Below are 57,671 nucleotides of genomic sequence, written 5' to 3'. Positions count from 1 at the left end.
GCGTTATAATAATGGCATCCAACCGCTTTAATGAAAAACAATAAGAGCCCGTAACTCAAAAACCTGAATCACAAACTTTGAACTTTAGTTTCTGAAGCTGTATCTTTGCACTATGAAAGATTTAATGGGCAGAGCGATCTGGGATTACTACCACAATGAAAATCCGGAGGATCTGCAGACTGAAACATCAATTTCCGAGCTGGATGAACTTCCGGTAGAATATTTATTCCGGGATTTTGAAGAAATGAACGATATAGAGCAGAAAGCGCTGCAGTTATCCGAAGGAAAAGTTCTGGATATCGGTGCAGGGGCAGGTTCTCATTCGTTATACCTTCAGAACGAAAGAAATCTTGATGTAACGGCATTGGATATTTCACCCAAATCTGTTGAGATTTGTAAGCTGAGAGGAATTAAAAAAGCGGTTTGTGAAAATATGCTTGACTTTTCCGGTGAAACATTCGATACAATCTTACTGCTGATGAACGGTACCGGGGTTTTTGAAAGCCTGGCAAAAATTGATACCTATCTTCAGAAGCTGCATACCTTATTAAATGATAAAGGCCAGATCCTGATCGACAGTACGGATATCCTTTATATGTTCGACCGTGATAAAGATGGCGGAGTCTACATTCCTGCAGGCGGATATTATGGTGAACTGGATTATGTGGTTCATTATAAAGGTGAATCTGAAGAACCGATTACCTGGCTGTATCTTGATTTTAATACCTTGAAAAATGCCGCCACAAATAATGGTTTTAAAATAGAAAGAGTTTTGAAGGATGAAGATTCTTACCTGGCAAAGCTTACCAAAAAATAATTATTACAACAAGTCATTGCGAGCTGAAAGCGAAGCAATCTCATAAATTCATATATGGTCATTCTGTAAACCGGAATGACTTTTTTGTACCCATCCTAGCCCCGATAGAAACGGTTACCCCACAGCATGCGGTTGGCTCTTTGGCAAGGCGCGAGGAGTAAGAGTGGATAGCGGGAATCAGCTCCTTATTATTGTCTGAATATATTGATAGCTCTTGCCAACGGATAAAAAGAAAACCATTCCGGGGAATAGAAATACATCAGAACAGCAGTTCCGGCGCATAAAACAACAGGAAGAATATAAGATTGTTCACGGTAAGGAAGTTTTTTTGGAGTCGCAACAGCGCTGATGGCAAGTAAACCCAAAGCTCCTGCTGCAATGACACCAATTTCGGGACTGTATCTGGAAGTTGTACCAAAGTCAAAATGGGAAAGCAGAACGTATTTTTGAAACATAAAGAAAAGAAAACCAAATGCCAGTGCTAAGAGGCTTGCAAGATATTTTTTTAGTTTGACTAAATTAAGGAAGAGTAAAACAGACCCCGGAATCGGAGAGAAAAAAACAGAGCTGACCAAAATAGTCCTTCGGGAATAAAGCTTAACAGCCTTCGGATCTTCTGTGATATGGTCTTTCCAAACTTCTGCCTCTTTGGTACGTTTTGCTTCCTCTTCTTCCTTTTTGTGCTGAATCAATTGCTGAACAGCTGTCTTTTCCTGCTCACTGAAAATACGGCCTCTTTCTTCCAGAATTTCAAAAGCGATCTGAACGGCTTCAGGAACAAAGCGGTTGCTTTCTTTTAAATATCCCTCTAATTCCTGATTGGAAAGTTTTCTTAACACACTTTCATTGACCATAACTATTATTTAAAAGAAAGGCTGCTTCTAGTGAAACAGCCTGTTATCTTTATAAAGATTTTTAATTATCCGATCTCAATACCGTTCTCAACATTGCTGTCGTCCGGTGTTACGAAAGATAATTTTCCGTCTGGTTTTGTTGTTAATAATAACATTCCCTGAGACTCAATTCCTCTGATTTTTCTTGGAGCAAGGTTCAGAAGGATCATTACCTGCTTCCCGATAACCTCTTCAGGTGTGAAGCTTTCCGCAATACCGGAAACAACAGTTCTTACATCTACTCCTGTATCTACAGTAAGCTTAAGTAATTTATCTGCTTTTTCTACTTTTTCAGCTTCAATAATCGTAGCTGTTCTAAGATCTATTTTAGTAAAGTCTTCAAACGTGATCTCCTCTTTCATTGGGTTTGCGTTAGGGTTTGTTTTTTTATTGTTTTGTTTTGTGTCTTCCAGCTTTTGGATCTGAGCTTCGATTACGTCGTCTTCAATTTTTGAGAAAAGAAGAGACGATTCGTTGATTTTGTGACCTGTTTCAATTAATACTGATTGGTTTTCAATAGTATTCCAGTCTTTCTTTTCAACATTGAACATATTCAATAGCTTTTCTGAACTGAAAGGCATAAAAGGTTCACATAACTGAGCTAATGCAACAGCTATTTGAGCTCCAACGAATAAAGATTGAGCTGCTTTTTCAGGATTATCTTTAATCGTTTTCCAAGGCTCTTCAGTCTGAAGATACTGGTTCCCAAAACGGGCAAGGTTCATTAATGCAGTTAATGAATTTCTAAACTCATAATTTTCAAGGAATCCTGAAATTTCTTTTGCCGATTTACTTATTTCCTGCAGTTCCGGACTGTTTACATCACCCTGTGGAACAATACCATCATAATATTTATGAATAAGAACAGCAACTCTGTTGATAAAGTTTCCGAAGATACCTACCAATTCAGAATTATTCTTAGTCTGGAAATCTTTCCATGTAAAGTTATTATCTTTTGTTTCCGGAGCAGATGAAAGAAGTGCATATCTCAACACATCCTGCTGTCCGGGGAAGTCTTCCACATATTCATGAGCCCATACTGCCCAGTTTCTTGACGTTGAAATCTTATCGTTCTCAAGATTCAGGAATTCAAAAGCAGGAACATTAGCCGGCATAATATAATCACCGTGCGCCTTCATCATTGAAGGGAAAATAATACAGTGGAATACAATATTATCCTTTCCGATAAAGTGTACCAGATCGCTGTCTTCACTCTGCCAGTAGTCTTTCCAATCTTTCCCGTTTTTCTCTGCCCATTCTTTGGTGAAAGAAATATACCCGATAGGAGCATCAAACCATACATATAATACTTTTCCTTCGGCATTCGGAAGTGGAACCGGAACTCCCCAGTTCAGGTCTCTGGTCATGGCGCGAGGCTTAAGACCGTCATTCAGCCAAGATTTAACCTGTCCGTATACGTTAGGTTTCCAGTCATCTTTATGGCCTTCAATGATCCATTCGTTTAAGAAATCTTCATATTCATTTAATGGGAGGTACCAGTTTTTTGTTTCTTTAAGGATAGGAACATTTCCGCTAAGCATTGATTTCGGATTGATCAGCTCAGAAGGAGAAAGGGTAGTACCACATTTCTCACACTGGTCTCCGTAAGCGTTTTCATTACCGCAATTAGGACAAGTTCCTACAATATAACGGTCAGCAAGGAACTCGCCAGCCTGCTCATCAAAATACTGTTCAGAAACTTCTTCAGTGAATTTTCCTTTTTCATATAAAACCTTGAAGAAATCCTGACTGGTTTCATAATGCTTTTTAGACGTTGTTCTTGAATATTCATCAAATGAAATTCCCAGGTCAGAAAAAGATTTTTTAATGATCCCGTGATATTTGTCAACGATATCCTGAGGGGTTACCCCTTCTTTTTTGGCTCTTATGGTAATAGGAATCCCGTGCTCATCTGAACCACAGATAAACGCTACATCTTTTCCTAATCTTCTCTGAAATCTTGCGTAAACATCCGCAGGAATATAAACACCTGCCAAATGTCCTATATGAACCGGCCCGTTTGCATAAGGCAAAGCTGCCGTAATCATCTTTCTGTTTGACATTTATAGTAAAGTTTTGACTGCAAAGATAAGGAATATCTGTTGAATACCGCTATTGGGGGTGTTATTATGATGCAGAATAGGATTTTTAAAGCGTAAACCTAAAATAAAGTTAAACAATTGTTTAACATTTTCCTAAATTGAAATAAATATTATGCAAAGCATAAGACGTTGTAAAATATTGTATCTTAAAAAACTAACTAAAACGGGTTTCGTAATATACATAATTTTAACTAAAATTATATTAAATTTATAATAATTCTAATTTTTTTTTAAATTGCGAGTCTGGCTTGATGCTAAAATATGACTGAAAACGAAACTATAAAAAAATAAGATTGTGAAGAATTTTACAACAGTATTAAAAATCGCGCCCGCTTTTTTACTGGCCAGTACAGTAATGCATGCGCAGAAAAAGGACTCTGTTCCTCAGGAGAAGAAAATTGATGAAGTTGTATTGATCGGGTATGGAAAGCAGAAAAAATCTGATCTTACCGGTTCCATAACTTCTGTTACAGCGAAAGACTTCAACGGAGGAGCTACATCTGCGGGGCAACTTATACAGGGTAAAACACCAGGGGTGCAGATTACCAATAACAGTGGAGCGCCTGGATCGGGTACAAAAATCAGAATCAGGGGGACTTCTTCTTTAAGTGGAGAGAACTCACCTTTGATTGTAATTGACGGAGTTCCTCAGGACTTTGTAGGAATGAATGGGGTGTCAGATCCTTTATCATTAATTAACCCGAATGATATTGAAACATTTGATATCCTTAAGGATGCTTCTGCCACCGCAATCTATGGTAACAGAGCTTCTAATGGGGTTATCCTGATTACAACTAAGAAAGGAACAGCAGGGAAATTTAAGTTGAATTTTTCAACAGTGACTTCAGTTTCTACTAAAATGGGAAAAGTGGATGTATTAAATGCTCAGGAATTTAGGGATTTTGTTAATACATATGCGCCTGCTGGCTATAAAACGAAACTTGGGAATGCTAATACCGACTGGCAGAATCAAATTTACCAGGCAGCATGGGGTACCGATAATAATGTAGCTCTTTCCGGAGGTATTAAAGGTCTGCCATACCGTTTATCATTAGGTTATAACGAGCAGAATGGTATCGTAAAATCAAATTCTTTCCGCAGAACTTCCGTAGGATTGAACTTAAACCCTAAATTCTTTGACAATCATTTATCAGTGAATGTAAATGCAAAAGGAACATTTACAGATAATAGATTTGTAGACGGTGGAGTGATCAAGGCTGCTACTTATTTTGATCCTACACAACCTGTATATTCAGGAAACTCTAATTATGGTGGTTATTATGAATGGCTGGATTCAGGATCTGTAACAGGATATAATGTAAATGCCAATTCTAACCCACTTGGGATGATCAATGGTGTAAGAGATGTGTCTTCTGTGCTTAGAGGATTGGGAAATATTCAGCTAGATTATAAACTTCATTTTCTTCCAGATCTCCACTTCAATGTAAATGCCGGATACGATTATACAAAAAGTGAAGGACACAAATTTAAAGACGCTCGCCTGAGACCTGGCTTTGAAGATAAAGGAAGCTCAAATTTCTATTCTATGGAAAAGAAAAACAAGCTTTTGGAAACTTACTTTAATTATGTGAAAAATATCAGTGCGATTAATACTGGTGTTGATATTACAGCAGGTTATTCCTATCAGGATTTTAACATTTCAATCCCCGGAGCAATAACCTATAGAGGAAATGGTACGACACTACCTCCTGATTTGGATTTTAAAACACAAAATACCCTGATTTCCTTCTATGGAAGAGCTATTTTTACTATAGCTAATAAATATATTATTTCAGGATCAGTTCGTAAGGATGGTTCTTCAAGATTCTTTAACGGAACGAGAGATAATGTATGGGGAGTATTCCCGGGAGTTTCATTAGCATGGAAACTTAATGAAGAGAGTTTCATTAAAAATATATCTGCTATCAGTACTTTGAAATTAAGAGCAGGATGGGGTAAAACAGGACAGCAGGAATTGCCGGCGCTGGGAATCAATGGTAATAAGCCAAATAATTACCCGGCATTTGCGGCTTATAATCCTAGTTATCCCGGAGCAGGTTATCAGTTCGGAAATGAATTCTATTTTATGTTCAGACCTGCTAACTATAATCCAAACCTTACCTGGGAAACAACAACTACTAAAAACTTAGGATTAGACTTTGGCTTTAATAAAAACAGAATTACAGGATCAATAGATGTTTTCAGAAAAGATACCAAAGACCTTCTTGTATATGCTGATGAACCTGCAGGAGGTTTAAGTAATGCAAGCTGGCAGAATGTTGGGGATATGAAAAATGAAGGGATTGAAGGGAGTATTACTGTAATTCCGGTTAAAAATCAAAATACAACCTGGGAAGTAAGTTTTAATGCTACTCATTACAAGCCTGTAATTACAAAGCTTAAAGACAGGGCTGATGAATCATTCAATATGGAAGTGGGAGGAATTGAAGGAGGTTCCGGAAACAGGATTCAGGCTCATGCAGTAGGGTATGCACCCAATTCATTCTGGGTGTATCAGCAGGTTTATGATACCAATGGAAAACCGGTTGACGGGGCTTATGTAGACAGAAACGGAGATGGAATAATCAATACAAAAGATATGTATTATTACAAATCTACCACACCTGACGCCATTTTAGGTTTCTCTACAAAAGTATCTCATAAAAACTGGGATTTTGCATTAAGTGCAAGAGCTGTCTTAGGAAACTATGTATATAATAATGCCGCATCCAACAGTTCGTTGCAGTCAGCATCCACAAATGAATACCTTCAAAATGTATTTGCAACAGCACCGCAATATCAATTTTCTGTTCCTCAATATAAATCAGATATTTACGTTGAGAATGCATCATTCCTGAGATTAGATAATATCAATATCGGGTATAATTTTGGTGAAGTCTTTTCTAAAGGAAGCAATCTGAAAGTCTATGGAATGGCACAAAATGTTTTTGTTATCACTAAATATTCGGGAGTAGATCCTGAAGTTTTTGGTGGAATAGACAATGGTTACTATCAAATGCCTAGGATTTACTCTTTAGGTTTTAACTTCCAATTTTAAATAAAAATTCAATGAAACTAAATAGAATTAAACTTAAGAATATAGTATTGCCACTTTCAGCAGTATTTTTATTGACAGCAACATCTTGTGTAAAAGATCTTGAAAGAGAACCTATTACAGATGTTACTTCAGCAAGTATTTATAAGGATTTTGGCAACTATAAAAATGTTTTGGCTAAACTCTACGGAGGTCTTGCTATGGGTGGTCAGATTAGTGGAGACGGAGATCAGCCTGATAGTGATATTAATGGAATCAATGGTGGTTTTTCTCAATATACAAGATTAATGTATACTTTGAATGTAGTGACAACCGATGAAGCAGTCATAGGGTGGAATGACGGAAATCTTCATACCATGCATAAAATGACATGGGATGCTTCCAATGAGTTTATTGCTGCTATGTATTATAGAATATATACAGAAATTGCTTTTTGTAATGAGTTCTTAAGAAATGTTACCGATGAAAAATTAGCTTCCAATAATATTACAGGAGACAATCTTACTCAGGCAAAATTAATGAGAGCAGAAGCCCGTTTCCTGAGAGCACAATCATATTATCATGCAATTGATATGTTTGGAAATGTTCCTTTTGTAGATGAATCTTATTTGCCGGGATCTATCAATCCGCCACAAAGGATAGAAAGAAAAGCATTATTTAATTATATAGAATCTGAATTGCTTGCTATAGCAGGGGAGTTAAAAGATCCTAAAACAAATGAGTATGGCAGAGCAGATAAAGCTGCTGTTTGGGCATTGTTGGCAAAATTATATTTAAATGCTGAAGTTTATACAGGAACCCAAAGAAATACAGACTGTATTACATACTGTAACAAAGTGATTGCAGCAGGATATTCTTTAAAACCGAAATATGATGACCTGTTCCTTGCTGATAATAATATCAATAACCCGGAGCAGATTTTAAGCGTAAATTTTGACGGAATCAATACACAGACCAATGGAGGAACGACTTATCTTGTCCATGCTGCAATAGGTGGTGATATGAAAGCTGCTGACTTTGGCGTGAATGGCGGATGGAGTGGTTTAAGAACTACAAAAGCATTTGTTGGGCTGTTTCCAGCTAATGGAAGTGATAAAAGAGGAAGATTCTTTACTGCAGGACAGAATTTAGAAATTAATGATCTGGGATCATTCACAGATGGTTATGCTTTTATCAAATTTAAAAATGTTAAAAGTAACGGATCTGCAGGGGCTCATACCAACTGGGTTGAAGCTGATATCCCGTTATACCGTTTAGCTGACATCTATCTGATGTATGCTGAAGCTGTGTTGAGAGGGGGTGCTGGTGGTAATCAGGCGACGGCAATCGGTTACATCAATCAGCTGAGACAACGTGCTTATGGAGATACAAGCGGAAACGTTTCTTCTATCAATCTGAATTTTATTTTAGATGAAAGAGCCAGAGAATTATCCTGGGAAATGACCAGAAGAAGTGATCTTATCCGTTTCAACAAGTTTACAACAGGAGATTATTTATGGCCATGGAAAGGAAATGTGAAAGATGGTAAAGCTGTAGAAAGCTATAGAAATCTTTTCCCGATCCCGGCGAAAGATATTGTAGCCAATCCTAATCTGATTCAGAATCCTGGATATTAATTTAAAATCCTGCTAAAATGAAAAATTTGTTCAAAATATTAGCCTTAGTTTTTACCGGACTATTAGTTTTTTCCTGTGAAAAAGATGAAGATCAGGCGGTTATTAATGAAACATCAGCCGGTAAAATATCAGCTGATAAAAGCGCGGTTATCCTTAATGAGCTTAATGCCAATGATGCCGTAATCACTTTTACATGGACAAAACCCACTTTTAATATTGCTGTAGTTCCTACTCAAAAAGTAGAATTCGGAATCAAAGGTGATGGTTTCAAAAAAAGTGCTGCCATAGACTTTTCGAATGATTTGACATCAGGTGCTGTAACTAACGCAGCAATGAATGCTGCAATGTTTTCTATCGGAGCTGTTCCTGACGTAGTGAATGATATCGAGGTAAGATTGAAAACCTCAGTGGGATCAGCAGCTTTTTACTCTAATGTAATCGCGCTTAAAGTTACACCTTATACTCCAAATCCGGATTTGGTATATCCTAAGATCAATGTTCCTGGTAGCTATGCTGGAGCAGCTGGTTATGCAAACTGGACTCCGGCCAACTCACCGAATTTGTTTTCTCCTGGAAAGAATGACGAATACAGAGGATTTATTTGGATCAATACTGTTGCTGGTGTTGAGGATGGAAAATATAAATTTGCAATCAATCAGGACTGGCCGGGAAATAAAGGTGATGATGGAACCAAGACAGGAAAATTAAAAGCTGATGGGGATAATATAAAAGCGCCAGCTGCAGGAACGTATTATATTAAGGTAAATTGGGCTGCAAATACCTATTCTTCAGTTATTGCAAACTTCGGAGTTATCGGGGATGCAACACCTACGGGATGGGGATCGGATACGGATTTTGTATATAATCCTGCAACCAAAACGTTTGTGATCAATTCAATTGCATTATCCAATAACGGAGTATTTAAATTCAGAGCCAATGATGATTGGGCAATGAAGTTCCAGCCAAAAGATGCAGATCAGACTTTGGTTTCCGGAACAGCTGTTCAGTCTTATTTAAGTTCAGAGAATACAGTAACAGGAGATCCTGCATATAAAGTTTCCCAGGCAGGAAATTATAAAATTGAACTGGATTTACACAATTCAGCATACTACAAATTAACCGTTACTAAATTGTAAATCAAACTAAACTAAAATAAAGCAAAGTGCTGCTTTACCGCAGCACTTTATTTTTTAAGTTAATAAATAGTCATTATGAAGAAAATTACAGTTGGAGCACTTTTGCTCTCAATGATGTTTACAGGTGTGAAAGCCCAATCTTTAAAATCTCCGGACGGGAAGTTCGAAATGAACTTTCAGCTGAAAGGAGGAGTACCTTACTACAACCTGAAATACAATGGTGCGGTAGTGGTGGAAGATTCTAAATTGGGACTGAGATTATTTAAAGACACAGCTATAAAGTTCGCTTCTGAGATTGCCAAACCAGAAGATGCAAAATACGATCTGAACAACGGTTTTGCAAAAACAGATGAAAAAAGAGATTCCAAAAATGAAACCTGGCAGCCGGTTTTAGGGGAAAAGAAAAATTATATCAACCATTATAATGAGCTGGCGGTTACCCTGAACCAGGCCTCTACAGACAGAAGTATTGTGGTAAAGTTCAGATTGTTTAATGATGGGCTTGGATTCCGGTATGAATTCCCGCAGCAAAAAAATCTTAACTATTTTGTGATCAGAGAAGAAGATTCTGAAATCGATTTCCCTACCGATATGAAGGCATGGTGGATCGTGGCAGATTATGACTCTCAGGAATATCAGTATCAGGAAACAAAAGTATCCGAGATTCCTGCAAAATGGGACAAGGCATACGATGCAAACGCTTCCCAGTCATTGGTGAAAAACGCAGTCCAATCTCCTTTAATGCTTAAAAAAGAAGGAAAAGAACCTCTATATATCAACGTTGCTGAAGCAGCCGTATTGGATTATCCTGCTTCACATCTTGAAGTAGATGCACAGAATTATAAATTCAAAACGCACTTAACAGCTGACAGACAAGGAGCGAAAGGATATATTCAGACCCCATCGGTAACTCCGTGGAGAACCATTATTGTAGCACCGAAAGCAGAGCAGGTAATGGATTCCAAAATGATCTTCAACCTGAACGAGCCTACAAAATATACCGATACCTCTTACATACATCCTACAAAATACATGGGTGTCTGGTGGGAAATGATCATCGGAAAGTCACAGTGGGCATATTCTACTGCTGAAAATGTACATTTAGGTAAAACAGATTTTACAAAGCTGACTCCAAACGGAAAACATGCAGCCAATAATACAAAAGTTAAAGAATATATTGACTTTGCTGCAGAAAACGGATTCCAGGGATTACTGATCGAAGGTTGGAATATTGGTTGGGAAGACTGGTTCGGACACTCAAAAGAATTTGTTTTCGATTTCATTACGCCTTACCCGGATTTTGACATTAAAATGTTGAATGAATATGCGCATTCAAAAGGGATTAAGCTGATCATGCACCACGAAACTTCAGGTTCTGCAACGAACTATGAGAGGTGGGCAGACAAAGCATTCCAAACCATGAAAAAATATGGATATGATGCCGTAAAAACCGGATATGTAGGAGATATCATTCCTAGAGGAGAACATCATTATTCTCAATGGACCATTAATCATTATTACAGAATTGCAGAAAAAGCAAATGACTATAAAATAATGGTTAATTCTCACGAATCTGTACGTCCTACAGGAGAAAGCCGTACCTATCCGAACTATATCTCTGCAGAAGCAGCCCGTGGAACAGAGTATGAAGCGTTCGGAGGAAATAAGCCTGATCACCAGACAGTTCTTCCTTTCACAAGATGGATGGGAGGTTCTATGGATTATACACCGGGAATTTTCCAGACGAAGCTGGACTATTACTTCCCTGGAGATAACCGTTTTGTAAAAACTACGCTGGTAAAACAGCTGGCACTTTATGTGACAATGTATATGCCGCTTCAGATGGCTGCGGATCTGCCTGAGAACTACAAAAAACATATGGATGCATTCCAGTTTATCAAGGATGTGGCAGCAGATTGGGATGATACAAAAATCCTGGCCGCTGAACCTGGTGATTATGTGGTGACAGCAAGAAAAGCAAAAGGTACTGAAAACTGGTTTGTGGGAGGTATTACCGATGAAAACAAACGTGAATACACTGTAGACTTCTCATTCCTTGATAAAGGAAAGAAATATGAAGCAACGATCTATGAAGATGGAAAAGATGCTGATTATATCGATAATCCTCAAAGTTATAATATCTATAAAAAAGAGATTACAGGTAAATCAAAAATTAATTTTAAAATGGCAAGAAGCGGCGGTTTCGCAATTTCTATCAAGCCTGTAAAATAATTTTTAAGATACACTAAGGTGCCCCGGTTCATTGATTTTTTAATGTTCCGGGGTATTTTTTGTTATTTATCCTCTGTCTGTTGAATGAGTTGGGGATATTGCTTCTCAGGTTCTGATACCTGTTCTTTTACCTGAACCGGAGTCTGAACTTTTTTCTTTTCTTTGTATTCCTTCTGATACTGTTTCACTGTTTTTCCTGTTCCGTCATGCCGCCATCCCGGTGAATAAAAAAGGTACTTGATACGATCTTTGAAAGAAATCCCCGGCTGTCTGAGATCTTTTCCTATTCTCCGCCATTCATAGAATAGGGTAGTTGCCGGATCTTTTGACTCCATTTTAGGATAGATACCGTATTTTATAGGAACTTCAGGATCTTCTTTTTCAAATGTTCCGAAGATTTTTTCCCAGATAATCAAGCCCATTCCCATATTACGGTCCAGGTATTTGATATTACACGCGTGATGTACTCTGTGATGAGACGGAGTAACAAGGATATATTCCAAAAATCCCATACTTTTAATGGATTGGGTATGAACAAAAGTACCATAAATCTGTATGGAAGAATAAGCTACCAGAATATGCCATGGATGGAAGCCCATAAATGCTAACGGAGAGAAAAACAGATATCTGTACAACGGTTGAAAAACAGGACTTCTGAATCCCGTACTGATATTGAAATAGTCAGAATTGTGGTGTGTAATATGTACCGCCCAGAAAACCCTGGAATGATGATCTACATAATGATGAACATAATACGCAAAGTCTTGAGCCAGGAAAACTGCAATCCAGTACCATATTCCTTCCTGCCAGTCGAAAAGACGATGCTGGTAAAAAAACATCATAACGAATAAGGAAAAACCTTTCATGATGATGTCCAATCCATAATTAAGCAAGGCGAACAGTACGTTTGTTGCGACATCTTTAGTTTCATAGATTTTCTCCTTATTAAAGTGGCTGTAAGCCATTTCTATGAAAATAATAGCAGCAAACACAGGAATGGTCCACGTGTAAACAACATCCGGTCCTTCCGTTTTGAACATATTACTGAAATCCAACATTTTTTCTATAAAACTAAAAATAAAAAGTAGTTAAAACCGATTTTAAATATGAATTTTTTGTAAAAAAGTTAATTATTCTTTGTAAAATTCAAAATGAAGATGTTTAATCTTGATATTTTATAAGATTGTAGACTAAAAAAGAAGGTTTCCTTCATATTTTTGAATGTGTATATAAAAATTTAATGCTAAATTGAACACTAATATGAAGACAATATATGCAGCATTCGCCCTTTCGATAGCTTCTTTAGCTTTTTCCCAGAAAAACCTGGAAAGAGTAGAGCCGGCTTTCTGGTGGAAAGGGATGAAAAATCCTGAACTTCAGATTCTTGTTTACGGGAAAGAAGTAGCCAATCACGAGATTATGCTTTCAGATGGAGTACAGATTAAAGATATCCGGAAAGTGGATAATCCCAATTATGTTTTTGTTACGGTTGATACCAATGAAATAAACGTCCCGAAGTTTATTATCAATATTAAAAAAGGTAAAAAGAATCTTGGATCATATACCTATGAATTAAAGCAAAGAAATCCCGGATCTGCCAACCGGGAGTCTTTTACTTCAAAAGACTTCATGTATCTGATCATGCCGGACCGCTTTGCCAATGGTGATGAAAAGAATGATTCAAAACCGGAACTTACTGAAAAGGCAAACCGAAGCCTACCCAATGGCAGACATGGAGGGGATCTTCGCGGAATTATCAACAACCTTGATTATATTCAGAATCTGGGTGCGACAGCGGTGTGGCTTACGCCTGTGAATGAGGATAACGAAAAAGTATATTCCTACCACGGCTATGCCCAAACCGATCTTTATAAAATTGATGGCCGGTACGGAACCAATGAAGACTATAAAACATTATCCCAGGAGCTTAACAAACGAAATATGAAACTTGTGATGGACTATGTGACCAATCACTGGGGCGGATCACACTGGATGATCAAAGATCTGCCTTCAAAAGACTGGATACACTGGTTTGATGAAGGAGAAAAAGGATTTAAACGGTCCAACTATAAAACAACCACACAGTTTGATACCAATGCCTCTGATATTGATAAAAAATATGCATTGGACGGATGGTTTGATACGACCATGCCTGATATTAATCAAAAAAATCCGCTGGTCCTGAAATACCTGATTCAAAATGCAATCTGGTGGATCGAATATGCTGAGCTTGGAGGATTCCGTGTAGATACTTATCCATATAACGACAAAGAAGCCATGGCAAAATGGGCTAAAGCAATTACGGATGAATATCCGAAATTCAATATCGTAGGGGAAACATGGCTGTATACAGCAGCGCAAATTGCAGCATGGCAGAAAAATTCGAAGATCGGGGCGATAGAAAATTACAATTCAAATTTACCATCAGTGATGGATTTTATGCTCTTTGAAAACATGCCTAAGGCTCTGAGTGAAAAAGAAAGCTGGGATAAAGGGATGATCAGGATTTATGATTCTTTTACCAGTGATTTCCTGTATCCTGATATCAATAATCTTCTGGTATTCTTTGAAAACCATGATACCGAAAGATGGAATGAAATCTTTAATGCCAATCCTGATGCCTATAAAATAGCGCTTACTCTGATCTCAACAGTAAGAGGAATTCCTCAGATTTATTACGGATCAGAAATAGGAATGAGAGGAGATAAAAAGACCGGCGGCGATGCTGATATCCGCAGGGATTTTCCAGGAGGATGGAAGTCTGATACACAAAACGCTTTCAATCTATCCTCTCAAACCCCGGAGCAGAAAGAATTTTTCCGGTTTACCCAAAAAATATTAAACTGGAGAAAAAGCAAAGATGTGATTCATAATGGGAAAACTAAAAATTTTGTTCCTCAGGATGGTGTTTTTGTGTATTTCAGATATAATGAAAAAGAAAGTGTAATGGTAATCATCAACAATAATGAAAAAGATCAGACGTTAGATCTGAAAAGATTCGCAGAGTCACTTAACGGATTTACAAAAGGAAAAGAAGTCATTTCAGGAAAAGAAATTTCATTACGAAACAGTATGAACATTCCGGCAAAAACTCCATTCATCATTGAACTAGAAAAATAATTAATACATATGAAAAAACTAACGACTGCTTATACACTAATCCTTTTTTTGTTAGGATTTTCTTTACTTACAGCACAGTCGAAGACCGGATTTGAGAAAGAAAAATCGGAAATAAGTACCATGCTTGATACCTTCAATGCAGCTGCGGCAAAGGCAGATTATAATGCCTATTTTAATCTATTTGCGGATGAATCTACCTTCATCGGGACAGATGCTACCGAAATCTGGGATAAAAAAGCATTTATGGTGTGGGCAAAACCTTATTTTGACAAAAAGAAAACCTGGAACTTTAAAGCCCTTAAAAGAAATATTTATTTCAGTAAAGATGGAAAACTAGCATGGTTTGACGAATTGCTGGATACCCAGATGAAGATCTTCAGAGGTTCCGGAGTGGTAGAGAATATCAACGGGAGCTGGAAGGTAAAACAATATGTTCTTTCTATGACGGTTCCTAATGAGGTTGTTGATAAAGTAGTTACTGAAAAAGCACCTATTGAAGATGCATTAATTCAAAAGCTGAAATCATAATGGCGGAAATGTTAGGAAAATATGGTGCAGGTCCATTTGGAAGAAGAAAAAAGCCGGATTTATCCATTCTTCAGATTATCAATATGAGCATGGGATTTCTGGGAATTCAGATGGCATTCGGATTACAGAATGGAAATGCAAGCCGCATTCTGGGTAATTTAGGAGCAGATGTTCATGAATTATCCTGGTTCTGGCTGGTGGCTCCCATTACAGGTCTGATCATTCAGCCTATCATCGGCCATATGGGTGATAATACATGGAGTCCGTTAGGAAGAAGAAAGCCTTATTTCCTGATTGGAGCCGTCTTGTGTGCGATAGGATTGGTTTTACTTCCGAATGCAGCTTCTGTTACTCAGATGTTTGCTGCCAATGCGCTTTTGTTAGCCGTAATATTCCTCGCCATGATGGATGCTTCAGTGAATATTGCCATGGAACCTTTTAGGGCTTTGGTGGGGGATATGCTCCCGAAACATCAGGGAACAATAGGATTCTCGGTGCAAACCATTCTGATAGGAATCGGAGCGGTATTAGGATCATATCTCCCGGATTGGTTAACAAAAATGGGGATTTCCAATGAAGCACCGGCAGGATTTGTTGCGGATAATGTGATTTATTCCTTTTATATCGGTGCAGCATTGCTTATTATATCTATTCTGTATACCATCATCACAACCAGAGAATATTCTCCACAGGAATTTGCTGATTTTGAAGATGGGAAAGAAGTAGAAAAACAGGAATCTAAGTTTTCAGATATTTTCAAAGACTTTGCAGCAATCCCGTCGCAGATGAAAAAGCTGGGAATTGTTCAGTTCTTTTCATGGTTTGCCTTATTTACAATGTGGGTATTCACAACCAGCGCGCTGGCCACCCATCACTTTGGGCTTTCGCCGGAGGATACCCATTCCAAAGCATTTAATGATGCAGGAGATCTCACCGGAAAACTTTTTGGAATGTACAATCTCTGGGCAATTCCGTTTGCCTTTTTATTGACACCCATTGCTAAACTGATCGGTAAAAAACAGACACACGCTTTAGCTTTATTGTGTGGAGGATTGGGACTGGTTTCAATGTATTTCATTAAAGATGTCAATAATTTATGGATCTCTATGATCGGATTAGGCTTTGCCTGGGCAAGTATTTTGGCTATGCCTTATGCCATGCTTATTGAGGTCATTCCACAAAGAAAAATGGGCGTTTATATGGGAATATTCAACTTATTTATTGTAATTCCGCAGATTATCAATGGTTTGTTCGGAGGTCCTGTCGTAAGCGGAATTTTTGGAAAGCAGGCCATGGATTATGTGGTAGTAGGAGGTGTTTGTATGCTCATTGGGGCCATAGTGACTATGATCTTTATTAAATCTGAAGATGAAACGCCTAAGGAAATTGAAGAAGAAATCAAGCAGGTGCATTTTTAAGAATTAAATAATTTTAAATATCAATAGGAGCTGGCTTTAGCCCGCTTTCTCTTTTAAGTATTCATCAATTGGCTTTAGCCAAAATTTATTATTTTTGTTAATGAGGGAAAATTAAAATTATTTATTATGACTGAAGAAGAGTTACTTGAATACGATAAACATGTAGATTTCTATTATACAAATATCATCAACTCATTGATTCTTTATACCTATAATGTAGATCAGTTGGATGAAATGGCACCCATTTTAATAGATCCATTAGCGGAATTGTACGAAGAACTTGATTATGCATTCATTCCTGTTTTATTTGAAACTGTTTTTAGAAATAAACGGATTAATGAGCCATTCAAAGAGGATTTACTACAATTTAAAAATAATGTAGAGGATATTCCTGTAGAAATATGGGATTGGGATTTCTTAGACCAGCATGAAACATGGAAAAATATAAGACTTGAAGCCGAATTACTTTTAAATAAACTCAATATAGAAACAAGAATTTATAATACAGACTATACTACAATTCTTTTAAAAAATAAGAAGTAATAAATAATTCAATAGGAGCTGGCTTTAGCCCGCTTTTCCTTTAAGCACTCATCAATTGGCTTTAGCCAAAACTTAATATTTATCCTTCATATATTTATTTGTTTTTGACCTTCAGAATATAATGATCTCCCGCAGATTTTCACAGATAACACAGATGTTTTGCGCTTATTCATACAATTGGTATAATCCATCATTTTTAGAAGAAAAAAATACGGCATAAAATTTTATCGCAGATAAATCCTTGCGCTTTAAAACATTGTAAAAGATAAAAAATCGCGTCTTTGCGTATTTTTCCTGGCTTCCGCAACACTTTTCCTGTTTTGCATTTTTGCTGTTTTACCTTGCCAGATTTCCTTTCTTAACCTACATCAACTATTTAAACATCTGCATGCCGTACATTTGTATCATAAATAATCACAGAAATGAAAACAGTATATCATAAAGCAGATTCAAGAGGCCATGCCAACCATGGATGGTTAAATTCTTATCATACATTCAGTTTTGCCAACTATCAAAACAGAGACAGAACGCATTTTGGAGTTTTAAGAGTATTAAATGATGACACCGTTTCTCAGGGTATGGGCTTCGGGACACGCCCGCACAAGGACATGGAAATTATTTCAATTCCTTTGGAAGGAGATCTGGAACATAAAGATTCCATGGGAACTACTGCGGTGATCAGAAAAGGAGAAATCCAGGTAATGAGCGCCGGAACCGGTGTTATGCACAGCGAGTACAATAAAAATAAAGATGAGGAAGTAAAATTCCTTCAGATATGGGTTTTCCCGAAAGAGCTTAATGTTGAACCAAGATACGACCAGAAAAGCATTAAAGAAGGAGAAAAAATCAACGGATTCCAACAGATTTTATCTCCCAATAAAAATGATGACGGAGTCTGGATACATCAGGATGCATGGTTTAATCTGGCCAACTTTAAAAAAGGAAACGGTAAAAATTATATGCTCAACAAAAAAGGAAACGGAGTGTATGCATTTGTTCTGAAAGGAAGTGCGAAAATAGGAGACCGTGTTCTGAACGAAAGAGACGGATTGGGAATCTGGGACACTCAGAGCTTTAATATAGAAGCTGTGGAAGACACTGAAGTATTATTAATGGAAGTACCGATGGAACTGCCCTCTTATCTTAAATAAAAAACTAAATTTGTAATCTTAAAAATAAACCTCACATATGAAAATTTTAGCAATAGCAGGAAGTAACTCAGAAGTTTCAATGAACAAACAGTTGGTAGCTTATGCATCAACATTATTCGAAAATGCAGAAGTAGAAGTGATCGATTTAAATCCTTTCGAAATGCCTATCTACAAACATGAAAGAGAACTTGCTAATGGGGTTCCTCAGGAAGCTCATGATTTCGCAGCAAAAATTGACGGAGCTGACGTATTACTGGTTTCTTTGGGAGAGCACAACGGAACGTATTCTACAGCATTCAAAAATGTGTTCGACTGGGTATCCAGAATCAAAGACAGAACAGTTTGGAATGAAGTGCCAATGCTATTGATGTCTACATCTCCGGGAGGCAGAGGTGGAGCAGGAGTTTTGGAAGCTGCATCAAAGCGTTTTCCTTTCCACGGAGGAAATGTGGTGGATACTTTTTCACTTCCTTTCTTCAATGATAACTTTGATAAAGAAACTCAGAAAATTTCTAATGAAGAGAAAATCAATGAATTAAAAGAGAAAATTAAAAAGATTTCGGCTATTGAAACGATCCTTGAAAAATAGAATTTGAATATTCATTTAAAATTACTATTTTTGCAAAAAGAAAAGAGATGAAAATTCAGACCTCCTATAAACAATGTTTTTCTCATAAAGGGAAAGTTGTGGACTCTGAAATTCTGAGATAAAATAACGGCCGATAATCTGAAAAGATTGTCGGCTTTTTTGTTTTCTAAAATTGAGTATAAAAGTAAATATGTAATATACCAATTTATCAATGTACCAGTCTAACAATTCAGCGTATTGCTACATTAATTAGATTATTACATTGTTAGATTATTATAAATTATTAGACATGAGCAACACTTACAAATCAGCAGGAGTAGACAAAGAAGAAGGATACAAAACGGTTGACAAGATCAAAAAAGCGGTCGGTGAAACCCACAATTCCAATGTACTGAACCACTTGGGAAGTTTTGGTGCTTTCTATGAAATCGGCGGATACAAAAATCCGGTTCTTGTATCAGGAACAGATGGAGTAGGAACCAAGCTGAAAGTAGCTTTAGATACCAAAAAATATGATTCTATCGGCGTAGATTGTTTCGCAATGTGTGCCAACGATATTCTTTGTCATGGTGCTAAACCATTATTCTTCTTAGATTATCTGGCTTGCGGAAAGCTTGATTCAGAAATTGCTGCAGAAATTGTTCTGGGAATGGTGGAAGCTTGTAAGGATAATAACTGTGCACTGATTGGTGGAGAAACGGCTGAAATGCCGGGAATGTACCAGCCTGGAGATTATGATGTTGCAGGATTCTGTGTAGGGATCGTAGAAAAAGATCAGATTATTGATGGTTCTACCATTAAGGCAGGTAATAAAATCATTGCATTACCAAGCTCAGGATTCCACTCAAACGGATTCTCTTTAGTAAGAAAAGTATTCCCGAACTTTGAAGAAGAGTTTGAAGGAAAACCATTATATGAAACCCTTTTAGTTCCTACAAGACTGTATTATAAAGATATTCATAAAGTATTGGAAGAAGTGAAAGTAAGCGGAATTGCTCACATTACAGGAGGTGGTCTTTACGAAAACGTTCCAAGAATTATTCCTGAAGGTCTTTGTGCATCTATTGACGGATCCAAAATCAGAATTCCTAGTGTAATGCTTGAACTTGAAAAAAGAGGTGGAGTAACACGTGAGGAAATGTACGGAACATTCAATATGGGAGTAGGAATGATCGTTGTAGTAGATGCTGAACATGCAGAAAAAGTGTTACATCTTTTAGATGATGCTTACGAAATCGGAGAAATCACTGAAGGAGCAGAGAAAATCAATTTATCACTATAATAATATAACAATGTACGGTGTACCAATTAAAATCATTGTTATATTGCTGGACTGCTACATTGTTACATTCAAAATATGAAGAACATCGTTGTACTCGTATCCGGTTCAGGAACCAATCTGCAGAGGATCATTGATACTATTGACTCAGGAGAAATCCGGAATGCAAAAGTAACTCTGGTGGTAGCTGACAGAGAATGTTTCGGATTGGAAAGAGCAAAGAATCACAATATAGAAAACATACTCATTCCGAGAGGAAAGAACTTCAGCAGCGAATTGGCCAAAGTAATCCCTGAAAATACAGACCTTATTGTATTGGCAGGGTTCTTATCCATTTTAAAATCTGAATTCTGTGAAAACTGGAATGGTAAAATAATCAATATTCACCCTGCTTTGCTTCCGAAATTCGGAGGAAAAGGAATGTGGGGAATGAACGTTCACAATGCAGTCATTGAAGCCAAAGAAGTAGAGAGTGGGGCGACTGTACATTTTGTAACGCCGGGCATTGATGAAGGAGAAGCTATTCTTCAGAAATCTTTTGAAGTGACAGCAGATGATACTCCTGAAACACTGGCTCAGAAAGTTCACCAGATTGAATATGAAATTTTCCCGATAGCAATTAATAAGGTTCTGGGAAACTAATAAATATAACAATGTACCAGTGTAGCAATTTACCAATGTTGAAGGTATCGTTACATTGCCAGACTGATACATTGCTGCATTATCAGAAAATCTAAGTAAAAAATAAAAGTAAGTCCGGAGGTGAAAGACCCGGGCACAGTTTGAAATAGCTGTAAAAAGTAAAAAATTGAAAGTAAAATGAGTAAAAAGAGAGTTTTAATCAGTGTTTCTGACAAAAGTGGATTAATAGAATTCGCGCAGTTTTTGGAAGCTCAGAATTATGAGTTGATCTCCACAGGAGGAACGTTCAAACATTTGAAAGACGCTGGTTTAAATCCTATTCAGATTGATGAGGTAACCAATTTCCCTGAAATGTTGGATGGTAGAGTGAAAACTTTACACCCGAAAGTTCACGGTGGACTGTTAGCCGTTCGTAACAACGAAGAGCACATGAAAACCGTTCAGGAGCACGGAATTGGTCTGATTGACATGGTAATCGTAAACCTTTACCCCTTCTTCGAGAATGTAAACAAAGACATTTCTTTACATGAGAAAGTAGAGTTTATCGACATCGGTGGTCCGTCAATGCTTCGTTCCGCCGCTAAAAACTTTGATTCCGTAACAGTAATTACTGATGTTGAGGATTATGCAGCAGTGAAAATTGAAATGGAGCAAAACGGAGATACTTACATTGAAACCCGTAAAAAACTTGCAGGAAAGGTATTTAATCTTACTTCTGCTTATGATGCAGCCATTTCAAGAATGCTTTTAGACGAAGAATATCCTGCTTATCTGAATGCTTCTTACAAAAAAGTTGCTGACTTAAGATATGGGGAAAACCCTCACCAGACAGCAGCTTACTATGTTTCTACTTTCGAGAACGGGGCTATGAAAGACTTCGAGCAGCTTGGAGGTAAAGAACTTTCTTTCAATAACCTTCGTGATATGGACCTTTGCTGGAAAGTAGTAAACGAGTTCAAAGAAGAAATGGCTTGCTGTGCTGTAAAACACTCTACACCTTGTGGTGTGGCGATCGGGACTTCAGCATTGGAGACCTATCAGAAAACATTCGAATGTGATCCGGTTTCCATCTTTGGCGGAATTGTTGCAATGAACTATAAAATTGATGCAGCAACAGCTGAAGAGCTGAACAAAACATTCCTTGAGATTGTGATGGCTCCTGAATTCGATGAAGAAGCTCTTGAAATTTTAAGAAAAAAGAAAAACCTGAGAATCATCAGAATCGTAAACCCTGTTTCTGACAAGCAGACATGGGTGAAGGTAGACGGTGGTATTCTGGTACAGGATAATGACACCCACTTCTCTGACGATATTAAAGTAGTTACTGAAGTACAGCCTACAGAAGAACAGAAAAAAGCATTACTTTTCTCACAGAGAGTAGTAAAATATGTGAAGTCAAATGCAATCGTAGTTTCCAACGGAATTCAGGCATTCGGTATAGGTGGCGGACAGGTAAACAGAATCTGGGCAACGCAGCAGGCTATCGAAAGAGCTAAAGAAAAATTCTCCGGAGATCTTGTACTGGCTTCAGATGCATTTTTCCCTTTCCGTGATGTGGTAGATTTCTGCGCTCAGGAAGGTATCAAGGCGATTCTTCAGCCAGGTGGAAGCGTAAAAGATCAGGATAGTATAGAGGCTGCCAATGAGCACAAAATCCCGATGATGTTTACAGGTGTCAGACACTTTTTCCACTAATTAAAATAGAATTAAAAAATAATCAGGGATTGTATTTTTAGCATTCAAAATTATATATTTGTAAATTAAGACTAGATAATAAATAAAGTATGAGAATATTAATCATAGGTGAAGGCGGTAGAGAATCTGCTTTAGCGGCAAAGCTTCAGAATGACCCGAGAATTTCTAAAATGTTTTTTGCCAACGGGAATGCTACTACCGATGTAATAGGGAAAAATGTTCATTTATCAGAAATCAAAGAACTTAGAGATTTCGCTATTAAAGAAAAGATTGATCTTACGATTGTAGGTCCTGAGGCACCGCTTGTAGCGGGTATCAAGGACGAGTTTAAAAAGCACGATCTTAAAGTTTTCGGTCCTACCCAGAAAGTGGCAAGCCTTGAAGGAAGTAAAGCTTTCTCTAAGAAATTTATGCAGACCTATGATATCAAAACAGCTAAAGCTGTAGTATTTGATTCATATAACGAAGCGATAGAATATGTAAAGACACAGCAGTATCCTTTAGTAGTTAAAGCAAGTGGTTTAGCTGGCGGGAAAGGTGTTGTTATTTGTGATACCCTTGAAGAAGCTGAAGCTACGATTCATGATTTTATGATCAGAAGAATCTATGGAGATGCAGGTATCCGTTTAGTTATTGAAGAATATTTACAAGGTTTTGAAGCGTCTATTATTGCTTTCTCTAATGGTGAAAAACTATTCCCGTGTGTTGCAGCAAAAGACTATAAAAAAGCAGGAAACGGAGATACAGGACCTAATACAGGAGGTATGGGGTCAGTAGCACCAAGCCCGGAATTTACTCAGGAACACTATGCAGATTTTGAAAAAAATATTTTAGAGCCTACTGTGAAAGGGCTGAAAGCTGAAGGTTTCGGATTTAAAGGGATCATCTTCTTCGGATTGATGGTAACTAAAAACGGAGCTTACCTTCTTGAGTACAACATGAGATTCGGAGATCCTGAAACACAGGTATTGATGGCTCTTTTGGAAAACAATCTTTTGGATGTGATTCAGGACTGTATGGATGGTAAAGATATCGAGCTTAAATTCAAAGACGAAAAAGCTGTTTGTCTGGTAATGTGCTCAGGAGGATATCCTAGAAACATCGAAACAGGCTTCGAAATTACAGGAGAAGATAAGTTGAAACATAGTAAACTATTATATGCAGGTGCCATCAGCAAAGGTGATAAAGTGGTTTCCAATGGTGGTAGAGTACTGAACATTGTGGCTACAGGAACTACCTATGAAGATGCCCGCAAAAAAGTATACGAAGACGCAGCTCACGTACATTTCGATTACGGCTTCTACAGAGAAGACATCGGAAAGTTTTAATAAAAATCACGAAAAAAGATTTGGAGTCATTCCAAGTCTTTTTTTGTAAAGCAGTTAATAATTAGAAGTTAGAAGCTAGAGGTTAAACGTGAGTTGGGTAAAGGTTAATTTGGAGTGCTCTCCAAGCCATCAGCCATCAGCGAGCCGCCATAAGCTCTATCATTTATCAATCATCATTTATCAATTATCAAAAATGAACAACGGTATTATTATTTTAGATTTCGGATCCCAGTACAACCAGCTTATCGGAAGAAGAATCCGTGAGATGGGGGTATACTCTGAGATCTTGCCTTACAATACACCATTACAAGATATTTTAGCAAAACAGCCAAAAGGAATCATCCTTTCCGGTGGACCAAGCTCTGTGAATGCAGAAAATGCCCAGCTGGTTGAAAAAGAATTATACGAGCAGGGAGTTCCCGTACTGGGAATCTGCTACGGAATGCAGATGACTGCCCACCTTTTGGGAGGTAAAGTAAACAAAGGAGAAAAAGGAGAATACGGGAAAGCAAACCTTGATATCGTTAAAGAAAGTTCTCTATTAAAAGGAGTAACTCAGAATTCTGTAGTTTGGATGAGTCACTTTGACGAAGTAGGAGAATTGCCTGCAGGTTTTGAATTAAATGCAAAATCAGGTGTTATTGCTTCTATCTCCAATGAAGACAAAAAAATCTTCTGCGTTCAGTTCCACCCGGAGGTTTCTCACACAGAAGAAGGAGCAAAGATGCTTGAAAATTTCGTTTTCGGAATCTGTAACGCAGAGAAAAACTGGAAACTTACCAACTATATTGAAAAAACAGTTGAGGAAATCCGTGAGAAAGTAGGAGACAACAAAGTAATCCTTGGTCTTTCGGGAGGAGTAGACTCTTCTGTAGCGGCTGTTTTGATCCACAAAGCGATCGGTGATCAGTTGACTTGTATTTTCGTAGATACGGGATTATTGAGAAAAGATGAGGGCAAGAAAGTAATGGATCAGTATGGAGAGCATTTCCACATGAACATTAAAATGGTGGATGCCAAAGAAAGATTCCTTTCAAAACTAGCTGGAGTAGATGATCCTGAAGCCAAAAGAAAGATTATCGGAAACGAATTTATTCACGTATTTGATGAAGAATCTCACAAAATTGAAGGTGCTAAATTCTTAGCTCAAGGAACCATTTATCCTGACGTTATTGAAAGCCAGTCTGTAAACGGACCGTCTGCAGTGATCAAGTCTCACCATAATGTAGGGGGACTTCCAGAAGATATGGAATTCGAATTACTGGAGCCGTTAAGAGAGCTTTTCAAAGATGAAGTAAGAAAAGTAGGTGAAGAACTGGGAATTCCTCATCACCTTGTATACAGACACCCTTTCCCTGGTCCCGGATTAGGAATCAGAGTGTTGGGAGCTGTAGATGCTGAGAAAGTAAGAATCCTTCAGGAGGCAGATGATATCTTCATCGAGGAATTATACAAAAATGACCTTTACGAAAAAGTATCTCAGGCATTTGTAGTACTTCTACCTGTAAAATCTGTAGGAGTAATGGGTGACGAAAGAACTTATGAATACACAGCTGTAGTTCGTTCTGCTAATACAATCGACTTTATGACGGCAACATGGAGCAGACTTCCTTACGAGTTCCTGGATACCGTTTCCAGCAGAATTATCAACGAAGTAAGAGGAATCAACAGAGTTGCCTACGATATTTCAAGCAAACCACCTGCAACTATTGAGTGGGAATAATATTTGCCTTGAATTTACAATATAAATCCTGCCCTTTTTGGGTGGGATTTTTTTGTTTATGTTGGAAAGTTTGCTTCTTTTCCCTAAATTTAAGTAAAATTACATCAAATGCAAATAGAAACAAGAAACCTGACTCTTCAGGACTATGATGAACTGGCGGAAACGATGAAAAGGGCCTACCCGCAAATGTCGGAATCTATCTGGTCCAAAAAAAGTATTGATAAACTGACGAAAATATTCCCTAACGGACAAATCTGTATCACGGTAGACGGTAAACTGGCTGCTGTAGCACTTTCCATTATTGTTAATTATGAAGAATTCGGGGATGATCATACCTATAGCGATATTACGGGGAATTATACCTTCAATACCCATTCTTCAACAGGAAATGTGCTATATGGAATTGAAGTTTTCGTAGACCCTGAATTCCGTGAGCTGCGGTTGGGAAGAAGGCTTTATGACGCACGAAAAGAACTTTGCGAACAGTTAAACTTAAAATCCATTATCCTTGGCGGAAGAATTCCGAGCTATCACAAATACAGCCATGAACTTTCTCCCAGGGAATATATACGGAAAGTGAGAGACAAGGAAATCTATGATCCGGTACTGTCTTTCCAGCTTTCCAATAATTTTTTGCCGATCAGGGTGCTGAAAAAATACCTTCCGGAAGATGAAGCCTCCAAAGAAAATGCAGTGCTTTTACAATGGAACAATATCTATTACAGCAAAAGACCGAATACCATGCAGGACAGCATTATCCGCCTTGGATTGGTACAGTGGCAGATGAGGCATTTCAAGGATATAGATGCCTTTTATGAGCAGGTAGAATTCTTCGTGAATGTGATGGGGGATTACAAATCAGATTTTGTGTTGTTCCCGGAACTGTTCAACACTCCTTTGCTGGCCCCTTTCAACAATCTTTCGGAAAGAGACAGTATGATAGAGCTGGCGAAACTTACAGAGCAGATCAAGAATAAAATTTCTGAGCTGGCAATCAGCTACAATGTGAATATTATTTCCGGAAGTATGCCTGTCTTTGAAAACAATGAACTGTATAATGTAAGCTACCTTCTTCACCGCGACGGACGTATGGATGAATACAGAAAAATCCATATTACCCCGAATGAAAAGAGATATTATGGGATGAAAGGCGGAAATGAAATCAAAGTTTTCGATACGGACTGCGGTAAAATAGGGCTTGTGATCTGCTATGACGTAGAATTCCCGGAATTACCAAGAATTTTAGCCGATCAGGGGATGAAGATCCTGTTTGTTCCTTATCTGACAGATACTCAGAATGCCTATATGAGAGTACGCCACTGTGCCGCTGCACGAGCCATAGAAAATGAATGTTATGTTGCCATTGCCGGATGTGTAGGAAACCTTCCTAAGGTAAACAATATGGATATCCAGTTTGGCCAGGCTGCTGTATTTACTCCTTCCGATTTTGCCTTCCCATCCAATGCCGTAAAAGGAGAAGCCACACCCAATACAGAAATGACTTTAATTGTAGATGTAGATTTAAATTTATTGAAAGATCTTCACCACAACGGTTCTGTGCAGGTAATGAAAGACCGCCGTAAAGATCTGTATGAGACTTATCTTAAATAACAAAACAGAATGCAATTGCATTCTGTTTTTATTTTTTACCTAAAATTTTTAAAATATATTAAACGTACTGAGGACAAACTACCGCAGGACAAATCAGTCTTGGGCATCTTGGTCTTCCATCAGTAGGACAGCATTCGTTAGAGCAATTTGGAATAATGATACCGCTAAGACCGCTTCCTGCGATTCCTTTTAATTGCTCTCTTGAAAGTTTGTTGTTACGTAAATTTTTCATGTTTTAATACTTTTAGTTTGTTAATTTGTACATTGTAAATATATTAATTTTTATAATATATGATATTTTTTTATTGATATTGGTGTATTTTATTCTTTAAAATACTGATTATGTGTTATTATTTTTTTAATTTTTATTCTGCAATGTGTTATAATAATTCTTTTTCATAAAGGAACAGTTTTTGGAGTACATTGCACCTACTATTAATACACTATGTTTGACAAGCCGCAAAGAAAACTGAAAAGATCCGCGAGACTGATTTCCGTATTAAGTAAATATGGATTTAAAGACCTTCTGGCGAGAATGAACGGAGGAAATAAGCAGGAGGAAGCTTCGGGCAGTTCGGATGAAATCATTTCAAAAGGAACCGTTTATGAAAGAATAAGACTGGCTCTTGAAGAGCTGGGGCCTACCTTTGTGAAGCTCGGTCAGACATTCAGTAACAGGGAAGATCTGTTACCGCCGGAACTGATTCAGGAGCTGCAGAAACTCCAGGATAAAGTGGAAACAGTAGATATGAATGTGGAAGAAGCGCTGGAAAGTGAGTTCAATATTTCTGTCAAGGATTATTTCCGAGAAATTCAGAAGGAACCTTTGGCTACAGCTTCCATTGCACAGGTTTATAAAGGGATTTTGCTAGATGGCAGTCCGGTGATATTGAAATTGAGAAAGCCCAATGTGCAGTCTGTTATTGAAGATGATCTGCTCTTGATCAAAGACATTGAAAAGCTGATATCAGCCTATTCGGAAATCGGAGAAAAGCTGAATCTGAAGCAGGCCATTTCCACGTTTGAAAAATCTTTATTGGAGGAAGTTTCCCTCATCAATGAAAAAAACAATATCCAGCAGTTCAGGCTTAATTTTAAAAATAATAAAGAAACCTATGTTCCTAAAGTTTACGAAGAATTTTCCAATAACAATATTCTTTGTATGGAATTCATTGATGGGATAAAAGTTACCGATAAATCAATTCTTCTGGCAAATGATATTGATCCTGTAAAAGTTTCTGAAGCAGGCTTAAGGTTGTTTGTATCACAGATTTTGGACTACGGATTCTTTCACGCCGATCCCCATGCCGGAAATATTTTGGTAAAAAAGGATGGTAAAATTGTTTTTATTGATTTCGGAGCAGTAGGAAAAATTCAACCTAACGATAAAGAAATTCTTGAAAATCTTATTGTCAGTTTTGTGGCCAAAAATTCCCATAAAATAGTCCGTTCACTCAAGAAAATGGCTATAAGCTATGAAATACCTGACGAAAGGCGGTTTGAAAATGATGTGGAAGATATTCTGAATTTTGTTCACAGTTCGTCATTACAGGATATCAATGTTCAGGTAATCATCAACAAGATGAAAGATATTCTGAAAGACAACAGGCTCTATATGCCGGATTATTTTTATCTTTTATTTAAAGGAATCAGCCTGATAGAGGGGGTTGGTAGAAGTATTAATCCTGATCTCGATATTGTTAAAAGTCTTCATCCCTACACCAAAAAGATTTTCACGAAGAAAATCAGTCCGAAGAACCTTTTAAAAACAGGAATGGACCGGATGATGAATTTCACTGATAACGTAGATGAAATCCCGAAAGAACTCCGTTCTGTTCTTCAAAAACTGGATGAAAATAAATTTACCGTTTCCAGCGAGATTAAAAATATTGAGAAAACCAACCAACTGATCAAATCCAGTGTGGTGAATCTGATTCTGGCGATGGTCCTGGGTGCCAATATCATTGCAACGGCAATTTTTTTTTCTTCGGAATCCGGCCCGAGAATAGGAGAGCTGTCTCTGGTAGCGGTTTTGGGCTTTATCTTTTCAATCTTCTTAGTTATAATTTTACTGCTGAGAGTAACCAGAAAATAAGCGTATTTTAAAAACTAATTATCCACCCAAAATTCGCATCTATTAAGATAATGGTATTAATATTATCAATGAAAGTGTTAAGGTGAATTGAATAAAATAGCTGGATGTTGGAAGAGGAAGAAATGACTTTGAATAATTAAATCATAAATTCAAAAATTTAAACAGGTCAGCTGATAATCTTCCGGCTTCAAGCCTCCTGCTTCCATACTAAAAAATTAAATACCTATCTTTGCAAAATGGAAAAACTCACTTTTGCAGATTTTGACCTGCCGGTTAAAATTCTTGATGTTTTAGCGGATCTGGAATTATTTGAACCTACCCCAATTCAGGAGAAGAGCTTGAAACCCATTCTTTCAGGAAGAGATGTAATGGGAATTGCACAGACCGGAACCGGAAAAACATTAGCCTATCTTTTACCCGTTCTGAAAACATGGAAATACAGCAAAACAGGAAATCCAACTGTTTTGGTGCTGGTTCCTACAAGAGAACTGGTAGTGCAGGTAACTGAAATTCTTGAGAAACTGACAGAAAATATTACGGCAAGAGTAATCGGAGTTTATGGTGGAAAGAATATCAATACCCAAAAATTACTGTTCAATGACGGTTGTGATATTCTGGTAGGGACACCTGGTAGAGTGATGGATCTTTCCATAGACAATGCTATTTCCCTGAAAGAAGTCCAGAAGCTGATCATTGATGAGTTTGATGAAATGCTTAACTTAGGCTTCAGACCACAGCTGACCCACATTTTTGAAATGATGAAAGAGAAGAGACAGAATATCCTTTTCTCTGCAACCATGACAGAAGCGGTAGATGAAATGCTGGATGTCTATTTTGCCAATCCGGTAGAGATTTCATTGGCCAAATCAGGAACGCCGCTTGAAAAAATTGAACAGATCGGGTACAAGGTTGAAAACTTTAATACCAAAATCAATTTGCTTGAACATTTGTTGAAGAATGATGCAGATATGTCCAAGATATTGATTTTTAACAACAATAAGAAGCATGCCGATTTGCTTTTTACTAAAATTGATGAGCTTTTCCCTGAGCAGTTTGACGTGATCCACTCGAACAAATCGCAGAACTACAGATTAAAAGCGATGAAAAGGTTCGAAAACGAAGAGATCAGAGGTCTGATTACCACCGATGTAATGGCAAGAGGTCTTGATATTTCAAATATTACACACGTAATCAATTTCGAAACACCTGATATTCCTGAGCAGTATATCCACAGGATCGGTAGAACCGGTAGAGCAGATAAAGAAGGAAAAGCTTTGGTTTTTGTTACTAAAAAAGAAGAACCTTTGATTCTTGATATTGAGCTGTTAATGGATAAAGAGTTAAAATTTAATGAATTCCCGGAAGGCGTTAAGATCAATCCTAACAAAATAGCTTCTGAAAAAGATGAAGTCGTGATGAAAAATCCTGCACAGGTAAAACTGAATGAAGGAGGAGGAGCATTCCACGAGAAGAAAGCTAAAAACACTAAAGAAAACTGGGGGGGACCTTCAAAAAGAAAGGCGCCTAAGAAGTTTGGAGCGAACAGAGCTCAGCAGAAAGCAAAATCTAAATCAAAAAGAAAGAAATAAAATAAAAAACGATTCCCATATCAGGAATCGTTTTTTTATGATTTTAATTATCTTCATCATCTTCATCCAAAAAGTCCAGTTCGTCGTCTCTTTGAACATAATCAGGTGATATACCGGGAGGATTGAATAGTCCCCACTCATCAACAATATAATGCTTTGGATTAAATCCGGCAACCCAGTCAATAAATAAAAGACGAAAGTCTTCTATCTGGTTGCGGATAATCTTATAATATTTGGCATCAGAAAATCCTAAAAATTCAAGCTGATGACCACTCACCATAATCTCACGTGCTGCTTTTCGGATTATTGCTGCATTTTCCATTTTAATATCATACAGCTTCACGGCTTCAGCACCTGAAATTTTAGCCTGAATTACCATGATATCTTCTAATAAATTAGATTTCAGATGTTGGAGATAATCATTATCGTCAGGAAGAGATCTGTAATAATCCGCAATGTTTTGTAGATCTCTTCAGCCTTTTTATAAATAGGTAAATTCCGGTGTTCTTTCATTTATTTCAGATATGGTGTAATCACCTTCGTCCAGATTTTATATCCTTCAGGCTTAAAGTGAAGCATATCCTCCACAAAAATATCTTTTCTTACATTTCCGTTAGCATCTTCCATGGCTTTTGTAATGTCAATGAATTCAGCATTAGGTTGCTTTTTCATGAAGGCAGCGATCTTTTTATTGGCAACTTTCATCTGCGGCCAGATCACTTCTCTGCTTGGCGAATACTTGATTGAGATATAATCTACTTCAATATCAGGAAATCTTTCACGTATTTTTTTGTAAAAAGTTTTATATCGGTCTACAACCACTTTTGCTTTCAGCTGATGATTGTCTGCAAAATCGTTTTCCCCGCAGTAAACAACAATCTGCTTAGGCTGATAAGGTGCTAAAAGATCATCAGCAAAATAATTGAGGTCAGTAAGTCTTGAACCACCAAATCCCCTGTTGATAATTGTTTTGCCGGGAAAATAATCTGCTACGTCAGTCCATTTGGTAAAAGAGGAGCTTCCGATGAAAAGAATGGCATCTTTGGGTGGAGGGTTTTGCTGGTCCTGTTTTTTAAACTCCTGGATGTCCTGCCAGTACATCGGTTTTTTCTCCTGAGAAAAAGCAATAGCAAAATACAGCAATAGAAATGCTGATAGAATCTTCTTCATTATATTCAGTTTTAAATTAAGATATAAAAATAATAAAAAACTCCCGATTAGCGGGAGTTTATAATTTATCTTTTGTAGGTAACGTAAGGGACATCCGGTATTTTATCTCCATCCATATCAAAGATACCTGACTGCTGGGCAAGTTTAAGATCTTTGGCTGTCAGAATATCAACTCTGTAGTTTACTGATTCTTCATCACCAAGTTTAATTCCAATAATTTTTGAATCAGCATCGTAGGTGAATCTTCCTTCAGTTTTTGGCGATGGGGTACAGTTTGCACCTTCTCCCGTATACGCTGTATAGCTTACATAATAATCTGTTCTGAAGAAAAGAGTATTTTTAGCTGCACATCCTGTTAAAGTTTCAGTATAAAGCACTGTTTTATTATCTTTTCCGGAAATTACTTCCCTTTTAACTTCCTTCCAGTCTCCCTTCATGATTTCCATATCATAAGCTTCGAGATTGTCATCTTTACAAGAAGTAAGCGCCAGGGCAGAAAAGGCAAATAAAAGTAGCTGTTTTTTCATTTTCACAAATTTAAGAATATGCTAAAATATAAATAAATTTGAAATATTTGTAATGAAATAACGATTTTTTAAACAAATGTTTGTAAATTAAATAATTTTATAGAGGTTGCAATGCAGGATGCGGGTTTCGGGTTGTCTATTTTCAGTTTATAAATTAAACACTTTCATGCGAACCTCGAACTCAAATCCGCACATCGCACCCCGAAACCCGTACCCCGGATCCTTTTAATAGCTCATCTCTACAATCTTATAAGCGTCCTGTGGAGTCAGTTTTTTATACTCACCAAGCCCCAGCCAGTTTCTGTCTGTAAAAGCTTTTTCAACCTTTTCGGCTGTTCCTTTAAAGTCTTCTGTGTATTCAGAAAGTCTGGTTTTGATATGAAGGCTGTGGAAGAATTCTTCCAGTTTTTTGATACCCAGTTCTGCTTTTTCTTCTACAGTTCCGTCTTTGATTCCCCAAACTCTTTCTGCATACTGAGCCAGCTTTCCTTTTTTATCCTCAAAATTGTAACGGTAGTGAGACGGAGCAATAATGGCCAGTGTTCTGGCATGATCAATACCAAAATAAGCCGTCAGTTCGTGACCCATTGCATGTACTGCCCAGTCGGTAATCACTCCTTTCTGGATCAGTCCGTTCAAAGCCATTGTACAGCACCACATAAAGTTTCCGGCAGCATCGTAGTTGAAGTCATCAGCCAATACTTTAGGAGCCGTTTCCTGAAGACTGATCAGGATGCTTTCTGCAATTCTTTCCTGAAGGTCAGCCGAAGATGGAGCCGTCATATATTGTTCCAGAACGTGGGTATAGGCATCTGTAATTCCGTTGACAATCTGATTTTTTGGAATCGATCTGATCACTTCCGGGTCCAGTACAGAAAACTGCGGGAAAAGTCCGGGCCCTCCTGAAGACAGTTTCTCATTGGTTTCTCTTCTTGAAATCACATATCCGGAATTCATCTCAGAACCGGTTGCCGGAAGAGTCAGGATACTTCCGAAAGGCATTCCTTCGCCTTCAAAAGTCCGTACAGATTTTCTCAGGATATCCCATGGTTCACCATCATAATTGGCTGCTGCAGAAAGGAATTTCGTTCCGTCAATCACAGAGCCTCCGCCTACTGCAAGAAGGTAAGTGATGTTTTTTTCTTTAATAAAGCTTAAGGCATTCATCAGTACTTCATACTCAGGATTGGCAGGCACCCCGCCGAATTCATACACTTCATGGCCTTTCAAAGCTTCTTTTACCTGGTCGTATACACCATTGTTTTTGATGCTTCCACCACCGTAAATCATTAATATTCTTGCATCATTAGGAATTTCTTTGGAAATTTTCGCGATTTCGCCTTTTCCGAAAAGTATTTTTGTTGGGTTTTTAAACTCGAAATTAAGCATTGTTCTAAATTTATTTTAAGTCAAATGTACGGAATGAAAAAGGAAAAGTGAGTTAATGAAATTTTAAAATTGCTATCACTCAATTTTATGAAAGCTATTATTTTTTGCTTTTGAAGATTATTTTAAACTTCTGATGAAAGATAAGCTTTTGCTCTTTTTATAAAACCCTCCTTATCCTTTTTAATATCTTCCAGAAGCTTTTTACGGTCATCAGGAACAGTTAAATATTGGTCTCCCCAGAGATTAATTTCTACAATTACGGGAATAAGATCTATTCCTTTCTGAGTCAGAAAATAAAGAATTTTCAACTTACTTTCCGGATGATTTTTTTTATCAATAATGTCATTATCCAATAAGTTCTGAAGTTTCGAGGCCAGAATATTGGTTGCTATTTTTTCTTCTGCCTTAAGAAAATCTCCGTAGGTGCATTCTTTTTTCAGCATAAGGTCCCTTATGATAAGCAGTGACCATTTGTCTCCCCACATTTCCAGAGAACAGCTGATGGGACAGTCGGATCTTTTTTTACTCATTTTGTTAATTTTAAAATAATACTTGCAAAATGAAAGTGTTTGTTTTAATTTTGCTTTTATTTTGCAAGTAAATTTAATCATAAAAATGTAATAAATCAAATGGATCACTATGACATTGCCGTAATCGGCTCAGGACCCGGAGGATATGTAGCTGCTATAAGAAGTGCCCAGCTGGGGTATAAAACAGTAATTGTAGAAAAGTATGATACATTGGGAGGAACATGTACCAATGTAGGATGTATTCCTACCAAAGCATTACTGGACAGCACCCATCATTATGCAGAAGCACACCATACATTCAATGAACATGGCATCAGGCTGGGTACAATAGAACTTGATTTCTCCCAGATGTACAGGAGGAAGGCAGATGTAGTTTCAAAAAATACTGGAGGCCTCGACTTTTTAATGAATAAAAATAAAATTACGCGGTTAAAAGGCACGGCAAGTTTTATCAATAATTCCACGATAAAAGTTGCAAACGATTCTGAAATTAAAGAAATTACGGCACAATATTATATCGTTGCGACGGGTTCAAAACCAGCAAGCATTCCCGGAGTTGAAATTGACAAACAAAGAATCATTACCTCTACGGAAGCTTTATCCCTACAGGAAAAACCGGAATCTATGGTGATTATCGGAGGAGGGGTAATAGGAGTGGAAATGGCTTCTATTTTCAACCGTATCGGGACAAAAATTACCATTCTGGAATATGCAGATCACCTGATTGCAGCAATGGATCATGAGCTTGGAAAGAGCCTGCAGAAAATCCTGAAAAAAGAAGGAGTTGATATCCGTCTCAATCAGGCGGTTTATAAAACTGAAAATGCAGGTTCTGCCGCTAAAGTGTTTTTTAAAGATCAGAACGGAACAGAAGGAGCGCTGGAAGCAGATTATGTATTGGTAGCTGTGGGAAGAAGTCCGTATGTAAAAGGTCTGGGTCTTGAAAATACAGATGTACAGCTTGATGAGAAAGGTTTTATCAGAGTAAATGAAAATAATCAGACTTCCGCATCCAATATCTATGCAATCGGAGACGTTATTGGTGGGGCAATGCTGGCTCATAAAGCTGAAGAAGAAGGTGTTTTTGTCGCTGAAACCATAAACGGACAAAACCGCCACATTCATTACAACCGCATTCCTTCAGTGGTCTATACGTGGCCTGAAGTAGCTTCGGTAGGATATACTGAAGAATACCTGAAAAAAAACAATATAGCTTACAATGTCGGAAAATTCCCGTTTTCTGCCAGCGCAAGGGCCCGCGCTTCAATGGATATGGAAGGCTTTGCTAAAGTTTTGGTAGATCCGAAATACGGAGAAGTGCTGGGAGTTCACATCATTGGTGCCCGGGCTGCTGACCTCATTGCACAAGGTGTTATTGCCCAGGAATATGAAGTAACCGCAGAAGACATGTTCCGTATTTCCTATGCCCATCCAACCTATTCTGAAACGTTGAAGGAAGCTTATCTGATAGCCTCCGGACAGGGAGCTGTTAATATATAAAAATTAAACCATTAAGGTTAAGGAAGATAAGAAGATAGTTAAGATCCATCTCTGATGGAAAAATAAAGCACATCGTTAAAAAATAGCTTTCGCTATTACCCTTAATTACTCTTAACAGCTTAAAATCTTAATGGTTTAAAATAAGATTTCAATTTTAGTATTTTTCAGAAGGATTATTTACAAAGTAGAACAGTTTTCATCTTTTGCATAAACTCCATTGCTCTTTGCCTCCAGTTTTCCGGTTTTTCTGTTGATTTTAACTAAAAAAGATTCTTTTACAGCCGGACAGCCTTTAGACTGCATCAGGTACATGGAAATATGACGGTCTTCAATTTTATAGGCTCCGGTAAAACGATTGCTCGTATCAACCGAATAACCATAGGTTTTTGCCAGTAAAATAGCTTCAGGAAGATTATCCACAGTTCCGATAAAGTCTCTTAACTGCTGTTCACTGGAAAAATAAACCGATTTTTCATTCTTACATGCAAGAATGTATGAGAAACAGTTATTACCAATACATTTCTGGAAAAAACCTCTTTCAGGAACAGGCTCATTAATCGTCATGAAGTCGGGAGCCTGGCTTTCATAGATCACAGCTTTTTCATAATCCATATCATTGCTGAGGACACGCCAGTAAGCATACTCTTTATCCGGTACAATAAACGGGTAGAGATAGTCTGTCGTATCAAGAATGTCGGGAATTTTTTTATAATCATCTGTAACCTTGATCTGGCTGTAAAGCAGATTGGAGAAGATCAGGGAAAATGTGATGATGGCTTTCATAAAGAATGTGTTTCCGGCGCAAATTTAGAAAGAGAATTATTCCAATACAATTTTATAATATCCTTTTTCGTCAGTTACATCAAAATTTATTCCTGTAAAAGTCAGCTTATTGATTTGATAGCCATCACAGCCTCCTTTAAATTCAGATGACTGGATTGAAAAATCAAGGTTTTTGATATTAGAATAAAATTTATAATTTTTTGTTCCGTTATAAGCTCCTACATTTTCCAGAATAACCTTATTGTCCGATGTTTTGCTTAGCTGTACATTCATATTATTTTCATCCTGAACCGAATAGGTGGTCAATGTCCCATTGGCAATGAGGTTTTCATTGTCAGAATTCACGAATTCAAAAATGATGGGTAATGGCGCATTGTAACAATCCTTTTCACAGGATATCAACAGAAGCGTTATCAATAAGAAAATAAAAGTTTTTTTCATAGAGTATGGATGGTCTTGAAAGTAAAATTAATCAAAATTATATTAAACCTGAGTTTTTAAAAAGGATCTCTGTATTTTCAAAAGCTGTACAAAATATTTCATGGTTAAATCATGCTTTTGCCCTGAAAAAGTATTTGTAAAATTTAAATGATTTTTTGATTTTCACCCTTAATTTTTGTCATTTGTCAATCCAACTAATTTGAAAATCGCTTACATTTGTTACTATGATACACGACCAACGCGCAGAAAAATTCAGGCAGATTGTGGAAAATAAGTTCCAGATCTATAATTCATTATTTATGAGCCTGCCTTATGATAAAATGACGAATATCGGAATGCTGCTTCCGTTTCTTTATGAGGAAAGCAGAACCGGCTATGAAGCAGGAAAAACACCTGAAAATATCGTCGAAGAATTTTTTAAGAATCATACCGATCTTCAGACTGAAGAGCAAAAACTGGAACTGCTTTTCAAGATCATTCAGTATATAGAAAGACAGGTGGTTTTGTTCGACAGTATTGAAGACGCAGCATTTCCAAACCTTCATTCTGAAAGCGACAATGGTACGGTGACTAATCTTTTTGAACGCTCTTTACAGGATCATAAGATTGAAAAAGTAAGAGAGAAATTAAAAGATTTCAGTGTAAAAGTTGTATTTACAGCGCACCCCACCCAGTTTTATCCAAGCTCAGTACAAAGGATTATTCAGGATCTGAGAGGAGCTATTACCAGTGATTCCGTTACTCAGATTGATATGCTTTTACAACAACTCGGAAAAACTCCTTTTGTTAACAAGGAAAAACCGACTCCGATAGATGAAGCGCTGAGTATTATTTCTTACCTGAGATATGTATATTATGATACCATTGGGGAACTGTTTACCAAAATCAAAAAGACTTTCGGAAACGGACATTTCCATCTTCATGAAGATATTATCCAGCTTGGTTTCTGGCCTGGCGGAGACAGAGACGGGAATCCTTTTGTAACGGCAGATGTGACAAAAAGAGTAGCAGAAGAACTTCGTTCAGCCATTCTGAAATCTTATTACAGCCATTTGAAATTTATCAGAAGAAGATTAAGTTTCAGAGGAGTTTCTGAAGTTCTGACCCAATTAAGTGAGGAGCTTTATGCTGCTATTTTTGATGGAAAAGACATTAAGGCAGAAGATATTTTAAAGAGAGCCGCAGAATCGGAAAAAATACTGATCAATGAGCATAATTCTTTGTTTTTAGATCTTTTGGTGAATTTCAGGGACCGGGTGATGATTTTCGGAACCCACTTTGCAACATTGGATATCCGCCAGGACAGCAGGATTCATCAGAAAGTTATCGATGAGGTTTATGCAAAAGTATACGGGAATGAAGCGGCCGGTTACGAACAAAAGTTCAATAAGCTTATTCAGATTTCTGAAAAGATAAATCCTGAAGATTTTGAAGACATTGTGAAAGATACTTTATTAACCGTTTCACAGGCTACAGATATTCAGCATCTGAATGGGCTGAGAGGAATGAACCGTTATATTATTTCCAATTCTGATGCAGTAAAAGACGTAATGAATGTCTATGCGTTCTTCAAAGTATGCGGGTATAAAGATGAAGAGATCAATATGGATATCGTTCCGCTTTTCGAAACAATGGAAGGGCTTGCCAATGCTGAACATGTGATGAATGAGCTGTATCAGAATCCTGTCTATAAAAAGCATCTGGAAAAAAGAGGAAACCAGCAGACGATTATGCTGGGATTCTCGGATGGAACCAAAGATGGTGGTTACTTAAAAGCTAACTGGGAAATTTATAAAGCCAAAGAAATACTGACAAAACTTTCGGAACAGAATAATATCAAAGTGGTCTTTTTTGATGGCAGAGGAGGGCCGCCGGCAAGAGGAGGAGGGAAGACCCATGATTTCTACGCTTCCCAGGGAAAAACTATTGCAAATAACAAAATTGAACTGACTATCCAGGGACAAACCATAACGAGTATTTTTGGAAATAAGGAGCAGGCAAAATACAACTTTAAACAGCTTCTGACCGCCGGAGTTGAAAATGATGTATTTAAAAATGCAAAAAAAGAACTCACGGAAAAGGAAAGGGCTTTAATCATCGAATTGGCGGATATCAGCTATAAAAAATATTCAGACCTGAAAGCGCATCCAATGTTTGTTCCTTATCTACAGGAAATGAGTACGCTTGAATATTATGGAAAAACGAATATCGGAAGCCGTCCTTCAAAAAGAGGAAATGGCAGCGAGCTGAAATTCGAGGATCTGAGAGCTATCCCGTTTGTAGGCTCCTGGTCACAGCTGAAGCAGAATGTACCTGGTTTCTTCGGCTTTGGATATGCCATGCAGAAAATGAAAGAAGAGGGAAGGTTTGAAGAAGTAAGGGAACTGTACAAAGGTTCGGATTTCTTTAAAACTTTAGTATTGAACTCAATGATGAGTATGAACAAGTCCTATTTTCCTTTGACGTACTACATTAAAAATAATCCTAAATTTGGTGCATTCTGGAATATTCTTTTCGATGAATATGAGCTTTCAAGGGATATTATGCTGGAATTGACAGGATTCAAAATGCTTCAGGAAGAAGACCCGCTCTCAAGAAAATCTGTGAAGATCCGTGAAAAGATTGTACTTCCGTTGTTAAGCATTCAGCAATATGCTTTAATGAAGATTCAGAAAGGAGAAGGTAACAAAGAAGCTTATGAGAAGCTGGTAACACGTTCACTGTTCGGAAATATTAATGCCAGTAGAAACTCTGCATAAATGATTACGAAGTTTTTGCACAATTCATACAATATGATATCAATAGGAATGGACTTCAGTCCATTCTTTTTTTATCGGCCAATCCTTCGGCTTCAGCCAAAACGTAGGATATGCATTTTGAGAATAATATCTTCCGCACATTAACAAACCCTGTTGAATGGGTGGAAGACAAAATAATTATTCCTTCAAGAATTTTTCATAGAAGATCTTATCCTTCATCTGAATCTTCAGATAATACGTTCCTTTTGCAAAATCCTCAACTTTTATAGATTTCTGATGGTTGTTTTTTCTGATCAGTCTTCCCAGGTTATCATAAATTTCTAAAGAAAGAATTTCCTGTTCTGAAGCAATATTCAGGATGCTTTTTGCCGGATTCGGGAATATGGAAAATTTTTCCTTTTTTACGATTTCAGAAGTGTTCAGTACGAGATTGTATAAGCTTCCGAAATTAAGGATGCCATATCCGATCTGATCTGAGTGAGCGGGATACAGGGAAGCGGTCTGTCTCAATTTTGTTCTCATCTGTTCCCGGTTCATCGTTGGAAATGCCTGGATAAGACATGCCACACCTCCTGCTGCAATAGGAGTGGCAATGGAGGTTCCGTTCACCACTAATGTAGCATTATCATAAACCGTTGTTGTGCCGGTTCCCTGAGTACTTCCATCCGGTTTTACCATGCCGAGAGCGTTTGGCCCGAAAGAAGAAAATCCGGACGCATTTCCGGCAGAATCCACAGAACCGATAGAGAAGACTTTAGCATTATCAGATGGCGTCAGAAGATAATGCCATGGCTGCTGTCCCGAATTACCGGCAGCGGCAAGAACAAAAATCCCTTTTTCTGCAGCAATACCCGCTCCACGTGCAATGAAAGAGGTGTTTCCGTCCATATTTGCGTAAGAATAATTGTAACGGCTGTCATCGAAAATATTATACCCCAGTGATGAAGTAATAATGTCCACACCTTTTCTGTCAGCTTCCTCAGCCGCTTCAATCCAATATAGCTCTTCTTCAGGAATTTCTACTGCTGCATTTTCACTGCGGTAAAGGTAAAAATCCGCATCAGGAGCTGCCCCTACGAAAGTGTTTTGAAGATATCCGCCGATAGTTCCTAAAACAACAGAACCATGAGTACTGAGAGCAGTATTATAGATATCTGCGGTTTTGGTAACAAAATCATAAGAAGCTTTGATGTGGTTGTTGGTCCATAACCTTGAGAATGCTGCGCCTGTATTCACTGTAGGAAATCCGGCATCAATGACAGCTATAGAAATTCCTGTTCCGGTAAAGCCGGCCAGATGAAGAGGGCGTATATTGACCTGGTCAATCTGTGCGGCGCCTGAACCGTAATTAAAGTTGGTCAGTGTTTTATTGATGCTTGCATCGTCTTTCCATTTTGAAGGTGCTGTTTTCAATGTACCGGAATTATTTCTGGCAAAGCTTTCAACAGAGGAAACAAAAGATTGTGCCTGTAGTAAGGTTTTTTGTGCAGGAGTGGCATTTACAGCCGCACCATTAAGCCATTTTGAATAATCAGTAACGGTAAATCCTAAATTCTGAAGATTCTGAATGTAAGATTGTTCAATAGGAGCATCCTGATCATTCAGCGGTATTCCCAGCGTGGTACGTCTGTTGAGTGATTTCTGACTGAGTTCCGAGAGTGGATTTGCATAAAATGCAGCCTTATTCGGCTTATCCGTAAAGTAAACGAAGACAAGCTCCGTTTGTGCGGAAACAGTAAGGTAACCTGTTAGGAAACAAAAGAGTAAAAGTTTTTTCATAAAATTTATTTGTATAAAGATAAAAACAAAATCAATAAAATTTTTGATCAGATATTAAAATCCTTATTTTTACAGAAATATTTATTATATGAAAAAAATTCAGATGGTTGACTTGCAAAGTCAGTATTACAAAATAAAGAATGATGTAGACAATGCAGTTTTAAATGTAATGGATTCTGCGGCATTTATCAACGGTCCTGAAGTAAAGTCTTTCCAGAATGAATTGGAGTCTTATTTAGACGTAAAACATGTGATTCCATGTGCCAATGGTACAGATGCATTACAGATTGCCCTGATGGCTTTGGATCTGAAAGAAGGAGATGAAATTATCACGGCTGATTTTACTTTTGCTGCAACGGTAGAAGTCATTCACCTGCTTAAGTTGAAATCTGTGTTGGTAGATGTAGATTATGATACATTTACAATCTCTACAGAACAGATTAAAAAAGCGATTACGCCAAGAACAAAAGCGATTATCCCGGTACATATTTTCGGACAGTGTGCCAATATGGAAGAAATTTTAAAAATTGCTGAAGAGCACAATTTATATGTTATTGAAGACAACGCTCAGGCAATTGGTTCAGAATATACATTCTCGGACGGAACGGTAAAACAGGCCGGAACTATGTCTACTGTGGGAACAACTTCTTTCTTCCCATCAAAAAACTTGGGATGCTACGGAGACGGCGGGGCTATTTTTACCAATAATGATGAACTGGCTCACCGTTTAAGAGGAATTGTTAACCACGGGATGTATGAAAGATATTACCATGATGAGGTTGGGGTAAACTCACGTCTGGATAGCATTCAGGCTGCAGTTTTAAGAAAAAAACTTCCTCACCTTGATTCTTACAACGAAGCAAGAAGAAGAGCTGCAGATTTTTATGATGAAGCATTTGCCAGTCACCCGGATATCCTGACTCCAAAAAGAGCTGAAAATTCTACCCATGTATTCCATCAGTATACTTTAAGAATCCTGAACGGAAAACGTAATGAACTCCAGAAGTTTTTGGCGGAAAAAGAAATCCCTGCAATGATTTATTATCCTGTAGCACTGAGAAAGCAAAAAGCATATTTCCAAGAAAGTAATCCTGCAGATTTTGTAAATACCGATAAGCTTTTGGATCAGGTAATTTCTTTACCAATGCATACAGAATTAGACGAAGAGCAGCTGAAGTATATTACGGATGCAGTGCTTGAGTTTATGGGATAATTTATGCTTCACGAAGAAAGAATATTAAAACATAAGTTTGCTTATTTTTTGGCAATCATTTTTGTCCTTTGCTGGATGATATTTTTTGCATACAACATGTTTAATATCTTTTTAAGAGGCTATGGATTAAAAGAAGAGTATAATGCATTTAAATTAATTATTTATGTATTATACTTTTTGATACTTCCATTATTAACTGTAACATTTATTTGTATTTTTAAAGAATCAAGAAAGATGTTTTTTTATATGAACATTTCTTTATTCCTGATGCTTATTTTTCATGCAGTAATTTTTAATGTTAAGTATCAAAAACTACCAAATTCTAATAATAAATATCTGCTGTTTTATATAGTATCGAATATACTATTTGTTATTGGTCCTGTTGTATTAATTAATAATTTTAAGCATAGTCCAACAGAAAACGAAATAGAAAATATAGGAAAACACGAAGATTAAGAAAACAAGATTAAAAAATAAAAATGGCAATACTTGTTACCGGGGGACTTGGATATATTGGTTCTCATACTGTAGTAGAACTTATCAATAACGGCTTTGAAGTGGTTATTGTTGATGATTTATCCAATACGGAGAGGTTTATTTTAAATAATATTGAGGAAATTACAGGGGTAAAGCCTGCTTTTTATCCTTTTGACCTGAGAAGAAAAGAACTGCTTACTCAGGTTTTTGATGCTCATCAGATTGACGGATGTATCAATTTTGCAGCTTCCAAAGCAGTAGGAGAGAGCCAGGTAAAACCTATAGATTATTATGAAAATAATCTGTTCTCTTTAATTAATATTCTTCAGGAATTTAAGGAAAGAAAAATCTCTAACTTTATTTTCAGTTCATCATGTACGGTATACGGACAGGCAGATGTAATGCCGATAGATGAAAACACTCCGTTAAAAACACCGGAAAGTGTATATGGGAAAACAAAACAAATGGGAGAGGAGATCCTGATTGATTTTGCAAAAGCCTATGGCAGTAAAATATCGTTATTAAGGTATTTCAATCCTATTGGCGCACACCCATCTGCCAAACTTGGCGAATTGCCGATCGGAATTCCCAATAACCTGGTACCTTACGTGATGCAGACTGCGTCAGGAATAAGAGAGAAACTGAACATCTGGGGAGATGATTATCCTACAGAAGACGGAACTCCTATCCGGGATTATATTTATGTTGTTGACCTGGCTAAAGCGCATGTTGCAGCATTGAAAAAACTGATAGAAGATTCTTCAGCAGAAACAGTGATTGACATTTATAATCTGGGAACAGGAAGAGGATCATCTGTGCTGGAAGTGGTAAAAGCATTTGAAAAAGCTAATAATGTGGAAGTGCCTTATCAGATCTGTGCCAGAAGAGAAGGAGATATCACGATTGCATATGCCAATCCTGAAAAAGCTGAAAAAGAACTCAACTGGAAATCTGAAACGTCCCTTGAGAATGCTTTAAAAACAGTATGGGAGTGGCAGAAATATCTGGACAACAGAAAAACTTAAGTATTGTTATATTTACGTTTATAAAGAATAATTAAATAATAAAACAAATTACAAAACACCTTCCCTGGATCACTTGTGTTTATCCTTAAAAGGACCACTTATTTCAGCGGAGTTTTAATTTTAAATTAATATGAAGACACAAAGAATAGGTATTACATTTTCGTCATTTGACTTATTGCATGCAGGTCACATCAAAATGCTTGAAGAAGCTAAAACCGTATGTGACTATTTAATCGTAGGACTTCAGATCGATCCATCCTACGATCGTCCGAACAAAAATAAGCCAAGCCAGACTATCGTTGAAAGGTATATCCAGCTGAAAGCAGTAAATGCTGTAGATGAGATCATTCCTTATTATACGGAAGAAGATCTGTTGGATATTTTAAAATCATTTGTGATTGATGTAAGAATCATCGGAGATGATTATATGGACAAAGACTTTACAGGTAAAAAATACTGTGAAGAAAAAGGAATTGAAATCTTTTACAACAAAAGAGACCATAGGTTTTCCACCAGTGATCTGAGAAGAAGAATCTATGAAGCTGAAAAAGAAAAATACTCGAAAGCAGAGCCTGTAAAATAACAGAAATAAAAAATCCCGAAAGTCATTTTCGGGATTTTTGTTGTATTACATAGGGCCGCTTTGTTCTTCGTTTCCTTTTGTATTAGAATTAATATCTTTTTTAATTTTAGGTTTGGTATCGACCTTTTCTCCCTGCTTGAACTTATAAGTAAAGGACAAAGCAAATTGTCTTGGCTGCCATTGCATTTCCATTTCTCGGGTAAATTGAGCATTATCAGAGAAATTTTTCATTTTTCTGGTATTAAAGATGTCTCTGATGTTAAATCCAATAATTCCATTTCCTTTCCAGATCGTCTGGCTTACTCCTAAATCTATACCATACATTGCTTTTCTGTTATTCATAGCAGTTTTCTCAGCAGCTCTGTAGAAACTTTGGACTTGAAGACTTAAGTTTTTTGTCGGCTTAAATGTATTGTTAAAACGTATTCTATATGAGAAGCCGGAACCCGAGAAATCATTCAATGTTCTTGGATTGTCAGGGAATAAGTTAAAGCTTCCTGTATTTTTATATCCGTAAAGGTCAGCAGAAAGCATTATTTTCCACCAGCTGTAAGGATCGTAAGTTCCATTCAGATCCAAACCATAATTGGTCTCCGTACCCACGTTGAAAGGCATTGTATTTACAGCTCCAGTCTCATCTACGTATTGATATCTGTTTTGTTCATCTTCAGATTTTTTAAAATATAAAGTTGGATTAAACGTGATCTTTTTGTTTGAAAGATTGTATCCGATTTCAAAAGAGTTTTCGTACGTTGGATTAAGATTTGGGTTTCCTCTGAAGTAGTTTCTGTCATCATCAAAAGACATAAAAGGAATCAGGGAGAAAGCTCTCGGACGGTTAATTCTTCTTGAATAATTTAACAAGATCTGATTGTTCTTTGCCAGGTCATAGCTCAGAAAGACGGAAGGGAAGAACTTCGTATAATTTTTATTAACTTCCGGAGTGTTTGCAGGATTTCCGTTTACATCAAAATTTTGAAAATTAACGTCAATTTTTGAAGTCTCACTTCTTAATCCTAACTGATACGCAAATTTTTCACCAATCTTACTTTTAAACTGTGCATACACTCCAAGAATATTTTCAGAATATACTGTGTTACTTGTAAAATCAAATCTTGTATATGGAGTTTGTCCATTATCACTTTGATCCACGAAATAGTTGTATGTATTTCTGTTATAATCATAACGTGCTCCGGCTTCTAATTTAGATTTTTCACCTATTGGAAGTTCATAATCTATTTTTCCAATAAAGGTATCTGTTTTAGAATCTGTGCTTACATTATTAACAACACTGGTAGGTTGTAAAATATTATTGACAAAACTTCTCTGTACAATCTGATTGGTTCCGTCCGTTTTATTAGTCTGATAACTTGCAGATGCCGATATCAATTGACCATTGTCTCCAATTTTCTGATCAAGTCCCAGATCAAACTGCGTTGCCAGGTTTTTGTTATTTCCGTAGCTGTTTCTTTCTCTTACAACATCATTTATGGTAGAGGCGTCTTTATAAACCCTTTCATTGTAAGTGTTAATTCCGGTTTGATCCGTATCAAAACTTCTTACCATTCCTGAAAAGTTGATCGATGTTTTATCACTGAAATCGTGAGTGAATCCCGCGGTAACATTGTAAGTGTCACTTTCTCTGGTGGTCTTACCATTTTGTTGGGAATACTGAGTAAAAGGGAATGCGGTTGAAGGCAGGCTACCAATATCATCTTTTCTGGTAGTCGTATTCTTCATGGTACTTTCATTCTTCTGATAACCACCGCCGCCATTTAAAAACCAGGTCCAGTTACCTTTTCTCCAGTTTAAGTTAGCATTAAGATTGGTTCTTGGAAGATAGCCTAAAGTTCCGGTTACGCTACCATTGAATCCTATTTTTTTATCCTTTTTAAGAATGATATTCAGAATACCGGCAGTTCCGCTTGCTTCGAATTTAGAAGAAGGATTGGTAATAACCTCAATTCTTTCGATTTGATCAGCAGGAATACTTTGCAGTGCATTTGCACCATCATCAATCCCAAGCAGGGCAGAAGGCTTCCCATTGATCAGAAACTTTACATTGGTGCTTCCTCTCATAGATACCGTTCCGTCTGTGTCTACGGAAACTGAAGGAACGTTGGTCAAGACATCCTGAAGATTTCCTCCTTTACTCACAATATCCTGTGAAGGGTCATATGTTTTTTTGTCAAGCTCTACTTTATAAGGTTTTGCTGCTGAAGCAGTAATAACAACGCCTTGTATTTCTTTTGTTTTGCCATCAACAGTAGAGGTAGGTTCAGCCTCAATAGACAAAGCCCCGATATTACCTGCTGCTGCAATATTTTTGCTGACTACACTTTTTTTGTAATCAATGGCTTCTACTGTAATTTCATAATCTCCGGGCACAAGCTGCAGCTGATATTGTCCTTTTTCATCAGTCAGTACAGCATCACTTAAAGTTTTGTTCGTCTTATTGCTGAAAGTTACAGAAGCGTAAGGAACCGGTTGATTTTTTTTGTTGACAATGATTCCTGAAACTCCAGCCTTCTCCTGTGCAAAAGCCAATGCTGCCGCTGAAAGTACTAATGTAAGTCCTAAAGTTTTTCTGGTGAAAATATTGACAATTTCTGTCTTATTCTTCATAGGTTATTTTTTTGTATAAGATCGTGAAAGAATAACCCTTAATATTTTGAATATCCATATCCGTCTGATCATCAAAATATTATGGTCGTTTATTGTTTTTCTAACTGTATAAGTTTCTTGGTGCCTTCTAAGCTTATTTTATATTTTTTGAGTTGAGCCAGTCCTGATAAGCCTTTGCATTTACAGCATGCTCTTCAGCACTTGCCGTAAACTTATGGTATCCGGGCCTTGAAGGATCAGCACACATAAATATATAATTGTTGTTTTCAGCATTTAAAACAGCATCTATTGAGTTTTTATCCACTACACAGATTGGCCCCGGAGGAATCCCTGCATTGGCATAGGTGTTATAAGGTGATGGTGTAGACAAATGCTTGTATAATACCCTTTTTATAGGTTCTTTAAAATTAGTCTGTTTATTGATCGCATAGATTACCGTAGGATCAGACTGAAGTTTCATTCCTTTTCTGTAACGGTTTAAATATAATCCGGCAATCGTTTTCATCTCATCTTTTTTTTCTCCCGATTCCTTATAAACAATGGAAGCCAGGGCATAAACCTGATCTCTTGTGAGACCTGACTGCTGTTCTTTATTTTTTCTTTCAGCCGTCCAGAAATCATTATACTGATCTTCGAACTTGGCAAAAAATTCTCTCGGACTTACCGTCCAGAAAAAATTATACGTATCAATGAAAAAATATTTTTTTAAATCTTCAGCATTTTTGTATCCTTTCTCCTGCGCAACAGCATCCAGATCAGTTACAAAATGTAATGAATCTATTTCTGTTTTTTTGGTAACCTTACCAATCATCTGATACATATCCCCAAAATCACCAATCCTGTAAGAATTTGCTGTCTGGTTCCCTGCTTTGATCATGTTGACAAGGTTTTTGTTTCCTGTTCCGCTTTGGATATGATAACGTCCTGCTTTGAAATTCGCTTCAAGACCTTTTTCTTTAGCCACTGCTTCAAAAGATTCCCTGTCTTTAATATAAGGAGCAATAGAGTCGAGGATCTGCTTAAAACCTGCCCTGTGAGGAATCAGTACATAACCTTCTTTTTCTACGTTATTTCCTAAATATTTATTATAAAATCTCAAACCAAAAAATCCTGCCACTACAAAAACCAGCAGAATGATAATGAGAATAGCTTTTTTCATTCGTATTAATGTTGATTAAAAGTTTTTTGTTTTTAAAGAAGATCTGTTTTACCTCTAAAAACCTGCTTTGCAGGACCTTCAAGCCAGATATTCCGGAATGAGTCACCGCTTTTTTCAGCATATACCTTAAGATTTCCGCCTAAGGTTTTAACTTTTACAGAGGTTAGATTATGTTTTTGCAGAAAAGTTAAAGCAGAAGCTGTAACTCCCGTCCCACAACTGTAAGTTTCATCCTCAACGCCTCGTTCATAGGTTCTTACAAAAATTTCATCATCTGAAATTTTTTCTACAAAGTTCACATTGATTCCTTTTTCTTTATAAGTTTCAGAATTTCTGATTCCATATCCTTCATCATACACAGGATAGTCCTTCAGATTTTCAACGTATTTTACATAATGGGGTGAACCGGTATTCAGAACGAAGTCGTTTCCGTCATGGGATACTGCGTCTACATTAATCATTTTTAATTTAATGATCCCGTTATGGATCTCAGCTTCATGTTCGCCGTCCGTCGCAATGAATTTGCATTTATCTTCAAAGATGTCCAGGAAAAAAGCAAAAGCTACCAGACATCTTCCTCCGTTCCCGCACATGGTACTTTCTCCTCCGTCAGAATTATAGTATACCATTCTGAAATCATATTGAGGATCGTTTTCCAGCAGAATAAGGCCGTCAGCACCTATTCCGAAACGTCTGTCACATAGTTTTTCAATAATACCTTTATCTTTAGTAAATTGCAGATCACGGTTGTCTACCATTACAAAATCATTCCCTGTTCCCTGATATTTATAAAATTCCATATTTTTTTGTTAAATGAAGAAGCAAAATTAACATATTTAAAATGAAAAACGAACAGTGTTAGCTGTTCGTTTTCTTATTTATAATCGTTTTATCTAAAGCCGCCTCCACCGCTTTGCTGTCTGCTGGAGCTGGTGTTTTGGCTGCCTGAGCTATTTCTGAATCCGCCACCGGAAGATTCTGACCTGCTGCTGCTTTCAGAATTTCTGAATCCGCCGCTGTTCTGGTTCCTGAATCCGCTGTTATTCTGATTGTTCTGATTACCACTGTTTTGGTTTCTGAATCCGCCATTACTGTTGGAATTTCTGAAACCGCTGTTGTTCTGGTTTCCCTGATTGTTCTGATAACCGCTGTTCTGGTTTCTGAATCCGCTGTTGCTGTTGGAGTTTCTGTTATTATTAAACCCTCCGCTGTTATTATTGTATGAACCGTTACTATTTGTTGTACGGGTATTCTGGAATCCGTTCTGAGGTCTTGAAGAAGAAGATCTTCTTTCTACGTAGACTTTTCTTCTGGAATTATTATAATTGTCATAATAATAAGGGATGCCATTATCATAGTAATAATTAACATTGTTTCTGTAATAATAGCCGTCATTGCCCCAATATCCACCGCTTCCGTAGTAACCTGCAGGAGCATAGTAATATCCGTTGTTATAATAGGGATCTCCATAATAACCTCCATTGTTGCTACCGTATCCGTCGGTATATGCTAAACAAGATGTTAAACTGGCAATAGCAAAAATACTGACTGCTATTTTAAATAAATTTTTCATGACTTTATTGTACTTTTTTCTTTAAAACTTTTTTTCCAATTGACGTATCCTGAGATCGCCATTATAGTAAATACCAAATATTGAACCGAAGTGATTCCAAGTCCCTTAAAAATCATCATAGGGATGCAAATAAGATCTCCGATAATCCAGAAAATCCAGCTCTCAATGCGCTGTTTGGCCATAAACCACATTCCTACTAAAAATATTGAAGTGGTGAAAACATCCATCCAGTTTGCCCAATCCAGATGATATAATCCGAGACTGGTCCCTTCCATCGAAAACTGATTATCAATATAAGGCTTATAATAATAAATAAGGGTAACAAGTGCCAGGCTCAGTATAAAAAGGATACTGGCATAGATCCATTCCTTTCCGGCGGCCCAGGTAACATCCACATGAATATGATCTTCGGAATTTTTAGCCCATAAAATCCATCCGTAGATACTCATGATGGTATAATAGACATTGATCAGGCAGTCTCCCAGCAAACCGAAGTTGAACAGAATATACACATAGATCAGTGTAGAAATAATACCGGTAGGGTATACCCATATATTCTTTTTAATAGAAAAATACACGCTTAAGGTTCCCAGTACAGCTCCTGAGGCTTCCAGTATAATCTGTAAGGTATCATAGCTCTCATAAGGCTTTATGAAAAGATCATATAAATTCATGTTATCAAAAATAACGAAAAATTTAACACTTAATGAAATACTATGAATAAGGTGCTGGTCAGGTTTTTAAAGTTTTTAATGTAAAATAAATGATGAAATTTTAACGATTAACGTGAGAGTTTCTAAATTTTTTATATTTTCGTAAATCCTTAAATAAATAAAAAAACATGTCGAAAATTTGGGTTAAAAAGCCACTAAGTGCCTATGAGGCAGATATGAAGAAAAGTGAGCTGAAAAAAGTCCTTGGAAAGTGGAGTTTAACAGCAATTGGAGTAGGTGCTATCATTGGTGGTGGAATCTTTGTTCTTACCGGAACAGGAGCCTATTATCATGCAGGGCCAGCACTTGCAATTTCCTTTATCATAGCAGGGATCGCCTGCGTTTTTGCTGCATTATGCTATGCAGAGTTTGCATCCATTATTCCTGTAGAGGGATCTGCTTATGCTTACGCATACGGAACCGTGGGAGAAATTTTTGCCTGGGCTATGGGGTGGTGTCTCATCCTCGAATATGCCATGGCAAGTATGGCAGTTTCCGTGAGCTGGTCCGGATATTTTAACAAATTTTTGAAAATATTTAATATTCACCTCCCTGCCTATCTGACTTCAGATCCTGCAAGTTATACCGGAGATGGATTTTCTATGAACCTGCCTGCATTTATTCTTGTTCTTTTAATTACTGCATTATTGGTAAAAGGAACTAAAGAAGCAGCGGGTGCTAATAACCTGATCGTTTTAATGAAAACTTCAGCCGTTATCTTTGTAATTATTGCCGGAGTATATATTATTTTCTCTAATACAGACCTTTATAACGCTGTAGATGGAGTTAAAAACTGGAAACCTTTTATTCCGGATCCTGTAAAAATCAAAAACTCTGAGGGGGATTTGGTCTCCGCATATGGTATTAAAGGGATTATTTCCGGAGCCGCAGCTATTTTCTTTGCCTATATTGGTTTTGATGCTGTTTCCACACAGGCGGGAGAGGCTATTAATCCTAAAAAAGATGTGCCTTTCGCCATCATTGCTTCATTATTGATCTGTACAGCTTTATATATCTGTGTATCTCTTGTGTTAACAGGGATGATGCATTATACAGACTTCAACCCTGAAGGTAAATATCCGGACGCTATTAAAGCTCCTGTTGCCTATGCTTTTGAAATTGCAGGAAAACACTGGGCAAGTAATATCGTAACCATTGCTGCTACGGTAGGATTAATTTCCGTAGTAATGGTAATGATGATGGGACAGTCCAGAATTTTTATCGGTATGGCAAAAGACGGGTTGATTCCTCAATTCTTCGGTCAGCTTCACCCGAAAACCAAAACTCCATATAAAGGAATTATCCTTTTAGGGCTTGTAGTAGCATTTATTGCTGCATTTACTCCGATTTCAACATTGGCAGATATGACAAGTTTCGGAACCCTGTTTGCTTTTACATTGGTTTGTATCGCCGTTTGGGTAATGAGAAAAAAAGAACCTAATCTGATCAGACCTTTCAAGGTTCCTGCTTATAAAATTGTAGTCGCATTGGGAGTAATTATCAATTTATATCTGATTTTTAACCTGAGTGCCCATGCATTAGAGCTTTCAGCTGTATGGCTGGTACTGGGAGGTTTGGTATATTTCCTTTATGGAAAATCACATGGTAAACTTAACAATCCTGAAAAATATCAGAACCAGGATTAATAATTATAATATAAACCGCTTCGGCGGTTTTTTTTATCCCAATACTATAATATGAAAAAGATTTTCACCATTTTATTTCTGTCCGCAGGACTTGCAGCGTTTTCCCAGCAGGTGGAAAGCCTCGAAACCATTCTTAATGATAAGATCAGTATCAGAGCCCTTGAACTATATGACAACAAAGTATGGTATAGCGGTACGGATTCCAAATTCGGGTTTGCAGATCTTAAAGATTATAAAAATCAGAAGCAGATAAAACTGTCTGAAGAAAAACTTCAGTTCAGAACACTAGGTCAGAACAAAACTTCTTTTTATGCCATCAATATTGAAAGTCCGGGAAGATTTTTTGCGATTGATAAAAAAACTCTGACCTCACAGGTTGTCTTTAAAGATACAGCAAAAACGGCTTTTTATGATGCTTTGCATTTTGTGAATGATAAACTTGCCTATACCTTCAGTGATGCAGATAAAGACCACCTGTTGAAACTGGCTGTATATAAGAATGGGAAATGGAGCATGTTTAAAAATAATGTAACATTAAATGATGGTGAAGCTGCTTTTGCCGCCAGCAATACCAATATTTCATCCTCTAAAAAATATCTTTGGATTGCAACCGGAGGAAAAGCTTCGCGAATCTTAAGAATGGATCTGAAAAATGAGAAGTTTGAAATTTTCAATACTCCGTTTGTACAGGGAGAATCTTCGCAAGGAATGTATTCTATAGATTTTTATGAAGATAAGTTTGGAATTGCTGTTGGAGGAGATTATACCAAACAGGATGCTAATATCAATAATATCGCAACCACTAACGATGGTGGTGAAACCTGGCAGATTCAGGCTTCAGGACAGAATGCAGGATATACGACTTGTGTGAAAATTAAACCTGGATCAAAAGGAAAAGAAATTATTGCAGTAGGAGATAAGCATGTCAGTTATTCTTCAGATTTTGGAAAAACATGGAAGAAAATTTCTGATGAAAAAGGATTCTTCGTCTGCCAATGGATAGATGGCAATAATGTTGTTCTTGCAGGAAATAATAAAATTGCGGTGATGAAATTAAAATTTTAAATATCAGGAATAGAATATATCACTATTAGCCAAAAGCCTGATCATACGTATTTAGACTCATTATAAAATAGAACCTAATATAATTCATAGGTTAAAATTCATAACTAATAGCTAATTTTGTAGAATGAATTTTAATTATGTTAAATTTCATGCCCTTATAAAATTTTAATTTTCAAAATGAACTCTTTAATAGATAAGTATAATATTCCCGGACCGCGTTACACTTCTTATCCTACCGTTCCTTACTGGGATGAATCAACATTTTCACCGGAAAGATGGAAGGAAACCGTAATCAGGTCTTTTGATGAAAGCAATGCAGGGGAGGGAATTTCTATTTATATCCATTTGCCTTTCTGTGAAGCATTGTGTACATTCTGTGCATGTCATAAACGCATCACCAAGCAGCACAGTGTTGAAATTCCTTATCTTGAAAGTGTTTTAAAAGAGTGGAAATTGTACCTTGATATTTTCAGTGAAAGACCAAAACTGAAAGAACTGCACCTTGGAGGAGGTACTCCCACGTTTTTCTCTCCTGAGAATTTGAGAACATTACTGGAAGGAATTTTTTCTACAGTAGATATTGCAGAGCACCCTGAATTTTCTTTTGAAGGACATCCTAACAATACAACAAAAGAACATCTTCAGACTTTATATGACCTTGGTTTCAGAAGAGTGAGTTTCGGAGTTCAGGATTATGATCCCAAAGTTCAAAAAGCGATCAACAGAATTCAGCCTTTTGAAAATGTGAAAAACGTTACAGAATGGGCGAAGGAGATCGGGTACAGAGGAATCAGTCATGATCTTGTGTTCGGATTGCCGCATCAGAACTGGGAAGCAATGGAGCATACCATCAGAAAAACAATGGAGCTGAAACCGGACAGACTTGCATTTTATTCTTACGCACATGTTCCATGGGTAAAAGGAGTGGGGCAGCGAGGTTTTGATGAAAATGACCTTCCAAGCGGTGAAGAAAAACGCCGTCTGTATGAAGACGGGAAAAAGCTTCTTCAGGATTTAGGATATATTGAGGTTGGAATGGATCACTTCTCCCTTGAGCATGATGATCTTTACCAGTCTTTAATTCATAAAAAACTTCACAGAAATTTCATGGGCTATACTTCCAGCAAAACCCAGCTGATGGTGGGACTTGGTATGTCTGCTATTTCAGATTCCTGGTATGCTTTTGCCCAGAATGTAAAAACGGTTGAGGAATATCAGAAAATGGTTGAAGAAGGTAAAATTCCTGTGGTAAAAGGACACGTTCTGAGCGATGAGGACCTTACGGTAAGAAGACACATCCTTAATCTGATGTGCCAGCTTGAGACCACTTTTGATATTAACAACTCTTTCCCTGAGCTTGAAAACGCTTTGGAAATGCTGAAAGAAATGGAAAATGACGGTTTGGTTAAAATCAACGGAACTGAAGTTAAAATTACTGAAGCCGGAAGAGCTTTCACAAGGAATGTAGCCATGGTTTTTGACCTGAGAATGATGAGAAATAAACCGGAAACGAGGATTTTCTCCATGACAATATAAAGAAAAGCGGTTCAGATCTGAACCGCTTTTTAATTGGTTTATTTAACTTGTTTAAACTTTTTGAAATATTAAGATTGTAGTAAGGTGTTTAGAGTATTAAGATGAGCTTCGCTTTAAGCTTAAAAATCAGAATGATTTATCTTAACTTAACTCTGCTTTACTGCTTAAATCCTTCTTAATGGTTTAAGAAATATTCAATATTTTTTGATAGTTTAAACAACTCCTTATTTAAAAATAATTAAACGCAAGGTTCGCAAAGATTTTATAATTTCGATTTATTTTTTTGTTCGCAAAGCCACTCTGTTTAGCAATATTTTTTGCTTAGTGAAACACCTTTGCGATCCTTTTTTCATAGAATGTAAAAACCTTAGCGTTTCGTTTGTATTTACAAAGACTATTATTATTTAATAATCAATTTCTGGCTGTAAGATTTCAGCTCTCCTGATTTCAGATTAATATAGTACACTCCGGCAGGTATCCCTGAAATATTGATCGCTTTTCCATTAGAAATTTGATCAGCTTCCAGTACTTTTCTTCCCTCCGCACTGATAATTTCCAATGTTGTCTTTTGATCTTTAATTCCATCAATAAAAATTTCTTTTGAAGCCGGATTAGGATAAACTTTTATATTTCCAAAAGCATTATTTTCCTGGGTTCCCAAAGTACCTGTGGTTATTTTAAAAATCTTTCCATTGTTCACAGCTGCTACATACAACCCTTTCTGATAATCTTCCCCAAAAGTAGAGAAGTTATTCCCGGAATAAGGTGTCGTCCAGGTGATGGCATTATTGCTATCCATAATCCCGATCTGGGTAGAGCAGTAGTCTGCAAAGAAATATTTTCCCTGTAATGAAGGATACTGGGTTCCTCTGTAGACATATCCGCCGGTGATAGAACATTTTCCTCCGGAATGATCATAGACGGCAACAGGAAAGGTCATGGTAGACTGTGCAGCACATCCTGTTGTATTATAGGCATTATTTCCTTCGTAACATCGCCAGCCGTAGTTTAAGCCACCTTGGGTAATGGGCATTTTGTTAATTTCCTCTATCGCTCCCTGACCAACATCTGCAATCATGGCATTACCTGTTGTAAGATCAAAAGAAAATTTCCACGCATTTCTAAGTCCGTAAGCCCATATCTCGTCTGCACCATCCACTCCAGCTCCTGCAAAAGGGTTGTCAGGCGGAATATTGTATGGGCCGGTAGCATCTACATCTATTCTCAGCATTTTTCCGAGCAGTGAATTTTTGTTTTGAGCATTATTATTCGGGTCACCGCCGCTTCCTCCGTCTCCGGTAATGATCCACAGTTTTCCGTCAGGAGCGAAATGAATACTTCCTCCATTATGATTGTCGAAAGGTTTCGGAATACTCAGAAGGATTTTTTCAGAAGCGGGATCAGCTACATTAGGATCTGTGGAACTTACGCTGTATCTTGCGACAGTGACATTTCCGGCTGTATTGTTATAATACACAAAAAAATACCCGTTGGCAGAGTATTGTGGATGAAATGCAAGACCAAGAAGACCTCTTTCGCCGCCAAAAATAATTTTTGAACTTATATCCAGGAAATTAGTGGAGTTAATTGTCCCGTTGGGTTGAATAATTTTAATGATCCCGTTTTGCTGTACAACAAAAAGACGGCTGTCATTGGCATTCGTAATCTCTACAGGACTGGTAAGCCCCGTGGCAAATTCTTCCAAATTAATGCTTTGAGAATTAACAATTAAGGAAGAAAAAATACTGATGCAAAAAAGTAATTTTTTCATAATATTTTGATAGTTAGTGTGTTGAAAAATAGAATGAAAATTTTATACCAATATATTTTGAAGACTTCGTTATGATAGCACGAAAAAATTGTTAAATCTTAAATAGAAATCACAATACCAATATATCTGGAAATAAACCATTTCTGTTGTTAAAAATTCATAAAATACAAGAAAATCATTATATTTGCCAACTTAATTTAACGTAGTTATAACAAAATGCAAGGAAAAGGACTTATTACAATTGT

46 protein-coding genes are annotated in these 57,671 nt (G+C 37.2%); 28 read left to right on the top strand and 18 right to left on the bottom strand.

Going from position 1 to position 57,671, the window contains the following annotated elements:
* The first annotated feature begins 112 nt into the window (after window positions 1–112).
* Complete coding sequence (locus tag ACE3RB_RS08180) at window positions 113–817, top strand: class I SAM-dependent methyltransferase (RefSeq protein ID WP_374463783.1); 705 nt, start codon at window positions 113–115, stop codon at window positions 815–817.
* 188 nt (window positions 818–1,005) lie between these two features.
* On the opposite strand, the gene ACE3RB_RS08175 is transcribed toward ACE3RB_RS08180, so the two are convergent.
* A complete protein-coding gene (locus tag ACE3RB_RS08175) occupies window positions 1,006–1,671 on the bottom strand; it encodes a hypothetical protein (protein ID WP_374463782.1) in 666 nt (221 codons plus the stop codon).
* A 65-nt stretch (window positions 1,672–1,736) separates the two neighbouring features.
* The gene (gene metG / locus ACE3RB_RS08170; RefSeq protein ID WP_374463781.1) at window positions 1,737–3,773 is read right to left on the bottom strand and encodes a methionine--tRNA ligase; all 2,037 of its coding nucleotides are present in this window, start codon (window positions 3,771–3,773) and stop codon (window positions 1,737–1,739) included.
* Between the two features lie 334 nt (window positions 3,774–4,107).
* Here metG and ACE3RB_RS08165 point away from each other — a divergent pair, with 334 nt between their 5' ends.
* The 4 genes from ACE3RB_RS08165 to ACE3RB_RS08150 all read left to right on the top strand — a co-directional run bounded on the left by ACE3RB_RS08165 (window position 4,108) and on the right by ACE3RB_RS08150 (window position 11,851).
* Complete coding sequence (locus tag ACE3RB_RS08165) at window positions 4,108–6,870, top strand: SusC/RagA family TonB-linked outer membrane protein (RefSeq protein ID WP_374463780.1); 2,763 nt, start codon at window positions 4,108–4,110, stop codon at window positions 6,868–6,870.
* A gap of 11 nt (window positions 6,871–6,881) precedes the next feature.
* Complete coding sequence (locus ACE3RB_RS08160) at window positions 6,882–8,483, top strand: RagB/SusD family nutrient uptake outer membrane protein (protein WP_374463779.1); 1,602 nt, start codon at window positions 6,882–6,884, stop codon at window positions 8,481–8,483.
* Between the two features lie 17 nt (window positions 8,484–8,500).
* On the top strand, window positions 8,501–9,619 hold the full coding sequence (locus tag ACE3RB_RS08155) for a SusE domain-containing protein (protein ID WP_374463778.1): 1,119 nt from the start codon (window positions 8,501–8,503) through the stop codon (window positions 9,617–9,619).
* 75 nt (window positions 9,620–9,694) lie between these two features.
* The gene (locus ACE3RB_RS08150; protein ID WP_374463777.1) at window positions 9,695–11,851 is read left to right on the top strand and encodes a glycoside hydrolase family 97 protein; all 2,157 of its coding nucleotides are present in this window, start codon (window positions 9,695–9,697) and stop codon (window positions 11,849–11,851) included.
* A 62-nt stretch (window positions 11,852–11,913) separates the two neighbouring features.
* Here the strand turns inward: ACE3RB_RS08150 and ACE3RB_RS08145 are convergent, their stop codons facing one another.
* Window positions 11,914–12,909 carry a sterol desaturase family protein gene (locus ACE3RB_RS08145; protein WP_374463776.1) on the bottom strand — a complete coding sequence of 332 codons (996 nt, stop codon included), beginning with the start codon at window positions 12,907–12,909 and terminating at the stop codon, window positions 11,914–11,916.
* Window positions 12,910–13,111: 202 nt separating this feature from the next.
* On the opposite strand from ACE3RB_RS08145, the gene ACE3RB_RS08140 reads away from it, so the two are divergent.
* The 12 genes from ACE3RB_RS08140 (at window position 13,112) to ACE3RB_RS08085 (ending at window position 27,478) form a co-directional block, all read left to right on the top strand.
* Window positions 13,112–14,971, top strand: coding sequence for a glycoside hydrolase family 13 protein (locus ACE3RB_RS08140; protein WP_374463775.1), 1,860 nt, complete (start codon window positions 13,112–13,114; stop codon window positions 14,969–14,971).
* Window positions 14,972–14,980: 9 nt separating this feature from the next.
* Window positions 14,981–15,499, top strand: a complete 519-nt coding sequence (locus tag ACE3RB_RS08135; protein WP_374463774.1) for a nuclear transport factor 2 family protein — start codon at window positions 14,981–14,983, stop codon at window positions 15,497–15,499.
* A complete protein-coding gene (locus tag ACE3RB_RS08130; protein WP_374463773.1) occupies window positions 15,499–16,917 on the top strand; it encodes an MFS transporter in 1,419 nt (472 codons plus the stop codon). The genes ACE3RB_RS08135 and ACE3RB_RS08130 overlap by 1 nt, the downstream gene beginning before the upstream one ends.
* Window positions 16,918–17,043: 126 nt before the next feature.
* Entirely contained in the window at window positions 17,044–17,460 is a 417-nt protein-coding gene (locus ACE3RB_RS08125) for a hypothetical protein (protein WP_374463772.1), read from the top strand.
* A 422-nt stretch (window positions 17,461–17,882) separates the two neighbouring features.
* Entirely contained in the window at window positions 17,883–18,611 is a 729-nt protein-coding gene (locus tag ACE3RB_RS08120) for a pirin family protein (RefSeq protein WP_374463771.1), read from the top strand.
* Between the two features lie 37 nt (window positions 18,612–18,648).
* Window positions 18,649–19,200: an NADPH-dependent FMN reductase gene (locus ACE3RB_RS08115; RefSeq protein ID WP_374463770.1), complete on the top strand. Its 552-nt coding sequence runs from the start codon at window positions 18,649–18,651 to the stop codon at window positions 19,198–19,200.
* Window positions 19,201–19,489: 289 nt separating this feature from the next.
* Complete coding sequence (gene purM, locus ACE3RB_RS08110) at window positions 19,490–20,482, top strand: phosphoribosylformylglycinamidine cyclo-ligase (RefSeq protein WP_374463769.1); 993 nt, start codon at window positions 19,490–19,492, stop codon at window positions 20,480–20,482.
* Between the two features lie 75 nt (window positions 20,483–20,557).
* Window positions 20,558–21,121 carry a phosphoribosylglycinamide formyltransferase gene (gene purN, locus ACE3RB_RS08105; RefSeq protein ID WP_374463768.1) on the top strand — a complete coding sequence of 188 codons (564 nt, stop codon included), beginning with the start codon at window positions 20,558–20,560 and terminating at the stop codon, window positions 21,119–21,121.
* Between the two features lie 177 nt (window positions 21,122–21,298).
* On the top strand, window positions 21,299–22,816 hold the full coding sequence (gene purH, locus ACE3RB_RS08100; RefSeq protein ID WP_374463767.1) for a bifunctional phosphoribosylaminoimidazolecarboxamide formyltransferase/IMP cyclohydrolase: 1,518 nt from the start codon (window positions 21,299–21,301) through the stop codon (window positions 22,814–22,816).
* A gap of 89 nt (window positions 22,817–22,905) precedes the next feature.
* Window positions 22,906–24,144 carry a phosphoribosylamine--glycine ligase gene (gene purD / locus ACE3RB_RS08095; RefSeq protein ID WP_374463766.1) on the top strand — a complete coding sequence of 413 codons (1,239 nt, stop codon included), beginning with the start codon at window positions 22,906–22,908 and terminating at the stop codon, window positions 24,142–24,144.
* Window positions 24,145–24,319: 175 nt separating this feature from the next.
* Entirely contained in the window at window positions 24,320–25,867 is a 1,548-nt protein-coding gene (gene guaA / locus ACE3RB_RS08090) for a glutamine-hydrolyzing GMP synthase (protein WP_374463809.1), read from the top strand.
* Window positions 25,868–25,975: 108 nt separating this feature from the next.
* A complete protein-coding gene (locus ACE3RB_RS08085; RefSeq protein WP_374463765.1) occupies window positions 25,976–27,478 on the top strand; it encodes a GNAT family N-acetyltransferase in 1,503 nt (500 codons plus the stop codon).
* Window positions 27,479–27,536: 58 nt separating this feature from the next.
* Here ACE3RB_RS08085 and ACE3RB_RS08080 read toward each other — a convergent pair whose 3' ends face one another.
* Complete coding sequence (locus ACE3RB_RS08080) at window positions 27,537–27,710, bottom strand: hypothetical protein (RefSeq protein ID WP_002980409.1); 174 nt, start codon at window positions 27,708–27,710, stop codon at window positions 27,537–27,539.
* Between the two features lie 213 nt (window positions 27,711–27,923).
* Between ACE3RB_RS08080 and ACE3RB_RS08075 the strand changes: the two genes are divergently transcribed.
* Window positions 27,924–29,573, top strand: coding sequence for an ABC1 kinase family protein (locus ACE3RB_RS08075; RefSeq protein WP_374463764.1), 1,650 nt, complete (start codon window positions 27,924–27,926; stop codon window positions 29,571–29,573).
* A gap of 236 nt (window positions 29,574–29,809) precedes the next feature.
* Window positions 29,810–31,162: a DEAD/DEAH box helicase gene (locus ACE3RB_RS08070; RefSeq protein WP_374463763.1), complete on the top strand. Its 1,353-nt coding sequence runs from the start codon at window positions 29,810–29,812 to the stop codon at window positions 31,160–31,162.
* A gap of 43 nt (window positions 31,163–31,205) precedes the next feature.
* Here the strand turns inward: ACE3RB_RS08070 and ACE3RB_RS08065 are convergent, their stop codons facing one another.
* The 5 genes from ACE3RB_RS08065 to ACE3RB_RS08045 form a co-directional block, all read right to left on the bottom strand.
* On the bottom strand, window positions 31,206–31,541 hold the full coding sequence (locus ACE3RB_RS08065; protein WP_374463762.1) for a hypothetical protein: 336 nt from the start codon (window positions 31,539–31,541) through the stop codon (window positions 31,206–31,208).
* Window positions 31,542–31,675: 134 nt separating this feature from the next.
* Window positions 31,676–32,332 carry a GDSL-type esterase/lipase family protein gene (locus tag ACE3RB_RS08060; protein ID WP_374463761.1) on the bottom strand — a complete coding sequence of 219 codons (657 nt, stop codon included), beginning with the start codon at window positions 32,330–32,332 and terminating at the stop codon, window positions 31,676–31,678.
* A 65-nt stretch (window positions 32,333–32,397) separates the two neighbouring features.
* The gene (locus ACE3RB_RS08055) at window positions 32,398–32,859 is read right to left on the bottom strand and encodes a lipocalin family protein (protein ID WP_374463760.1); all 462 of its coding nucleotides are present in this window, start codon (window positions 32,857–32,859) and stop codon (window positions 32,398–32,400) included.
* Window positions 32,860–33,084: 225 nt separating this feature from the next.
* A complete protein-coding gene (locus tag ACE3RB_RS08050; RefSeq protein ID WP_374463759.1) occupies window positions 33,085–34,248 on the bottom strand; it encodes an iron-containing alcohol dehydrogenase in 1,164 nt (387 codons plus the stop codon).
* Window positions 34,249–34,370: 122 nt separating this feature from the next.
* Window positions 34,371–34,778 carry a winged helix-turn-helix transcriptional regulator gene (locus ACE3RB_RS08045; protein ID WP_374463758.1) on the bottom strand — a complete coding sequence of 136 codons (408 nt, stop codon included), beginning with the start codon at window positions 34,776–34,778 and terminating at the stop codon, window positions 34,371–34,373.
* Window positions 34,779–34,877: 99 nt separating this feature from the next.
* On the opposite strand from ACE3RB_RS08045, the gene lpdA reads away from it, so the two are divergent.
* The gene (lpdA, locus tag ACE3RB_RS08040; protein ID WP_374463757.1) at window positions 34,878–36,278 is read left to right on the top strand and encodes a dihydrolipoyl dehydrogenase; all 1,401 of its coding nucleotides are present in this window, start codon (window positions 34,878–34,880) and stop codon (window positions 36,276–36,278) included.
* Window positions 36,279–36,455: 177 nt separating this feature from the next.
* On the opposite strand, the gene ACE3RB_RS08035 is transcribed toward lpdA, so the two are convergent.
* Together ACE3RB_RS08035 and ACE3RB_RS08030 are read right to left on the bottom strand one after the other, a co-directional pair.
* Window positions 36,456–37,061: a hypothetical protein gene (locus ACE3RB_RS08035; RefSeq protein ID WP_374463756.1), complete on the bottom strand. Its 606-nt coding sequence runs from the start codon at window positions 37,059–37,061 to the stop codon at window positions 36,456–36,458.
* A 36-nt stretch (window positions 37,062–37,097) separates the two neighbouring features.
* Entirely contained in the window at window positions 37,098–37,502 is a 405-nt protein-coding gene (locus tag ACE3RB_RS08030) for a hypothetical protein (RefSeq protein WP_374463755.1), read from the bottom strand.
* 224 nt (window positions 37,503–37,726) lie between these two features.
* Here ACE3RB_RS08030 and ACE3RB_RS08025 point away from each other — a divergent pair, with 224 nt between their 5' ends.
* The gene (locus tag ACE3RB_RS08025; protein WP_374463754.1) at window positions 37,727–40,261 is read left to right on the top strand and encodes a phosphoenolpyruvate carboxylase; all 2,535 of its coding nucleotides are present in this window, start codon (window positions 37,727–37,729) and stop codon (window positions 40,259–40,261) included.
* A 177-nt stretch (window positions 40,262–40,438) separates the two neighbouring features.
* Here ACE3RB_RS08025 and ACE3RB_RS08020 read toward each other — a convergent pair whose 3' ends face one another.
* On the bottom strand, window positions 40,439–42,040 hold the full coding sequence (locus ACE3RB_RS08020; protein ID WP_374463753.1) for a S8/S53 family peptidase: 1,602 nt from the start codon (window positions 42,038–42,040) through the stop codon (window positions 40,439–40,441).
* An 88-nt stretch (window positions 42,041–42,128) separates the two neighbouring features.
* Here ACE3RB_RS08020 and ACE3RB_RS08015 point away from each other — a divergent pair, with 88 nt between their 5' ends.
* The 4 genes from ACE3RB_RS08015 to ACE3RB_RS08000 all read left to right on the top strand — a co-directional run bounded on the left by ACE3RB_RS08015 (window position 42,129) and on the right by ACE3RB_RS08000 (window position 45,338).
* Window positions 42,129–43,253: a DegT/DnrJ/EryC1/StrS family aminotransferase gene (locus ACE3RB_RS08015; protein ID WP_374463752.1), complete on the top strand. Its 1,125-nt coding sequence runs from the start codon at window positions 42,129–42,131 to the stop codon at window positions 43,251–43,253.
* Between the two features lie 3 nt (window positions 43,254–43,256).
* Window positions 43,257–43,709 carry a hypothetical protein gene (locus ACE3RB_RS08010; RefSeq protein WP_374463751.1) on the top strand — a complete coding sequence of 151 codons (453 nt, stop codon included), beginning with the start codon at window positions 43,257–43,259 and terminating at the stop codon, window positions 43,707–43,709.
* A 23-nt stretch (window positions 43,710–43,732) separates the two neighbouring features.
* Complete coding sequence (gene galE, locus ACE3RB_RS08005) at window positions 43,733–44,755, top strand: UDP-glucose 4-epimerase GalE (RefSeq protein WP_374463750.1); 1,023 nt, start codon at window positions 43,733–43,735, stop codon at window positions 44,753–44,755.
* 130 nt (window positions 44,756–44,885) lie between these two features.
* Complete coding sequence (locus ACE3RB_RS08000; protein ID WP_374463749.1) at window positions 44,886–45,338, top strand: adenylyltransferase/cytidyltransferase family protein; 453 nt, start codon at window positions 44,886–44,888, stop codon at window positions 45,336–45,338.
* Between the two features lie 45 nt (window positions 45,339–45,383).
* On the opposite strand, the gene ACE3RB_RS07995 is transcribed toward ACE3RB_RS08000, so the two are convergent.
* From ACE3RB_RS07995 to pnuC, 5 genes are all read right to left on the bottom strand, one after another.
* Entirely contained in the window at window positions 45,384–47,963 is a 2,580-nt protein-coding gene (locus tag ACE3RB_RS07995; RefSeq protein ID WP_374463748.1) for a TonB-dependent receptor domain-containing protein, read from the bottom strand.
* A 133-nt stretch (window positions 47,964–48,096) separates the two neighbouring features.
* Window positions 48,097–49,122 carry an endolytic transglycosylase MltG gene (gene mltG / locus ACE3RB_RS07990; RefSeq protein WP_374463747.1) on the bottom strand — a complete coding sequence of 342 codons (1,026 nt, stop codon included), beginning with the start codon at window positions 49,120–49,122 and terminating at the stop codon, window positions 48,097–48,099.
* A gap of 32 nt (window positions 49,123–49,154) precedes the next feature.
* Complete coding sequence (gene dapF / locus ACE3RB_RS07985; RefSeq protein ID WP_374463746.1) at window positions 49,155–49,922, bottom strand: diaminopimelate epimerase; 768 nt, start codon at window positions 49,920–49,922, stop codon at window positions 49,155–49,157.
* A gap of 89 nt (window positions 49,923–50,011) precedes the next feature.
* A complete protein-coding gene (locus ACE3RB_RS07980) occupies window positions 50,012–50,695 on the bottom strand; it encodes a hypothetical protein (protein ID WP_374463745.1) in 684 nt (227 codons plus the stop codon).
* Window positions 50,692–51,369 carry a nicotinamide riboside transporter PnuC gene (pnuC, locus tag ACE3RB_RS07975; protein WP_374463744.1) on the bottom strand — a complete coding sequence of 226 codons (678 nt, stop codon included), beginning with the start codon at window positions 51,367–51,369 and terminating at the stop codon, window positions 50,692–50,694. Before pnuC ends, ACE3RB_RS07980 begins: the two co-directional genes overlap by 4 nt.
* A 167-nt stretch (window positions 51,370–51,536) precedes the next feature.
* Between pnuC and ACE3RB_RS07970 the strand changes: the two genes are divergently transcribed.
* The 3 genes from ACE3RB_RS07970 to hemN all read left to right on the top strand — a co-directional run bounded on the left by ACE3RB_RS07970 (window position 51,537) and on the right by hemN (window position 55,655).
* Window positions 51,537–53,054, top strand: a complete 1,518-nt coding sequence (locus ACE3RB_RS07970) for an amino acid permease (RefSeq protein WP_002980357.1) — start codon at window positions 51,537–51,539, stop codon at window positions 53,052–53,054.
* A 51-nt stretch (window positions 53,055–53,105) separates the two neighbouring features.
* Window positions 53,106–54,119, top strand: coding sequence for a WD40/YVTN/BNR-like repeat-containing protein (locus ACE3RB_RS07965; RefSeq protein WP_374463743.1), 1,014 nt, complete (start codon window positions 53,106–53,108; stop codon window positions 54,117–54,119).
* A gap of 177 nt (window positions 54,120–54,296) precedes the next feature.
* Window positions 54,297–55,655 (top strand): oxygen-independent coproporphyrinogen III oxidase, encoded by a 1,359-nt coding sequence (hemN, locus tag ACE3RB_RS07960; RefSeq protein WP_374463742.1) that lies wholly within the window; start codon window positions 54,297–54,299, stop codon window positions 55,653–55,655.
* A gap of 400 nt (window positions 55,656–56,055) precedes the next feature.
* On the opposite strand, the gene ACE3RB_RS07955 is transcribed toward hemN, so the two are convergent.
* Window positions 56,056–57,426 (bottom strand): PQQ-dependent sugar dehydrogenase, encoded by a 1,371-nt coding sequence (locus ACE3RB_RS07955; RefSeq protein ID WP_374463741.1) that lies wholly within the window; start codon window positions 57,424–57,426, stop codon window positions 56,056–56,058.
* Window positions 57,427–57,671 lie beyond the last annotated feature (245 nt).

The sequence above is a fragment of the Chryseobacterium sp. genome (genome assembly GCF_041914225.1).
Lineage (GTDB): Bacteria > Bacteroidota > Bacteroidia > Flavobacteriales > Weeksellaceae > Chryseobacterium.
This window is presented reverse-complemented; position numbering and strand designations above follow the sequence as displayed.

What these genes read in the sequence shown, in the direction of transcription:
- ACE3RB_RS08180 (WP_374463783.1), top strand. Translation starts at nt 113, where the DNA reads ATGAAAGATTTAATGGGCAGAGCGATCTGGGATTACTACCACAATGAA.
- ACE3RB_RS08175 (WP_374463782.1), bottom strand. Translation starts at nt 1,671, where the DNA reads ATGGTCAATGAAAGTGTGTTAAGAAAACTTTCCAATCAGGAATTAGAG.
- metG (WP_374463781.1), bottom strand. Translation starts at nt 3,773, where the DNA reads ATGTCAAACAGAAAGATGATTACGGCAGCTTTGCCTTATGCAAACGGG.
- ACE3RB_RS08160 (WP_374463779.1), top strand. Translation starts at nt 6,882, where the DNA reads ATGAAACTAAATAGAATTAAACTTAAGAATATAGTATTGCCACTTTCA.
- ACE3RB_RS08155 (WP_374463778.1), top strand. Translation starts at nt 8,501, where the DNA reads ATGAAAAATTTGTTCAAAATATTAGCCTTAGTTTTTACCGGACTATTA.
- ACE3RB_RS08150 (WP_374463777.1), top strand. Translation starts at nt 9,695, where the DNA reads ATGAAGAAAATTACAGTTGGAGCACTTTTGCTCTCAATGATGTTTACA.
- ACE3RB_RS08145 (WP_374463776.1), bottom strand. Translation starts at nt 12,909, where the DNA reads ATGTTGGATTTCAGTAATATGTTCAAAACGGAAGGACCGGATGTTGTT.
- ACE3RB_RS08140 (WP_374463775.1), top strand. Translation starts at nt 13,112, where the DNA reads ATGAAGACAATATATGCAGCATTCGCCCTTTCGATAGCTTCTTTAGCT.
- ACE3RB_RS08135 (WP_374463774.1), top strand. Translation starts at nt 14,981, where the DNA reads ATGAAAAAACTAACGACTGCTTATACACTAATCCTTTTTTTGTTAGGA.
- ACE3RB_RS08130 (WP_374463773.1), top strand. Translation starts at nt 15,499, where the DNA reads ATGGCGGAAATGTTAGGAAAATATGGTGCAGGTCCATTTGGAAGAAGA.
- ACE3RB_RS08125 (WP_374463772.1), top strand. Translation starts at nt 17,044, where the DNA reads ATGACTGAAGAAGAGTTACTTGAATACGATAAACATGTAGATTTCTAT.
- ACE3RB_RS08120 (WP_374463771.1), top strand. Translation starts at nt 17,883, where the DNA reads ATGAAAACAGTATATCATAAAGCAGATTCAAGAGGCCATGCCAACCAT.
- ACE3RB_RS08115 (WP_374463770.1), top strand. Translation starts at nt 18,649, where the DNA reads ATGAAAATTTTAGCAATAGCAGGAAGTAACTCAGAAGTTTCAATGAAC.
- purM (WP_374463769.1), top strand. Translation starts at nt 19,490, where the DNA reads ATGAGCAACACTTACAAATCAGCAGGAGTAGACAAAGAAGAAGGATAC.
- purN (WP_374463768.1), top strand. Translation starts at nt 20,558, where the DNA reads ATGAAGAACATCGTTGTACTCGTATCCGGTTCAGGAACCAATCTGCAG.
- purH (WP_374463767.1), top strand. Translation starts at nt 21,299, where the DNA reads ATGAGTAAAAAGAGAGTTTTAATCAGTGTTTCTGACAAAAGTGGATTA.
- purD (WP_374463766.1), top strand. Translation starts at nt 22,906, where the DNA reads ATGAGAATATTAATCATAGGTGAAGGCGGTAGAGAATCTGCTTTAGCG.
- ACE3RB_RS08085 (WP_374463765.1), top strand. Translation starts at nt 25,976, where the DNA reads ATGCAAATAGAAACAAGAAACCTGACTCTTCAGGACTATGATGAACTG.
- ACE3RB_RS08080 (WP_002980409.1), bottom strand. Translation starts at nt 27,710, where the DNA reads ATGAAAAATTTACGTAACAACAAACTTTCAAGAGAGCAATTAAAAGGA.
- ACE3RB_RS08075 (WP_374463764.1), top strand. Translation starts at nt 27,924, where the DNA reads ATGTTTGACAAGCCGCAAAGAAAACTGAAAAGATCCGCGAGACTGATT.
- ACE3RB_RS08070 (WP_374463763.1), top strand. Translation starts at nt 29,810, where the DNA reads ATGGAAAAACTCACTTTTGCAGATTTTGACCTGCCGGTTAAAATTCTT.
- ACE3RB_RS08065 (WP_374463762.1), bottom strand. Translation starts at nt 31,541, where the DNA reads ATGGTAATTCAGGCTAAAATTTCAGGTGCTGAAGCCGTGAAGCTGTAT.
- ACE3RB_RS08060 (WP_374463761.1), bottom strand. Translation starts at nt 32,332, where the DNA reads ATGAAGAAGATTCTATCAGCATTTCTATTGCTGTATTTTGCTATTGCT.
- ACE3RB_RS08055 (WP_374463760.1), bottom strand. Translation starts at nt 32,859, where the DNA reads ATGAAAAAACAGCTACTTTTATTTGCCTTTTCTGCCCTGGCGCTTACT.
- ACE3RB_RS08050 (WP_374463759.1), bottom strand. Translation starts at nt 34,248, where the DNA reads ATGCTTAATTTCGAGTTTAAAAACCCAACAAAAATACTTTTCGGAAAA.
- ACE3RB_RS08045 (WP_374463758.1), bottom strand. Translation starts at nt 34,778, where the DNA reads ATGAGTAAAAAAAGATCCGACTGTCCCATCAGCTGTTCTCTGGAAATG.
- lpdA (WP_374463757.1), top strand. Translation starts at nt 34,878, where the DNA reads ATGGATCACTATGACATTGCCGTAATCGGCTCAGGACCCGGAGGATAT.
- ACE3RB_RS08035 (WP_374463756.1), bottom strand. Translation starts at nt 37,061, where the DNA reads ATGAAAGCCATCATCACATTTTCCCTGATCTTCTCCAATCTGCTTTAC.
- ACE3RB_RS08030 (WP_374463755.1), bottom strand. Translation starts at nt 37,502, where the DNA reads ATGAAAAAAACTTTTATTTTCTTATTGATAACGCTTCTGTTGATATCC.
- ACE3RB_RS08025 (WP_374463754.1), top strand. Translation starts at nt 37,727, where the DNA reads ATGATACACGACCAACGCGCAGAAAAATTCAGGCAGATTGTGGAAAAT.
- ACE3RB_RS08020 (WP_374463753.1), bottom strand. Translation starts at nt 42,040, where the DNA reads ATGAAAAAACTTTTACTCTTTTGTTTCCTAACAGGTTACCTTACTGTT.
- ACE3RB_RS08015 (WP_374463752.1), top strand. Translation starts at nt 42,129, where the DNA reads ATGAAAAAAATTCAGATGGTTGACTTGCAAAGTCAGTATTACAAAATA.
- ACE3RB_RS08010 (WP_374463751.1), top strand. Translation starts at nt 43,257, where the DNA reads ATGCTTCACGAAGAAAGAATATTAAAACATAAGTTTGCTTATTTTTTG.
- galE (WP_374463750.1), top strand. Translation starts at nt 43,733, where the DNA reads ATGGCAATACTTGTTACCGGGGGACTTGGATATATTGGTTCTCATACT.
- ACE3RB_RS08000 (WP_374463749.1), top strand. Translation starts at nt 44,886, where the DNA reads ATGAAGACACAAAGAATAGGTATTACATTTTCGTCATTTGACTTATTG.
- ACE3RB_RS07995 (WP_374463748.1), bottom strand. Translation starts at nt 47,963, where the DNA reads ATGAAGAATAAGACAGAAATTGTCAATATTTTCACCAGAAAAACTTTA.
- mltG (WP_374463747.1), bottom strand. Translation starts at nt 49,122, where the DNA reads ATGAAAAAAGCTATTCTCATTATCATTCTGCTGGTTTTTGTAGTGGCA.
- dapF (WP_374463746.1), bottom strand. Translation starts at nt 49,922, where the DNA reads ATGGAATTTTATAAATATCAGGGAACAGGGAATGATTTTGTAATGGTA.
- ACE3RB_RS07980 (WP_374463745.1), bottom strand. Translation starts at nt 50,695, where the DNA reads ATGAAAAATTTATTTAAAATAGCAGTCAGTATTTTTGCTATTGCCAGT.
- pnuC (WP_374463744.1), bottom strand. Translation starts at nt 51,369, where the DNA reads ATGAATTTATATGATCTTTTCATAAAGCCTTATGAGAGCTATGATACC.
- ACE3RB_RS07970 (WP_002980357.1), top strand. Translation starts at nt 51,537, where the DNA reads ATGTCGAAAATTTGGGTTAAAAAGCCACTAAGTGCCTATGAGGCAGAT.
- ACE3RB_RS07965 (WP_374463743.1), top strand. Translation starts at nt 53,106, where the DNA reads ATGAAAAAGATTTTCACCATTTTATTTCTGTCCGCAGGACTTGCAGCG.
- hemN (WP_374463742.1), top strand. Translation starts at nt 54,297, where the DNA reads ATGAACTCTTTAATAGATAAGTATAATATTCCCGGACCGCGTTACACT.
- ACE3RB_RS07955 (WP_374463741.1), bottom strand. Translation starts at nt 57,426, where the DNA reads ATGAAAAAATTACTTTTTTGCATCAGTATTTTTTCTTCCTTAATTGTT.